Origin of the sequence: Streptomyces sp. 2323.1 (genome assembly GCF_900221035.1) — a bacterium.
Classification (GTDB): Bacteria; Actinomycetota; Actinomycetes; order Streptomycetales; family Streptomycetaceae; genus Streptomyces; species Streptomyces sioyaensis.
Genome location: NZ_LT907981.1, coordinates 6,347,232 through 6,404,362, shown reverse-complemented (window position 1 = coordinate 6,404,362; position 57,131 = coordinate 6,347,232). Strand labels below are relative to the sequence as shown.

The 57,131-nt window shown below is 72.3% G+C and carries 49 protein-coding genes (1 of these 49 only partly in view); 14 read left to right on the top strand and 35 right to left on the bottom strand.

Features of this window, described 5'->3' with window-relative positions; all coding sequences use genetic code 11:
* Window positions 1-171 carry the end of a pyridoxamine 5'-phosphate oxidase family protein gene (locus CPH93_RS27595; RefSeq protein WP_231976975.1) on the top strand. It extends 504 nt beyond the left edge of the window, so only the last 171 of its 675 coding nucleotides appear in the window; its start codon lies beyond the left edge, outside the window; the stop codon is at window positions 169-171.
* Between the two features lie 139 nt (window positions 172-310).
* On the opposite strand, the gene CPH93_RS27590 is transcribed toward CPH93_RS27595, so the two are convergent.
* Window positions 311-1,426: a DNA polymerase Y family protein gene (locus tag CPH93_RS27590; protein WP_093488516.1), complete on the bottom strand. Its 1,116-nt coding sequence runs from the start codon at window positions 1,424-1,426 to the stop codon at window positions 311-313.
* Window positions 1,423-5,046 (bottom strand): DNA polymerase III subunit alpha, encoded by a 3,624-nt coding sequence (locus CPH93_RS27585; protein ID WP_096214370.1) that lies wholly within the window; start codon window positions 5,044-5,046, stop codon window positions 1,423-1,425. Before CPH93_RS27585 ends, CPH93_RS27590 begins: the two co-directional genes overlap by 4 nt.
* 202 nt (window positions 5,047-5,248) lie before the next feature.
* Between CPH93_RS27585 and CPH93_RS27580 the strand changes: the two genes are divergently transcribed.
* Window positions 5,249-5,572, top strand: a complete 324-nt coding sequence (locus CPH93_RS27580) for a hypothetical protein (RefSeq protein WP_096214369.1) — start codon at window positions 5,249-5,251, stop codon at window positions 5,570-5,572.
* 21 nt (window positions 5,573-5,593) lie between these two features.
* Here the strand turns inward: CPH93_RS27580 and CPH93_RS27575 are convergent, their stop codons facing one another.
* A complete protein-coding gene (locus CPH93_RS27575) occupies window positions 5,594-6,364 on the bottom strand; it encodes an SDR family NAD(P)-dependent oxidoreductase (RefSeq protein WP_096214368.1) in 771 nt (256 codons plus the stop codon).
* 657 nt (window positions 6,365-7,021) lie between these two features.
* Here CPH93_RS27575 and CPH93_RS27570 point away from each other — a divergent pair.
* The gene (locus CPH93_RS27570) at window positions 7,022-7,462 is read left to right on the top strand and encodes a subtilase-type protease inhibitor (protein WP_096214367.1); all 441 of its coding nucleotides are present in this window, start codon (window positions 7,022-7,024) and stop codon (window positions 7,460-7,462) included.
* Between the two features lie 89 nt (window positions 7,463-7,551).
* Here the strand turns inward: CPH93_RS27570 and CPH93_RS27565 are convergent, their stop codons facing one another.
* From CPH93_RS27565 to CPH93_RS27535, 7 genes are all read right to left on the bottom strand, one after another.
* Window positions 7,552-8,628, bottom strand: coding sequence for a S1 family peptidase (locus CPH93_RS27565; RefSeq protein WP_096214366.1), 1,077 nt, complete (start codon window positions 8,626-8,628; stop codon window positions 7,552-7,554).
* Between the two features lie 450 nt (window positions 8,629-9,078).
* Complete coding sequence (locus tag CPH93_RS27560; protein ID WP_096214365.1) at window positions 9,079-10,002, bottom strand: slipin family protein; 924 nt, start codon at window positions 10,000-10,002, stop codon at window positions 9,079-9,081.
* Between the two features lie 212 nt (window positions 10,003-10,214).
* Window positions 10,215-11,123: a S1 family peptidase gene (locus tag CPH93_RS27555; protein ID WP_096214364.1), complete on the bottom strand. Its 909-nt coding sequence runs from the start codon at window positions 11,121-11,123 to the stop codon at window positions 10,215-10,217.
* A gap of 328 nt (window positions 11,124-11,451) precedes the next feature.
* Window positions 11,452-12,054: a GTP-binding protein gene (locus CPH93_RS27550; protein WP_093482449.1), complete on the bottom strand. Its 603-nt coding sequence runs from the start codon at window positions 12,052-12,054 to the stop codon at window positions 11,452-11,454.
* Entirely contained in the window at window positions 12,038-12,379 is a 342-nt protein-coding gene (locus CPH93_RS27545; protein ID WP_006607743.1) for a DUF742 domain-containing protein, read from the bottom strand. Before CPH93_RS27545 ends, CPH93_RS27550 begins: the two co-directional genes overlap by 17 nt.
* A complete protein-coding gene (locus tag CPH93_RS27540) occupies window positions 12,376-12,801 on the bottom strand; it encodes a roadblock/LC7 domain-containing protein (protein WP_093482450.1) in 426 nt (141 codons plus the stop codon). The genes CPH93_RS27545 and CPH93_RS27540 overlap by 4 nt, the downstream gene beginning before the upstream one ends.
* The gene (locus tag CPH93_RS27535) at window positions 12,798-15,281 is read right to left on the bottom strand and encodes a sensor histidine kinase (RefSeq protein ID WP_231976973.1); all 2,484 of its coding nucleotides are present in this window, start codon (window positions 15,279-15,281) and stop codon (window positions 12,798-12,800) included. The genes CPH93_RS27540 and CPH93_RS27535 overlap by 4 nt, the downstream gene beginning before the upstream one ends.
* Window positions 15,282-15,678: 397 nt before the next feature.
* On the opposite strand from CPH93_RS27535, the gene CPH93_RS27530 reads away from it, so the two are divergent.
* Entirely contained in the window at window positions 15,679-16,128 is a 450-nt protein-coding gene (locus CPH93_RS27530; protein WP_093482452.1) for a cell division protein SepF, read from the top strand.
* A gap of 107 nt (window positions 16,129-16,235) precedes the next feature.
* On the opposite strand, the gene CPH93_RS27525 is transcribed toward CPH93_RS27530, so the two are convergent.
* The gene (locus tag CPH93_RS27525; protein WP_096214362.1) at window positions 16,236-17,450 is read right to left on the bottom strand and encodes an acyl-CoA dehydrogenase family protein; all 1,215 of its coding nucleotides are present in this window, start codon (window positions 17,448-17,450) and stop codon (window positions 16,236-16,238) included.
* A gap of 122 nt (window positions 17,451-17,572) precedes the next feature.
* Window positions 17,573-19,216: an MFS transporter gene (locus tag CPH93_RS27520; RefSeq protein ID WP_173909895.1), complete on the bottom strand. Its 1,644-nt coding sequence runs from the start codon at window positions 19,214-19,216 to the stop codon at window positions 17,573-17,575.
* A gap of 210 nt (window positions 19,217-19,426) precedes the next feature.
* On the opposite strand from CPH93_RS27520, the gene CPH93_RS27515 reads away from it, so the two are divergent.
* Both CPH93_RS27515 and CPH93_RS27510 read left to right on the top strand, forming a co-directional pair.
* The gene (locus tag CPH93_RS27515; protein WP_096214360.1) at window positions 19,427-20,620 is read left to right on the top strand and encodes a glycosyltransferase family 39 protein; all 1,194 of its coding nucleotides are present in this window, start codon (window positions 19,427-19,429) and stop codon (window positions 20,618-20,620) included.
* Window positions 20,621-20,919: 299 nt separating this feature from the next.
* Window positions 20,920-21,954, top strand: a complete 1,035-nt coding sequence (locus CPH93_RS27510) for a phosphatase PAP2 family protein (protein WP_173909894.1) — start codon at window positions 20,920-20,922, stop codon at window positions 21,952-21,954.
* Window positions 21,955-22,056: 102 nt separating this feature from the next.
* On the opposite strand, the gene CPH93_RS27505 is transcribed toward CPH93_RS27510, so the two are convergent.
* Window positions 22,057-22,272: an I78 family peptidase inhibitor gene (locus tag CPH93_RS27505; protein WP_040901734.1), complete on the bottom strand. Its 216-nt coding sequence runs from the start codon at window positions 22,270-22,272 to the stop codon at window positions 22,057-22,059.
* Between the two features lie 544 nt (window positions 22,273-22,816).
* On the opposite strand from CPH93_RS27505, the gene ctaD reads away from it, so the two are divergent.
* A complete protein-coding gene (ctaD, locus tag CPH93_RS27500; protein ID WP_093482458.1) occupies window positions 22,817-24,496 on the top strand; it encodes an aa3-type cytochrome oxidase subunit I in 1,680 nt (559 codons plus the stop codon).
* On the opposite strand, the gene CPH93_RS27495 is transcribed toward ctaD, so the two are convergent.
* From CPH93_RS27495 to CPH93_RS27480, 4 genes are all read right to left on the bottom strand, one after another.
* A complete protein-coding gene (locus tag CPH93_RS27495) occupies window positions 24,387-25,421 on the bottom strand; it encodes a helix-turn-helix transcriptional regulator (RefSeq protein ID WP_093482459.1) in 1,035 nt (344 codons plus the stop codon). The two genes, ctaD and CPH93_RS27495, sit on opposite strands and share 110 nt — an antisense overlap.
* A gap of 64 nt (window positions 25,422-25,485) precedes the next feature.
* Complete coding sequence (locus CPH93_RS27490) at window positions 25,486-26,463, bottom strand: hypothetical protein (RefSeq protein ID WP_096214359.1); 978 nt, start codon at window positions 26,461-26,463, stop codon at window positions 25,486-25,488.
* Window positions 26,460-27,719: a glycosyltransferase family 4 protein gene (locus CPH93_RS27485; protein ID WP_093482461.1), complete on the bottom strand. Its 1,260-nt coding sequence runs from the start codon at window positions 27,717-27,719 to the stop codon at window positions 26,460-26,462. The genes CPH93_RS27490 and CPH93_RS27485 overlap by 4 nt, the downstream gene beginning before the upstream one ends.
* Window positions 27,720-27,988: 269 nt before the next feature.
* Window positions 27,989-28,576, bottom strand: a complete 588-nt coding sequence (locus CPH93_RS27480; RefSeq protein ID WP_093648847.1) for a LysM peptidoglycan-binding domain-containing protein — start codon at window positions 28,574-28,576, stop codon at window positions 27,989-27,991.
* 284 nt (window positions 28,577-28,860) lie between these two features.
* Between CPH93_RS27480 and CPH93_RS27475 the strand changes: the two genes are divergently transcribed.
* Complete coding sequence (locus CPH93_RS27475; RefSeq protein WP_093482463.1) at window positions 28,861-29,670, top strand: hypothetical protein; 810 nt, start codon at window positions 28,861-28,863, stop codon at window positions 29,668-29,670.
* 118 nt (window positions 29,671-29,788) lie between these two features.
* Window positions 29,789-30,124: a hypothetical protein gene (locus CPH93_RS27470; RefSeq protein ID WP_006607759.1), complete on the top strand. Its 336-nt coding sequence runs from the start codon at window positions 29,789-29,791 to the stop codon at window positions 30,122-30,124.
* A gap of 28 nt (window positions 30,125-30,152) precedes the next feature.
* Here CPH93_RS27470 and der read toward each other — a convergent pair whose 3' ends face one another.
* From der to aroH, 5 genes are all read right to left on the bottom strand, one after another.
* On the bottom strand, window positions 30,153-31,613 hold the full coding sequence (der, locus tag CPH93_RS27465) for a ribosome biogenesis GTPase Der (RefSeq protein WP_093482464.1): 1,461 nt from the start codon (window positions 31,611-31,613) through the stop codon (window positions 30,153-30,155).
* Window positions 31,614-31,679: 66 nt separating this feature from the next.
* Window positions 31,680-32,336 (bottom strand): lysophospholipid acyltransferase family protein, encoded by a 657-nt coding sequence (locus tag CPH93_RS27460; protein ID WP_093482465.1) that lies wholly within the window; start codon window positions 32,334-32,336, stop codon window positions 31,680-31,682.
* Window positions 32,333-33,076, bottom strand: a complete 744-nt coding sequence (gene cmk, locus CPH93_RS27455; RefSeq protein ID WP_093482466.1) for a (d)CMP kinase — start codon at window positions 33,074-33,076, stop codon at window positions 32,333-32,335. Before cmk ends, CPH93_RS27460 begins: the two co-directional genes overlap by 4 nt.
* Window positions 33,077-33,162: 86 nt before the next feature.
* On the bottom strand, window positions 33,163-34,248 hold the full coding sequence (locus CPH93_RS27450; RefSeq protein ID WP_006607763.1) for a prephenate dehydrogenase: 1,086 nt from the start codon (window positions 34,246-34,248) through the stop codon (window positions 33,163-33,165).
* Window positions 34,245-34,607: a chorismate mutase gene (gene aroH, locus CPH93_RS27445; RefSeq protein WP_093482467.1), complete on the bottom strand. Its 363-nt coding sequence runs from the start codon at window positions 34,605-34,607 to the stop codon at window positions 34,245-34,247. The genes CPH93_RS27450 and aroH overlap by 4 nt, the downstream gene beginning before the upstream one ends.
* Before the next feature lie 224 nt (window positions 34,608-34,831).
* Here aroH and CPH93_RS27440 point away from each other — a divergent pair, with 224 nt between their 5' ends.
* Window positions 34,832-35,527 (top strand): nucleotidyltransferase domain-containing protein, encoded by a 696-nt coding sequence (locus tag CPH93_RS27440; protein WP_096214358.1) that lies wholly within the window; start codon window positions 34,832-34,834, stop codon window positions 35,525-35,527.
* Window positions 35,528-35,817: 290 nt separating this feature from the next.
* Here the strand turns inward: CPH93_RS27440 and CPH93_RS36990 are convergent, their stop codons facing one another.
* From CPH93_RS36990 to CPH93_RS27385, 11 genes are all read right to left on the bottom strand, one after another.
* On the bottom strand, window positions 35,818-36,054 hold the full coding sequence (locus tag CPH93_RS36990; protein WP_093482469.1) for a hypothetical protein: 237 nt from the start codon (window positions 36,052-36,054) through the stop codon (window positions 35,818-35,820).
* Window positions 36,047-37,060, bottom strand: a complete 1,014-nt coding sequence (locus tag CPH93_RS27430) for an ADP-ribosylglycohydrolase family protein (RefSeq protein ID WP_093482470.1) — start codon at window positions 37,058-37,060, stop codon at window positions 36,047-36,049. Before CPH93_RS27430 ends, CPH93_RS36990 begins: the two co-directional genes overlap by 8 nt.
* 108 nt (window positions 37,061-37,168) lie before the next feature.
* Window positions 37,169-38,344 carry a pseudouridine synthase gene (locus CPH93_RS27425; RefSeq protein WP_096214357.1) on the bottom strand — a complete coding sequence of 392 codons (1,176 nt, stop codon included), beginning with the start codon at window positions 38,342-38,344 and terminating at the stop codon, window positions 37,169-37,171.
* Window positions 38,344-39,075: an SMC-Scp complex subunit ScpB gene (gene scpB, locus CPH93_RS27420; protein ID WP_093482472.1), complete on the bottom strand. Its 732-nt coding sequence runs from the start codon at window positions 39,073-39,075 to the stop codon at window positions 38,344-38,346. Before scpB ends, CPH93_RS27425 begins: the two co-directional genes overlap by 1 nt.
* On the bottom strand, window positions 39,072-40,310 hold the full coding sequence (locus CPH93_RS27415; protein ID WP_096214356.1) for a segregation/condensation protein A: 1,239 nt from the start codon (window positions 40,308-40,310) through the stop codon (window positions 39,072-39,074). The genes scpB and CPH93_RS27415 overlap by 4 nt, the downstream gene beginning before the upstream one ends.
* 93 nt (window positions 40,311-40,403) lie before the next feature.
* A complete protein-coding gene (locus CPH93_RS27410) occupies window positions 40,404-41,057 on the bottom strand; it encodes a hypothetical protein (RefSeq protein ID WP_093482474.1) in 654 nt (217 codons plus the stop codon).
* A complete protein-coding gene (locus CPH93_RS27405) occupies window positions 41,042-42,058 on the bottom strand; it encodes a ParA family protein (RefSeq protein WP_030078562.1) in 1,017 nt (338 codons plus the stop codon). Before CPH93_RS27405 ends, CPH93_RS27410 begins: the two co-directional genes overlap by 16 nt.
* A 490-nt stretch (window positions 42,059-42,548) precedes the next feature.
* Window positions 42,549-43,664 (bottom strand): alanine dehydrogenase, encoded by a 1,116-nt coding sequence (ald, locus tag CPH93_RS27400; protein ID WP_093488518.1) that lies wholly within the window; start codon window positions 43,662-43,664, stop codon window positions 42,549-42,551.
* A 168-nt stretch (window positions 43,665-43,832) separates the two neighbouring features.
* Window positions 43,833-45,965 (bottom strand): tetratricopeptide repeat protein, encoded by a 2,133-nt coding sequence (locus CPH93_RS27395; protein WP_107470896.1) that lies wholly within the window; start codon window positions 45,963-45,965, stop codon window positions 43,833-43,835.
* Between the two features lie 175 nt (window positions 45,966-46,140).
* The gene (locus CPH93_RS27390; protein ID WP_093482475.1) at window positions 46,141-46,767 is read right to left on the bottom strand and encodes an NUDIX domain-containing protein; all 627 of its coding nucleotides are present in this window, start codon (window positions 46,765-46,767) and stop codon (window positions 46,141-46,143) included.
* Window positions 46,768-46,864: 97 nt separating this feature from the next.
* The gene (locus tag CPH93_RS27385) at window positions 46,865-48,520 is read right to left on the bottom strand and encodes a CTP synthase (RefSeq protein ID WP_093482476.1); all 1,656 of its coding nucleotides are present in this window, start codon (window positions 48,518-48,520) and stop codon (window positions 46,865-46,867) included.
* 405 nt (window positions 48,521-48,925) lie between these two features.
* Between CPH93_RS27385 and CPH93_RS27380 the strand changes: the two genes are divergently transcribed.
* Window positions 48,926-50,767, top strand: a complete 1,842-nt coding sequence (locus tag CPH93_RS27380) for a glycoside hydrolase family 15 protein (protein ID WP_093482477.1) — start codon at window positions 48,926-48,928, stop codon at window positions 50,765-50,767.
* A gap of 56 nt (window positions 50,768-50,823) precedes the next feature.
* Here the strand turns inward: CPH93_RS27380 and CPH93_RS27375 are convergent, their stop codons facing one another.
* Window positions 50,824-51,990 carry a cytochrome P450 gene (locus tag CPH93_RS27375; protein ID WP_096214355.1) on the bottom strand — a complete coding sequence of 389 codons (1,167 nt, stop codon included), beginning with the start codon at window positions 51,988-51,990 and terminating at the stop codon, window positions 50,824-50,826.
* 210 nt (window positions 51,991-52,200) lie between these two features.
* On the opposite strand from CPH93_RS27375, the gene CPH93_RS27370 reads away from it, so the two are divergent.
* Window positions 52,201-52,689: a MarR family winged helix-turn-helix transcriptional regulator gene (locus CPH93_RS27370; protein ID WP_096214354.1), complete on the top strand. Its 489-nt coding sequence runs from the start codon at window positions 52,201-52,203 to the stop codon at window positions 52,687-52,689.
* A 61-nt stretch (window positions 52,690-52,750) separates the two neighbouring features.
* Here CPH93_RS27370 and CPH93_RS27365 read toward each other — a convergent pair whose 3' ends face one another.
* Window positions 52,751-53,929: a beta-1,3-glucanase family protein gene (locus CPH93_RS27365; protein ID WP_096214353.1), complete on the bottom strand. Its 1,179-nt coding sequence runs from the start codon at window positions 53,927-53,929 to the stop codon at window positions 52,751-52,753.
* A 240-nt stretch (window positions 53,930-54,169) separates the two neighbouring features.
* Here CPH93_RS27365 and CPH93_RS27360 point away from each other — a divergent pair, with 240 nt between their 5' ends.
* Window positions 54,170-55,228 carry a LacI family DNA-binding transcriptional regulator gene (locus CPH93_RS27360; RefSeq protein ID WP_096214352.1) on the top strand — a complete coding sequence of 353 codons (1,059 nt, stop codon included), beginning with the start codon at window positions 54,170-54,172 and terminating at the stop codon, window positions 55,226-55,228.
* Window positions 55,229-55,470: 242 nt separating this feature from the next.
* Entirely contained in the window at window positions 55,471-57,099 is a 1,629-nt protein-coding gene (locus CPH93_RS27355; RefSeq protein ID WP_096214351.1) for a PucR family transcriptional regulator, read from the top strand.
* The last annotated feature ends 32 nt before the right edge of the window (window positions 57,100-57,131 follow it).

Here is a 57,131-nt window from a genome sequence, read left to right as displayed (position 1 = left end):
CACTGCTCCAAGGCGTTTTTGCGCTCGGAGCTGTGGAAGCCGGAGACCTGGCAGCCGGACGCGCTGCCCTCGCGGGCCCGGATGGTCAAGGGTATCGAGGCCCAGGACCTGCCCCTGGAGCAGCTGGAGCAGCACTACGGCCCGCAGTATGCGGAGCGGCTGTACGGCTGAGGGGCCGGATCGGCTGTACGGCCGAAGGGCCGGGGCGCCGAGGCTGAGCGCCGGGGCAGTGAGGGGCGCCAGGGCGCCGGAGCAGCGGGGCTGGGCATGAGGGCAGCGGGCTGGGCATCGGGGCGCCGGGGCCGGTACGTTACGGCCGGGCGGCGCCGGGGCCGGGGGGCTTCGTCCCCGGCGGCGGCGGGGGCGGCGGCGTACGGCCGGCTCCGCCGAGGGTCGCCGCGGGCCGTACGCTCCCGGTGCCGAAGCGGGCCCTGGCCCGGTCGACGGCGGCCTCGATACGGTGTGCCCGGTCGTCGGCCGGGTCGAAGGTCAACTGGCGGGCGGCGAGTTCGGCGCGGCACAGGTCCTCCGCGCGCAGCGCCACCGACCGCACCCGCGCCCGCTGCAGCCCGAGCGCGGCGTGCAGGGCGTAGGCCGCCTCGGTCAGGGCGGGCCCGTGCGCGGTCGGCCCGTCCAGCCGCCGGGTGCGGCTGGTGGTGGAGCGGTCGGCGTAACGGACGGTGAGGGTGAGCGCACGGGCCACCTGCCCGCTCGCCCGCATCCGGGCCCCGAGGCCGTCGGCGAGCGAGAGCAGCGCCCGGCGGCGGCGGTCCGGGTCCAGCTCGTCGTGGACGAAGCGGTGTTCCGCCGCCATCGAGCGGGCCGCGGCGTTGGGGGTCACCGGCGTCGGATCGATGCCGTGGGCCCGCTCGTACACCACCCGGCCGGTTTTCGCGCCGAGGATCCGCTGCAGGGTCGCGGGCGGTGCGGCGGCGATCCGGCCGACGCTGTCGAGCCCGTACGCACACAGGGCGCGCGCGGTCGCCGGGCCGACGCCGGACAGCGCCGAGGCCGGCCGGCGTTCGAGGAACGCGGCGACGGCGTCAGGGTCATCGGGGACGACCCTGATCTCTCCCGGGCCCGCCCCTTGGGCCGCCATCCGGGCGAGCAGCGGGTTGGCGCCGATCCCGATCGTGCACTGCACGCCGTGCCAGGCCAGTGCGCGCAGCCGCACCAGTTCGGCGATGCCCGCCGCGTCCCGGTCGAAGTAGCGCAGCGCACCGCGGACGTCCGCCAGCGCGGCGTCCGGCGGCAGCGCCTCGATCACCGGGGTGAACTGGGCGAGCAGCCGCAGCAGTTGCTCGAAGCACCCGGCGCCCGGCGGGGTGCCGTCGGCGGCCCGGAAGCGGATGTGGAGCATGCCCGGCTGCCGCGGGGCGCCGGGGGGCTCCGGTGGCGCGGCGGGCGGCCTCGGGGCAGGGGTCATCCCGCGCTCCCGGGGCTGGAGTGCCACAACTTGCGTCCGGTGGCAGCGCGTTCGCCCGGGGGCTGGAGGTCGGCCCACGGATGCAGTTCGTAGCCGGTCTCCAGGCGGATGGTGCGGTCCGGGGCGCCGGCCGGCTCGGGCTCCTCGCCGGACCCGGGCTCCTCGCCGGACCCCCGGTCCGCCCCGGCCGCCTCGGTGTCCGACGCGGCAGCTCCCCCGTCCGGCCCGGTCGCGAGCCGGGCGGTGACCGCCTCCAGCCCGCCCTCGCGGCGCAGTTCGGCCAGTTCGGCGAGGTTCCAGGCGGCGGCGCCGACCACGCTGAAGCTGCGCGGACCGCGCCGCTGGACCGTACCGCGCACCAGCAGCAGCCAGGAGTGGAAGATCGTGTGCGCACAGGCCTGAACAGGGCTGGGGGTACCTCCCGGGCCGCCAGGGCCCGGGGGAGCGTCGAAGAAGGCGCAGTCGACCAGGCCCGTGCTGTCGTCGAGGGTGGTGAAGATGACCCGCCGGCCGGAACGGATCGGTGGCGTCTGGGTGGCCGCCTTGGCGCCGGCGACCAGTACCGTCTCGCCGTTCCGGGCGTCCCGCAGCAGCCGGGCCGGCAGCGCGCCCAGCTCCGCGAGGAACTCCTGGTGGTCGGCCATCAGATGGCGGGAGGCGTCCATGCCGAGGACGCCCAGCTCGGCGCTGAGCCGTTCGACCTCGCTGAGGTCGGGCAGCCCCGCCGGCTCGACCGCATCGGCCGCCGCCCCCGGCTCCGCGCCGTCGAGGGCCCGGCCCGGCAGCGTCAACTGGCCGCCGGACGCCTGCCGCCCGTGGTGGTGCAGCTCGGCGATGTACAGCAGCAGGTCCCGCCGGTTCGCACCGAAGGCGTCCAACGCGCCCACCCGGGCGAGGCGTTCGGCCACCGGGCGGCCCGGCCTGGCCCGCTGCCACAGGTCCTGGAGCGAGTGGTAGGGCTGCCCCGCTTCGATCCGCCGCGCCTCGGCCTCGCTCATGCCGTGCACATCGCAGAGCGCGAGCCGCAGCCCCCAGACCGCGCCGGGACGGCCCCCGGAGCCGTCGGAACGAGGCCCGTCACCAGACACCAGTTCGATTCGATGAGCGAGGCCCGAACGGTTCACATCCAACGGCAGCACCGGCACCCCGCGCCGCCGGGCGTCCGCGAGCAGCAGCCGCTTCGGGTACATCCCGGGGTCATGGGTGAGCAGCCCGGCGTAGAAGGCCGCGGGGTGGTGCGCCTTGAGCCAGGCCGACTGGTAGGTGGGGACCGCGAAGGCCACCGCATGCGCCTTGCAGAAGCCGTACGAGCCGAAGGCCTCGACGATCTCCCAGGTGCGCGCGATCACGTCGGGTGTGTACCCGCGCCGCTCGGCGCACTGCGCGAACCACGCGCGGACCCGGCCCTGCAGTTCGGGGTGCGACAGGGCTCGCCGCTTCTCGTCCGCCTCGTCCCGGAAGCAGCCCGTCATGATCCGCAGCAGCTCGATGATCTGCTCGTGGAAAACCACCACCCCGTAGGTCTCGCGCAGCGGTTCCTCCAGGTCAGGATGCGGATAGCGGACCGCCTTGCGCCCGTGCCGGGCCTCGATGAAGGGCCGCACCATATCGGCGGCGACCGGCCCCGGCCGGAAGAGGGAGATGTCGACGACCAGATCGTGGAAGGTGGCGGGCTGCAGCCGGCCGACCAGATCACGCTGGCCCGGCGACTCGATCTGGAAGCAGCCGAGCGTCTCGGTCGAACGGATCAGCTCGTAGGTCGCCTCGTCGCCGGGCGGCACCTGTGCGGGGTCGTCGAGGTCGATCCGGCGCCCGGTGGCCCGGCCGATCTCGGTGACCGCATGGGCCATCGCGGACTGCATCCGCACGCCCAGCACATCGAGCTTGAGCAGCCCCATCTCCTCCACGTCGTCCTTGTCGAACTGGGACATCGCGAAGCCCTCGCCGCTGGTGGGCACGACGGGCGTACGGTCCAGCAGCGTGGCGTCGGACAGCAGCACCCCGCACGGATGCATGGCGATCCCGCGCGGCAGCGCGTCCAGCGCCTCGACCAGCTGCCACAGCCGCTCGTCGCCGGCCTCCCGCACCCCGCGCAGCTCCGGCAGCTCGGCCAGCGCCGCCCGCGCGTCCCGGGCCCGGATGTGCGGGAATGCCTTGGCCAGCCGGTCCACCTGCGCCGGGTCCATGCCCAGCGCCGCGCCCACGTCGCGTACGGCGTGCCGCACCCGGTAGGTCTCGGGCATCGAGACCGTGGCGACCCGCTCCGCGCCGAAGCGGTCGAAGATCGCGCGGTAGACCTCCAGCCGGCGGGCGGACTCCACGTCGATGTCGATGTCCGGCAGCGCCGCCCGCCGTTCGGACAGGAAGCGCTCCATCAGCAGCCCGTGGGCGACCGGGTCGGCGTGCGCGATGCCCAGGAGGTGGTTTACCAGGGACCCGGCGCCGGACCCGCGGGCCGCGACCCGGATACCCATCTCCTTTATGTCGTCCACGACTTGAGCGACCGTCAGGAAGTACGAGGGGTAGCCCAGCCGCTCGATCGTGCGCAGCTCGTCCGCCAGCCGCGCCCAGCGCACCCGGTCGCGGTCGTAGCCGCGCAGCACCATCCCGGCGGCGCAGCGGGAGCGCAGCACCCGGGCGGCGGTGCGGTGTTCCGCGCCGACCAGCCGCGGCTCGGGGAAGTGGATACGGCCGAGCCCGATGTCGTCCTGCGGGTCGACCAGGCACTCGCCGGCGGTCTCCTCGGTCATGGCGAGCAGCCGGTGGGCGAGGTCGCGCCGGAAGCCGGCCGCCTCGGCGATCCGTCCGGCGGTGTGCCGCATCGCGGCGGCGTCTTTGAGCCAGCGCTCACCGCCGTCCCAGGTCTCGGGCCGGTGCCGGTCCACCGGCACCAGACGGCGGGCGGAGTCCAGGACATCGGCGACCGGGCCCTGGCCTGGGTCGGCATAGCGCACCGCGTTGGTCAGGACGGCGCGGATGCCCTGGTCGACGGCGAAGCCGAGGGTGCGGGCGGCCAGCCGCGCCGAGCCGGGACCGCTGCCGGACCGCCCGTGGTCGACGACCTCCAGGCGCAGCCCCTCGCCGTACAGCTCCCGCCAGGGGGCGACGAGCCGGGCGGCGCGGTCCGGGCGGCCGGCGGCCAGCGCCCGGCCGACCTCGGAGTCCGGTCCGAGCAGCACGGTCAGCCCGTCCGCGGCGGAGGCCAGGGCGCTCCACGGGAGGACGGGCTGTTCGGCCCCGCCCGCATGGGCGGCCGAGACCAGCCGGCACAGGGCGGCCCAGCCGGCCGCTCCGTCGCGGGCCAGGAAGACGGCGCGGGCGGCGGACTCGTCGAGGAAGGCGCCGCCGCGCACCGGGGTGCGCCGCCGCACGGTGGCGCTGCCGGCCGCGGGTTCCGACGCACACTCCGCCACGGCGAGTTCGCTGCCGAACAGCGGGCGGATGCCGGCCTCGGCGGCGGCCTTGGCGAACCGTACGGCCCCGGAGAGCCCGTCCCGGTCGGTCAGTGCGAGGGCGTCCATCCCGCGTTCGGCGGCGCGCTCGGCGAGACGCTCCGGATGGGAGGCGCCGTAGCGCAGGGAGAACCCCGAAGCGGTGTGCAGATGCGTGAACCCTGGCATCCGCACCTCCTGCACCTCATCCGCCCCGACCGACCCTGTGTCCCCCGTCCCTCTCCTCCACCATACCCGTCCATCGAACATTCGTACGAAGAGAAGCCGAAGATCACCTTCCCGCCTCCGCCGATCGGCCCCACCTGCTCTGCACGGCTCCGCCGCCGACCGGAAGATGGGGGGCAAAAGCGCGCGAAGGACGTGATCCCTCATGACCATCTCCGCCGGCCGGCTGTCCCACCCCGCGGTCCGTGCCCTGGTCACGGCCCTCAACAGCAATGACGAGCAGGCGTTCTACGACGCCCTGACCACCGGCGCCACAATGTCCGACGACGGCCTTGACCGGGACCTGCGGGAGTGGTGCGACCGGGAGATCTTTGCCACCCGAGGGCACCTGGACGTGCAGTCCGAATCGGACCAGGGGCTGTCCCTCGTCGCGAACCACCGCAACGACACCGGGGGCGAGATGCGGACCCGCTGGCGGTTCACGGTCGAGGACGGCAAGGTGAGCCGCTTCGAGACCGCGCAGGCGTGAGGCCGCCGGCCGGGGGCCGGCTCACATATGCGTGCCGCCGTCGATCCGGATCTCCGTGCCGGTGATGAACGCGCCGTCCTGCGAGGCCAGCATCGCGATCACGCCCGCGACCGTTTCCGGGCCCGCGAAGCCCTCGCCGAGCGCCGGGGTGAGCTTGGCGAACAAGGACATATCGGCGTCCTCGGGCAGTCCCGGTCCGCGTCCGTGGGTCATCCCGCTGGCGATGGACCCCGGCGCCACGCACACCGCGCGCAGCCCCTGCTTGCTGTACTCGCTCGCGATGGCGTGCGTCATGGCCTGGACGCCGCCCTTGCTCGCCGCGTAGGCCGCCATGTACGGGTGCGCGAACGCGGCGGACGTGGAGCTGAAGTTGACCACGACCGGCGAGCTGCCCTCCAGGAGAGCGGGCAGCGCCTCACGGGTCACCAGGAACGTACCGGTCAGATTGATCGAGATGATCTTGTTGAAGAGATCCAGGCCGGTCTCGTGGGTGTGCGCGGAGCGCAGGATGCCGGCCGCGTTGACCAGGACGTCCAGACCACCGAGGCCGGCCACCGCGGCGGCGACGCCGGAGCGGACCGCCGCCTCGTCGGCGATGTCCAGCTCCCTCGTCTCCAGCCGCCCGGCCGTCCCGTCCTCGGCGGCGCGGCCGGCGGTGCTCCGCAGCCCCTCCGCGTCGATGTCCGCCGCGACCACCCGGGCCCCCTCGGCGAGGAGCCGGTGGACGGTGGCCTGTCCGATGCCCGAGCCGGCTCCGGTGATCAGGGCGCGGCGGCCGTCAAAGCGGTTCATGTTCCAACTCCGTTCTCAAGGCGTCCGCGCACGCTAACTCCGAAGCGCCCATGCCGTCCGAGCCCGCTGCCGGAACTGACCGGGGAGCCCGGGCGGACGGGGGCGCGGAAACCTGCCGCGAAGGCACGGAAGCCGGGCCGCACGGCGGAAGAGCGGCGCGGTGACGGGCCGGCGGGCACGGAACGGGCGGGCCGGCAGTCCCCCGGGGAGACGGTACGGCGACGGGCCGCTGGCAGGCCGGTAGGACCCCCGCGAAGGCGCGCCGACGGGCCGCCCGCAGCCCGGTAAGGCGACCGGCGCCAGGCCGCTTCTTACCTCGGCGGACGCCCGGCGCCGCACGGAGGGACCCTCCGGCCCCCCTCTTCGGCCAATCGCCGGAGATCGAAACCTTCCCGAACGGCCGGTCGGTGGCCGGATCGCGGCATTCCGGAGGCGGACACCCTTTGCCAGGAGCATGGCGAACGGGGCAACTCCACTGGCCGCGCGGCACTTTCACCCGGCCGCCCCGCACCCCCTCCGGCTCGTTCGCGCCATTACCCTGAGCTTTCAGGTAACGACTCAAAGTGAACGCTTCATGCCCACTCAAGATGCTTTCGGGATGCGGTTGGGCCAGACTCCCGTCCGGTATCTGCACCTTCGAGCAAGGGAGTGTTCGTCATGCGGTACATCACTGGGGCGGTCGCGCTCGGCGCGGCGCTGGTTCTCGGCGGCCTGGCCACCAGCGCACAGGCCGTCGCCGCCCCGGCGCAGTCCGGGCGGTCCGGCGGCCTGTACGCCCCGTCGGAACTGGTACTGACGGTGGGCCAGGGCGCAAGCCGTGCGACCGCCACCGTCCAACGTGCGGTCACGCTCACCTGCATGCCGAAAGCCGGCGGCAGCCACCCCAACTCGATAGCCGCCTGTGACCAACTGCGCACGGTGGCCGGCGACTTCAATGCGGTGACCGCCGCACCGTCACAGCGCCTGTGTACCAAGGAGTGGGCTCCCATCGTGGTCACCGCGGACGGCGTGTGGCAGGGCAAGCGGGTCTCGTACAGCCACACCTTCGCCAACCCCTGCGCGATGACCGACGGCCGCGGCTCGGTCTTCGACTTCTGACCGGACCGTTCGCGATCCCCGGGCACCGGACGGCGGTGCCCGGGGATCGTCACGTCCGGCAGCTCAGGGCCTGCCGGGTGCGGACCGGGTCAGCCGATCTCCGCGCCGTAGGCCTTCAGCGCCTCCGGGACCGGCTGGAAGAAGGTCTCGCCACCCTTGGTGCAGTCGCCGCTGCCGCCGGAGGTGAGGCCGATCGCCGCGTCACCGTCGAAGAGCGCGCCGCCGCTGTCGCCGGGCTCGGCACAGACATCGGTCTGGATCAGGCCGTCGACCGTGCCCTCCTGGTAGTTGACGCTGGCGTTCAGCGCCTTGACGGTGCCGTCGTGCACCTGGGTGGTGCTGCCGCTGCGCTGCACCTTCTCTCCGACGGTGGCCTCCGCGGCCTTGGTGATCTTCTGCGTGCTGCCGTTGTAGAGGTCGACCTCGCTCGGGTGCGCGGTGTCGCCGGTGTACTTGGCGAGGGAGAAGTCGTCACCCGGGAACTTGGAGTCCTCGGTCGTGGCGATCGCCGAGCCGCCCTGCTGGTCCGACCAGCTCTTGATCTCGTTGCCGCAGTGGCCGGCCGTCAGGAAGTACGGCTGGCCGTCCTTGACCACGTTGAAGCCGAGCGAGCAGCGGGCACCGCTCCCCCAGATCGCGTCGCCGCCGCCGATGAACGGGGTGAACTTGCCCTTGCTGTGCCGGAGCTCGACCTTGTCACCGAGGCTCTGCGCGACCTTGGTCAGCCGGTCCAGCTTGGCGCCCTTGACCGTACGGTCGGCGGTCACCACGACCTTGTTGCTCTGCGGGTCGATTCCCCAGGACGTCCCGGGGATGGTCGCCTTCGACTTCAGCGTCTGCCGGGCCGAGTCGAGCTGGGCGAAGGTGTGCTGGACGAATCTGGCTTCCGCTCCCTTCGCCCGCGCGGCCCTGGCCTGTGCCTGGTTCACGACATTGACCACCAGCTTCTTGGCCTTGGCGTCGTAGAACGCACCCGCGGTGTCCGTCTTGAGGTGGGATGCGAGGGTGGTCGCCGCGGCGGAGGTCAGCTTGGCGAGGGCGGGGGTGGCAGCCGGCGCCGGGGACGCATTGGCGTTGGCGAGGACCACCGTGGCGGAGGCGGCGAGCGCGAGCGCTCCCGCACCTGCGATCACGGCGCGTCGGTTGGGTATGCGTCGGTGCTTCAACTCAGAGCCTTCCGTGGGGGGAAGAGCCCGGAAAACCGTGGGGAGTTGCCCGAGCCCGGAGAGTGGGGAATCGGAACACGGACGGTCCCCGGGAAGCCGCACCCCTGGGAAGTCGCGTCCATGCCAACGTGTGCGCGGCCGAGTATCCCCATCCGCCTCACTCGTGCACAAGACCGAGTACCGGTCTCACATACGGGAGTTCACCATTTCGCCACACGGTGGTCACACCTGTGTCCGTGCCCCTCGGCATCGAGTGCGGACATCAGCGGGCATCCGGAAGCGCGGCGGCCTCGCCACGTGTGAGGACTATAGCTGGCCGGAAAACGGCGGCCGGGAGCCGCCCCTTGGGCAGCAGAAAGCGCCGTACATACCAGCCTCAATGGGTATATACGGCGCTCAACGGGACATCAGGCAGGCGGAGACGCTCCGCCCCACGGCAGGTCCTCCGCCCTACGGCAGATCCTCCGCCTCCGGGAGGTCCTCCAGCTCCGGCGGCAGCTCGCCCTCCGTGTCGCGCTCCACGGCCGCGGGCGAGGCGTCGGACACCTCGGGAGCGGCAGGCTGCCGTGCGCGCCCCCGCTCGGCCTCGGCCGCCGCGGTCTCCGCCTGGGCCTGCAGCCCGGAGCGCTCCAGGAACCGCAGCAGTTCGACCGGGAAAGGCAGGACAAGGGTGGAATTCTTCTCGGCAGCGACCGCCACCACGGTCTGCAGCAGCCGCAGTTGCAGGGCCGCGGGCTGGCCGGACATCGCCGCGGCCGCCTCGGCCAGCTTCTTCGAGGCCTGCAGCTCGGCATCGGCGTTGATCACCCGGGCGCGCCGGTCCCGGGTCGCCTCCGCCTGGCGGGCCATCGAGCGCTTCATCGTCTCCGGCAGGGAGACGTCCTTGATCTCCACCCGGTCGACGGTCACCCCCCAGCCGATGGCCGGGCTGTCCATCATCAGCTCCAGGCCCTGGTTGAGCTTCTCCCGGTTCGACAGCAGATCGTCCAGCTCGCTCTTGCCGATGATCGACCGCAGCGAGGTCTGCGCCATCTGGGAGACCGCGAAACGGTAGTCCTCGACCCGGATGACCGCGTCGGCGGCGTCCACGACCTTGAAATAGACGACCGCGTCGACCCGCACGGTGACGTTGTCCCGGGTGATGCCCTCCTGGGCGGGCACCGGCATCGTGACGATCTGCATGTTGACCTTGCGCATCCGGTCGATGAACGGAACGATCATGGTGAATCCCGGCTCGCGCACCTCGGAGGCCAGCCGCCCCAGCCGGAGCACCACACCGCGCTCGTACTGCTTGACCACCCGCGCCGCCGCGACGAGATACACCGCGCCCACCGAGGCCAGCGCCACCGCGCTCGTCACCAGTTCTTCGACCATCACGGCTCCCTGAACGTGTGCCGTACGCCATCCGAATCGCGTTGTTTACCATGGTATGCCCGGCTCGGAGGGCGGTCGAGGCTAGCGTGGCGCGGCCGGGCTCCCGTCCGCCGGCGGACGGGAGCCCTCGGACCGCCGGAGCCGGCTCCGGCGGTCCGCCGTGCCGTCGGTCCCTGCGGACCGCGGCCCGCAGGGACGTCAGCCGGCCGGCGTCAGTAGACGCTCACGCCGTAGGCGCTGAGCGCTTCGGTGACGGGCTGGAAGAACGTGGTGCCGCCGGACGTGCAGTCGCCGCTGCCGCCGGATGTCAGGCCGAGGGCCTTGGTCCCGGAGTAGAGGGGTCCGCCGCTGTCACCGGGCTCGGCGCAGACGGTGGTCTGGATGAGTCCGGAGACGATGTCGCCGCTGCCGTAGTTGACGGTGGCGTTGAGCGCGGTGACCTTGCCGCTGTGGATGCCGGTGGTCGAGCCGCGGCGGGTGACCGACTGGCCGACGCTCGGCGTGCCGGCGCTGGTGATGTCCTGGCTGCCCACCATCCCGGGGTGCGACAGGGAGGTGTTGGTGTACTTCACGATGCCGTAGTCGTTGCCCGGGAAGCTGGAGCCGGTGGTCGGGCCGATGCTCGTGGCGTGCGAGGAGCTGGTGTACCAGGGCGGATTGCCCTCGGTGCAGTGACCGGCCGTCAGGAAGTAATAGGTGCTGCCGCTACGGACGTTGAAGCCCAGCGAGCAGCGCCAGCTGGGGGCGTAGATCGCGTCGCCGCCGGAGATGAACTTGCGGAAGGTGCCCGGGATGCGGTCGATACGGACCGCGTCGGCGTTGCTGCCGGCGGCCCGCTCGATCCGGGCGATCCCGGCCGGCGAGACCGTGCGGTCGGCGGTGACGACCAGGGTGTGGGTGGCACTGTCGACCCGCCAGGCGGTGCCGGCGACATCCGCGGCACGGACCGCGTTGCCGGCGGCGCTGAGCTGGGCGGCGCTGAACGTCCTTGCGGGTGCGGGGTTCTGGGCGCTGGCGGTCGGGATGGCGATGGCTCCGATGGCCACCAGTCCGGACGCCACGGCGATCAGCCGGGTACGTCTCGCCACGCCGCTGTGGGGGTTGGTGCGCGCGTTCCTCACTGATTCCTCCGAGGGGGATCGGGGGGCCGCCGGTGGGCAGCCCGTGAGGCGCAGCCGAGGGGCAGACCGGAATCCGCACGTTCCTTTTTCGGCGTGCCCCTGACAAGCGCTGAGCGGAGTGTCGGGCGCACCGCCCCCACTGCGCAAGAGGCGTTCACCAACGTCTTGTGTCCGGCACCCGGCCGTCCCCTCCCCCGCGGGTCCCGTAACACCGCGCCCCGACAGCCTCGTTGGTGGCTGCCGGGGCGGTGCTCGGGGGGCATGGGGCGGGCGGTCCGGCCCCTAGGACGTGGGGCGAGCGATCCGGCCGGTCCGCCCGCCCCCGCCGTCAGCGGGCGAGCGCCCCCGCCCGCGCCGGGCCGCCGGCCGTGTGCCGTCGTACGACCTCGTCCATCAGCGCGGCCAGCACTTCACGTACGGACGGGCGCCCGCGCGCATCACAGGCCAGCACCGGAACCCCGCCGTCGATACCCAGCGCCTCCCGGACCTCCTCCAGCGCGAAGTGCCGGGCGCCGTCGAAGCGGTTGACCGCCAGCACGAACGGCGTGCCGCGCTCCTCGAAGTAGTCCAGCGCCGGGAACGAGTCCTCGATCCGCCGGGTGTCGACCAGCACGATCGAGCCCAGGGCGCCCTCGACCAGGTCGTCCCAGAGGAAGGAGAAGCGGTCCTGGCCCGGGGTGCCGAAGAGGTACAGCACGATCGTGGGGTCGAGGGTGATCCGGCCGAAGTCCAGCGCGACCGTCGTGGTGGTCTTGTTCTCCACGCCGGCCAGCGAGTCCACGCCGACCGAGACCTGGGTGATGGCGGCCTCGGTGTCCAGCGGCTCGATCTCGGAGATCGCGCCGATGAACGTCGTCTTGCCGACGCCGAGACCGCCGCTGATCACGATCTTCACGGCGAGCGGTGCGGCTTTGTCAGAGCGCCCTGACATGGTCCCTGATCCTCTCCAGGACATGGAGCGGCAGCTCCTTGGGTTGTTGACAGACCAGCAGCCCGGCGACGACCAGATCGGCGATCAGCACCTTGGCCACGCCCAGCGGCACCCCGGTCTTCTGCGCCACCTCGGCCACCATCGTCGGCCGGGCGCACAGCGCCACGATCCGGCGGCGCTCGAACTCCAGGCCCGCGAGCGACGCCTCGGGCCCGGCGACCACCAGCGTCTCCAGGCGCAGCCCGTCGTGCATCGGCTCGGCCCGGCCGCCGGTCATGATGAACGGCCGGACGAACAGCTCCGCCGCATCGGCTTCCTCGCTCATCGCGGCAGGACCTGCCGCAGATCCGCGATCAGCCCCGGGGTGAGCAGATCCCCGGCCCGCTCGGCCAGCACCGCCATCTCGTAGCCGACCAGGCCGAGTTCGCCGGTGCTGTCGGCGAGCACGCCCAGGCAGCTGCCGTCCCGGACCGCCGAGACCAGCAGGTAGCCGCGGCCCATCTCGATCATGATGAGCTTGACGCCGTCGAACTCATAGCGGCGCGAGGCGCTGCGCGCCAGGCTCGACAGGCCCGAGACCACCGCCGCCAGATGATCGGCGTCGGTCCGGCCGAGGCCCTCGGAGACCGCGATCAGCAGGCCGTCCGAGGAGACCGCGACCGCGTCACGCACCCCGTCCGTCTTGCGGACGAAGCTGGCCAGCAGCCAGTTGAAGGTCTGGGAATCGCTGTGGAGATCGACGCTCACTTCTCGTCACCCTTCTTCGCCGTCCGGGCCGTCTCCGGCCGGGTGTCCTGCCCGCTGCCCTTCCCGGACTCCGCCGCTCCCGCCGCCTGTTCCTTCTCCCGCTCCTTCTCCACGCTGATCCCGCCGCGCATATGGGCGCTGCGGAGCGTGGCGAGCATGCCGGACACCTCGTCGGGGGTGCGGTCCGGCGTCGGGGCGGCCTGCTGCTGCCAGCGCGGCGCGGCCGCCTCGTTCACCGCCGACTGGATGGCGCTCCGCCGGGCGCGCTTGACCAGCCCGTTACGGGTGCGGGACGCGGCCGAACCGCGGGCCTGTGCCGGCGTCTTCGCCTCGGATTCCCGTGCGGCGCGGGGGTGCGGCAGCGCCTCACCGGCCCGGTCGTCCGCGGCGGGCCCGGCCGCGGTCCGCGGCTCGGCGGGTGGGCCGGCCGCGTCGTGCCGCTCGGCTCCGTCGTCCGCACGGGGCCCGGCCGCCGGCCGCTTCCGCTCCGGCTCCGCGGCCTGCTGCTCCCCGCGTGTGCCGGGGACGTCCACGTCGGCCGCCACTGCGGACGGCTCCGTGAGGAGGCTGCCAGGGATGAGCACCCGGGCGACGGTGCCGGCGGCCGGCGCCTCGCCGAGCCGGACCTCGATACCGCACCTGCGGGCCAGCGCGCCGACCACGAAGTGCCCCAGGAAGCGGGTCGGTTCGGCCATGAAGCCGGCCATGCCGGAGAGCCGGACATTGGCCTCGGCCATCGCCGGGGCGGTCATGCCGGTGCCGTGGTCGACGATCGCGATGAGATAGCCGGCGCTGGTGCGGCGGCCCTCGACCTCCACCTCGGTCTCCGGGGGCGAGAAGCTCAGCGCGTTCTCGACCAGTTCGGCCAGCAGATGGGCGATCTCGGAGACGACCGCACCGCTGAGGAATCCGGGATCGACCCGGCGCAGCGTGACCCGGCGGTACTCCTCCACCTCGGAGAGCGCCGCCCGGATGACATCGGTGACGGACAGCGGGGTGGCCGAGGTCCGCGGGCTGGCCTCACCGGCGAGCACCAGCAGGCTCTCGGCGTTACGGCGCATCCGGGTGGCGAGGTGGTCCAGCTCGAAGAGGTCGGCCAGCGTCTCCGGGTCGGCGTCCTCGTGCTCCAGCCGGTTGATGAAGCTGATCTGACGCCGCACCAGGTTCTGGTTCCGGCGGCCGAGGCTGACCAGCGACTCGGTGGCGTTGCGGCGCAGTACGGCCTGCTCGGTGGCCAGGTCGTAGGCCACCTTCTGCATCTGGTCGAAGGCGTCGGCCAGCTGCTGGACCTCGGTGCCCGCGCCCCGTGGGACGGTCAGCGGGCCGAGGGGCGCGGGAGTGCCGGCCCCGGACTGCACCTGTGCGACGGCGTCGGGCAGCCGGCCGCCGGCGACCTCACGGGCCTGGCGGGTCAGGGAGCCGAGCGGCCCGGAGACCGACCGGGCGGCACCGACGGCCAGTGCGCCGAGGGCCAGCACCGAGCCGAGGGCCAGCAGGCCGAAGAGCACCAGCGTCCGGGTGGCCTCCCCCTGCAGGGCCGAGGCACGGTCCTTGATGTCCTCGCCCAGGGCGATCTGGACGGTGCGCAGCCCGTTGATGGTGCCGGTCGCCGCGTCGTACCAGGCGGTCGGCGGCACCGCCGCGGGGGCCGGCATCGCGCCGCGTCCGTCGACGATCTCCTTCTCGTACCCGAAGAGCCGCCGGGCGACCGGAGTCGCCAGCGCGTCCGTGACCTCCCGCCGCTGCTTCGCGGAGGCCCACGCGGGATAGGAGTCCAAGGCCGCCAGCCGCCCGGAGCGGGCGGTCATGAAGCGGGTGTAGTCCTCGCCGTGGAACCGCCGGGCGTGCAGCGAGCCGAGCACGACGGCCCGCTCCTGACCGGTGAACTCCTTTGCGGAGCCCAGGACTTGCAGCGCCTGGTAGTCGGAGCGCAGCTCGCCGTCGCGGACCTCGACGAGACCGGTACCGAGCCCGTTCAGGGCGACATCGGTGTCGGTGAAGTAGGAGTAGGTGCGCTCGACCCGGCCGGAGCCGCGGTCGGCGGCGGCCCGGATGCCCCGCAGGGCGTTGACCCGGACCAGGGCGGTGCGTACGGCGCCGGCGGCGCTGTCGTGACGGCCCGCCAGCTCGCGGTCCACCGCGCCGCGCGCGGCGTCGGTGAGCTTGCGCTGGGCGAGCATCCGGTCGCGGAACTCCCGGACGCCACCGACATAGCCGGTGGTCAGACCGCGTTCCTTCTGGTGCTCGTGGATGAAGCCCTGGAGGGCGTCGAAGAGCCGGGCGTCGGCCGCGGTGGTACCGGCGTTCTCGTAGTCGCCCACCTGCCGCGTCGCGGATAAGCCCAGCAGGGCGAGGAGTATCGCAAGGGAGACGGCCAGGATGCGGATGAGCTTGGCACGGATGGTGCGTGGCGCCACGACCGTGGCCGTCATCAATTGCCGGAGGCGCCGGTACCCGGCGTGTGGGGTCTGAGTTTCCACGTACAGAACTTTCGAGGGAAGTTGATGCGGTGGGCAGATCGCGATCTGCTGCCGTGTCAACGACCCTCGGATGGGCCAGTCACCCGATCATCGTCCTATTTCCCGGTGGTGCGCCGGCGCCTTTGGCATTTGCCCTGGTCCCGTGCACGAACCTACCCGGGGGTTCGCTCCGCCTTTCACCGGCCACTTTTCGGTATCGGCCCGGTAAAATACCGACCGTCACGTTCTTCGTACTGTCAGTTTGCTTATGGGGCGCGTTCCCTGATGGCGCGCCACCCTCTTTGCACCAGATGTGTCACGAACCCCCCGTGCGGCGGCTATCCACTTGGCACACCCTCCGCCTCATGGACGACGATAGGGGCGGACACGCAGAGACCGCGGGTGAGAGGAGGCGTCAATGGGATCGGTGCGCAAGGCGAGTGCCTGGCTTGGCCTCGTCGACGACAGTGATGACGAGCGCTACTACGACGACGACTACGCCGAGGGACCCGATGCCGGTGACTCGGGTGACAGCCCGTGGGTCACCGACCCCCGGGTCCGGGTGGCCGATGAGGCCGCCCAGGACCAGGGCACCCGCATCGCCACGGTCTCCCCGGAGAGCTTCCGGGACGCCCGCGGTATCGGCGAGCTGTTCCGCGACGGCGTCCCGGTGATCGTCAATCTGACGTCCATGGAGTCCGCCGACGCCAAGCGGGTGGTGGACTTCGCGGCCGGGCTGACCTTCGGTCTGCGCGGTTCGATCGAGCGGGTCGCGACCCGGGTGTTCCTGCTGACCCCCGCCGACTACAAGGTGGTCAGCGGCGAGGCCCGCGCGCACCGCAACGGCGGTTTCTTCAACCAGAGTTGAGCGGCTCCGGGCCTGCAGTGCGGGCCCGGGGACCGCGGCGGCCGCCGCCGGCGTGTCCCGGCCCGCAGGGCCGGGCGGCGGCCGCCCGCATCACCGCACGGGGCCGGTCACCGGAAGGCGTCCAGGCCGGTGAGTGCCTTGCCCAGCACCAGCTGGTGCATCTCGACGGTGCCCTCGTAGGTGAGCACCGATTCGAGGTTCGTGGCGTGGCGCATGACGGGGTACTCCAGCGAGATCCCGTTGGCGCCGAGGATCGTCCGGGCCGTACGGCAGATCTCGATCGCCTCCCGTACGTTGTTCAGCTTGCCGAAGCTGACCTGCTCGGGGCGCAGCCGCCCGGCGTCCATCCGCAGCCCCAGGTGATGGGCGAGCAGGATCCCCTTGTGCAGTTCGACGGCCATGTCGGCGAGCTTGGCCTGGGTGAGCTGGAAGCCGCCGATGGGCTTGCCGAACTGCTCGCGCGTCTTCGCGTAGTCCAGCGCCGCCTCGAAGCTGGCGCGCGCGGCGCCCATCGAGCCCCAGACGATGCCGTAACGGGCATGGCTGAGACAGCCGAGCGGGCCGCGCAGTCCGGTGGCCCCGGGGAGCACGGCATCGCCCGGCAGCCGCACCTCGTCCAGGACGAGTTCGCTGGTCACCGAGGCCCGCAGGGACCACTTGTGCTTGATCTCGGGGGCCGAGAACCCCGGGGTGCCGGTGGGGACGACGAAGCCCCGGATGCCGTCGTCGGTACGGGCCCAGACCACCGCGACATCGGCCACCGAGCCATTGGTGATCCACATCTTGCGCCCGTTGAGCACCCAGTCCGTCCCGTCGCGCTTGGCGTGGGTGCGCATCGCGGCGGGGTCGGAGCCGATGTCGGGTTCGGTCAGGCCGAAGCAGCCGATGAGCTCGCCGGCCGCCATCCGCGGCAGCCACTCCTGCTTCTGCTCCTCGGAGCCGAAGCGCCAGATCGCGTACATGGCCAGCGAGCCCTGGACGGAGACCAGCGAGCGGATGCCGGAGTCGGCGGCCTCCAGCTCCAGACAGGCCAGGCCGTACTGGACCGCGGAGGCGCCGGCGCAGCCGTAGCCGGTCAGGGACATCCCGAGCGCGCCGATCGACCCCAGCTCACGGGCGAGTTCGCGGAGGTCGGGGAGTTCGCCGCGCTCGTACCAGTCGGCGATCGAGGGCAGGATCCGCTCGGCGGTCCACCGGCGGACGGTGTCACGGACGGCACGGTCCTCGTCGGTCAGCAGGTCGTCGATGCCCAGCGGGTCGCTGGGGTCGAACGGCGAACCCGTCAAGGACGCTGAGGACTCTGCGGGCGGCGTTGCGGACATGGCGGGGCCTCCGGCGGATGCGCGAAAAACTAGCAGTGGTAGTTATTTCGCCTCCGACGGTACGGCCCGCCGTGCCGCCCGGCAAGGGGCACCGCCGTGTGCCAGCAGCGGAGATCCGCGGTTCAGCGACCGGAGCGCGCCGTGGCGGGCTCGCCGCGGCCGGCACCGGCCGGCCCGCCCGGGGCCGCCTCGCGCTCGGCCTCCGCCCGCTCCGTGGACTCCGCCGCCCGGCGCGGCAGCCGCAGCGCGATCCCCGCGCCGATCAGCAGCAGCACGGCACTGGCGACGAGGGTGATGTGCAGCCCGCGGACGAAGGAGTCCCGGGCGGCCTCGCGCAGCGCGGCCCGGGCCGGGCCGCCCAGACCCGCGGCGACCTTGTAGGCCTCGCCGAGGGAGTGCGCGGCCGAGGCGGAGGCGCGCTCGGGGACGCCGTCGACCCGGTCCAGACCGGGGGCGTACGCGGCGTTCATGACGCTGCCGAGCAGGGCGACACCGATGCCGGCACCGAGCTGGTAGGAGGTCTCGCCGAGCGCGGCGGCACCGCCCGACTGCTCGGCGGGCGCCTCGTTGAGCATCGACTCGTACGCCCCGAACAGCGTGGACTGGAAGCCGAAGCCGAGCAGCACGAAGCCCAGGGACAGCAGCCAGGGGCGGTCCTGGCTGCTCATCGCCGTCAGACAGAGCACCGCGACGGCGGTCAGCACGAAGCCGAGGGACACCATGGCGCGCGGGCCGAGGAGTTGCAGCATCTTCGAGCCGGTCAGGCCGGCCGCCATCGCGGCGAAGACCAGCGGCAGCATCCGCAACCCGGTCTCCAGCGGGCTCAGTCCGAGCACGAGCTGGAGGTACTGCACGGCGATGAGTTGCAGGCCCACCAGCGCGAGCATGGCCAGCACGATGCAGCCGACGGAGGTGCCGAACGCGGGCCGGGCGAACAGCCGCATGTCGATCAGCGGGTGGGTGCGCCGGTGCTGCCGGCGGACGAAGAGGATCAGCAGCGCCACGCCCAGGACGATGGGCAGCAGGGTGGTCCAGCCCAGCACCGCGGCGCCGCTGCCGATCCGCTTCACGCCGAGGACCACGCCCAGCACACCGAGCGCCGCGACGATCGCGCCGATCACGTCCCAGGGGCCGTTGCGCTCACCGCGCGACTCCGGGAGCAGCCATCGGCCGATCAGCAGCATCGCCGCCATCATCGGGATGTTGATGAGGAAGACCGAGCCCCACCAGAAGTTCTCGACGAGGAAGCCGCCGAGGACCGGACCGACCGCGGCGCCGACCGCGGCCACCGCGCTCCACACCCCGATGGCGACCGCGCGTTCGCGACGGTCGGGGAAGACCTGCCGCAGGATCGACAGCGTGGCCGGCATGATCATGGCGCCGCCGATGCCGAGCAGCGCGCGGGCCACCATCAGGATCTGCGGGTTGGGCGCGAGCGCGGCGGCGGCCGAGGCCAGCCCGAACAGGCCGTAGCCGAGCAGGAGGACGCGCCGGCGTCCGATGCGGTCGCCGAGGGTGCCGAAGAGGATCAGCAGCGAGGCCGCGATCAGCGGATAGACGTCCACGATCCACAGCAGTTCCACGGGTCCCGGCCGCAGGTCCTCGGTGACCGAGGGCACGGCGACGTACAGGATCGTGGTGTCCAGCGCGACGAAGAGCAGGCTGACGCAGAGCACGATCAGCACGGTCCAGCGGTTCACACCGCCAGCTGAAAGCCGGGGAACACCAGCCGTCCGTCCACTGCCGGACGCGGTCGACCCGGACATGCAGTACCTCCAGTCATGCTCTCGCGGCCACGGATCAGGGCGCGAAAGCGCCCCGGGGGAACCGGTGGCACGGGCGAGTAGAGACGTCAGACTACGCGAGTCCGCAGGTACCCTGCGTGGCTCACCTCACGATGAGACGCGCATCGCAGTGCCCTGCGTTCCCCCACCCACCGTCGACCGGCGTTCTTCGGCCACGGGATAATCGACGGGATGAACGATCTTGCGCCCGCCGGCGTTCCCGGCCCGACCACGTGCGCCGGCCCCGCCGCGGGGACCGCGCTGCGCCGGGCCGCGCCCGCGCTGGCGGCGTACGCGGCGATCCGGCTGCTGGGCCTGCTCGTGCTCGCGGTCTGGTCGGCGGCCGCCGGCAAGGACTGGCACACCCTGCTGACCGCCCGCTGGGACTCGCTCTGGTACACCCGGGTCGCCGGGCAGGGCTACGGCTACACGGTGCCGATGCCCAACGGCGACCTCCACTCCAGCCTGGCGTTCTTCCCGCTGCTGCCGGGGCTGGAGCGCGGCCTGTCGGCGCTGTTGCCGCTGTCGCCCGCCGACGCCGGGATGGCGGTGGCCTGGGTCGCGTCGGCGGTCGCTGCCTGGGCGCTGTACGCGACCGGTGAGCGGCTGTACGGGCCGCGGGCCGGGATCGCGCTGGCCGCGCTGTGGGCCGCGCTGCCGGTCGGGATCGTGCAGTCGATGGCGTACTCGGAGTCGCTGTTCACCGCGCTCGCGGCCTGGGGCATGTACGCCGTGCTGACCGAACGCTGGGTGGCGGCAGGGGTCTTGGCGTCGCTGGCCGGGCTGACCCGCCCGGTGGGTGCGGCGGTGGTCGCGGCGGTATGGCTCACCGCGGTGGTGACGCTGTGGCAGGAGCGGAGCGGCGGCGTCCGGCTGCGCGCGGCGCTCCGAGCGCACCCGGGGATGCTGCCCGGTGTGCTGCTGGCACCGCTCGGCTGGTGCGGCTTCTTCCTGTGGGTGGGCGCGCGGCAGGGCTCGTTCACCGGATATCTGGACGTCCAGGGCGGCTGGGGCAACGGCTTCGACGGGGGCCTCGCGTTCGGCGCGTTCGTCTGGCAGCAGCTGTCGGGGCCCACTGTCGCGGCCGGTCTCGGGCTGCTCCTCGGGGTCGGGCTGGTGATCTGGCTGTATCTGCACGGCGTACGGCAGGGCCAGCCACTGCCGCTGGCGGTCTACGGCGGGACGGTGCTGCTGCTCGCGCTGACCGCCAAGGGCTACTTCGGGTCCAAGCCGCGGCTGATGATGCCCGCCTATCCGCTGCTGCTGCCGCCGGCCGCGGCGCTCGCCCGGCGGCGGCCGGTGTGGTCGTGGCTGGCCGTCGGTGTGCTGGCGGCGGGCTCCGCGGTCTACGGGGCGTTCTGGCTGAACGGGTCGGGCCCGCCGTGACCGACTGGCCTGAACGGTTCGGCCCGCCGTGACCGGCCGGTTCCGCTCCGTGAGGACCGCCGCGGGGAAACGTTACGGGGCCTGGCGGCAAAGGCCGGATAAACTCCGTCCAGAGAAAAGCAGATAAGGCGCTCGGGGTGCCGACACGCGGACGGTCGGGAAGCGACGGAAAACCGCCAGGAATTCTCTTGCAAATCCCTTCGGCGAAGCCTGGTTTGAGACTCATTCCACATCACATCGTCATTACAAAGCGCACAGTTTGACCAAGCACCTACATCACACGCGGTAACGTCGATTGAGTGCGTACCGATGACAAGCTCGACCAGATGGAGGAGCGCCCGACCGATCGCGCCCGACCACCCCGCATGACCCGGACCCGGATGTGGCTGTTCTGGGGCACGCTGGCGGTGTACCTCGCGATCGTGGTCGGAGTGCTGGCGACTTCATGGCTGGTCACGTTCGACTGGCAAGTCATGTTCTTCAGGCCGTACAAGCAGTGGCCTGAGATCCATGCCTTCCTCGACTACTTCGTTGTACTGGGGCAGCGCGGCCCGACCGCGCTGGCGGTGGCGGCCTGGCTGGGCTGGCGCTGCTGGCACCAGCGCAACCTCCACCCGCTGCTGGTGCTCGGCGCCTCCCTGCTGCTGCTGAACATCACCGTGGGCGCCGCCAAGCTCGGCATGGGCCGGCTCGGCCCGCACTACGCGACCGTGGTCGGCGCCAACGAGATGAACCTGGGCGGCGACATATTCCCCTCGGGTCACACCGCGAACGCCGTGGTCACCTGGGGCGTGCTGGCCTACCTCGCCACCACCTCGCTGCGCCGCCGCACGCTCTCGGTGATCGCCGCGCTCGGTGCGCTGGGCGTCGGGATGACCACCGTCTACCTCGGCACGCACTGGGTCAGCGATGTCCTGCTCGGCTGGGCCGCGGGGCTGCTGGTGCTGCTGGCGATGCCCTGGCTGGAGCCCGGCGTCACCTGGTTCGAGGACCGGCTCATGGGCATCCTGCTGCGGCTGTGGCTGCGGCTGCGCCCCGATTCGCTGCGCGGCCCGCTGCCGGTCGGCTCGCTGGCTCCCGGGGTGTCCCGGCAGCGCATCGCGCCCGACGGCGAGGTGCTCGTACGCGAGACGGTCCCCGCCGGCACGGGCGGCCATTCCGCCGGCCACACCCCGGACGGCTGGCCGCACCACCCGGCGCGGCCGTACACCATCCGCTCGGAGCGCTCCCCGGTCACCCCGGCGGGCAGCCGGCGCCCGCCGCACGCGGACCGGATGCCCCGCACCACGCCGCTGAGCCCGACCTCCGGGCGCGGCCGCAACGGGAGCGGCTGACCGCCCACGGACCGCGGGGCCGGTACGCACACCCCCACCCCGCAACGAAGGCCCCGGCCGCTCCCGAGGAAGCGGCCGGGGCCTTCGTCGTCCGTGCGGCGCTCAGCCCTGCCAGCAGCGGTGCACCGTGCCGTCCTTGACCTCGAAGTTGAGCCGGCCGGACAGGAACTCCATGGTGATGATCGCGCCCGGCGGCAGGGAGCGGACGGTGGTCCAGCCACGCGCTCTGGCCTGCTCCTCGGCGCTCTCCTGCGCGAGGCCGACGTAGGCCTCGATGTCGTCCTGAGGGTTGTCCGGCAGGTTCGGTAGATCAGCCATGACGCCACCGTATGCGCCGGCGGCGACCCGTGGAAGTCCGGCCTGCGCACACGCCGATGACCGTGCGGTCCGTCCTTCGTCACACTTGTGTCACAGCGTGCGTTGCTGCGTTCGCCGGACTCCGTCACCCGTACGCGCCGCGTGACCGCGCAACCGGGTGGAATTTTTTGGCAGCCGAAATTCCACCTTGATCGAATACAAAACGGGCACAACCGCTCGGGGCCGCGCGGCGCACTGCCCGAAAACAATCCCCCGGGCAGCATCGGATTTCCGTTACTCGACGCCGTTTATCGGCCGTCCGGAAATTGACCAACGAGACACACTCCACACACATTTCCCGCACATCGCCCCGATTGCCGGGCCCGCGTACTTCCCGGCCCGCCCCGTCCGCCCGGCCGGCGGGCCGCCCGGGAGCGCCGGCTCCCGCCGGACCGGGTCCGCCGGATCCCACCGGAACGGCCCGGAGCGCCCTCTCGCACTGCGCCGCGGCCGCGGGGATCATGTCCCGGGCCCCAGTCCACCGTCGACGAACGAGGTGCAGCGGATGGTTACGGACACCGGCCGGGCGGACCTCCGGCCTCCCGGGGCGCGGAGTCTCGGGGCGGTGCTGGTCGACTGGCTGACGACCACCGACCACAAGAAGATCGGGCACCTCTACCTGATCACGTCGTTCGGGTTCTTCCTGGTGGGCGGGGTGCTGGCGCTGGTGATGCGGGCCGAGCTGGCGCGGCCCGGACTGCAGATCATCGGCCCCGAGCAGTTCAACCAGGCGGTGACCATGCACGGCACGATCATGCTGCTGCTGTTCGCCACCCCCGCCTTCGCCGGCTTCGCCAACGAGATCATGCCGCTGCAGATCGGCTCCCCGGATGTGGCCTTCCCCCGGCTGAACATGCTCTCGTACTGGTTCTTCCTCTTCGGCGGCCTGATCGTGCTGGGCAGCTTCCTCACACCGGACGGCGGCCCGAGCTTCGGCTGGACGGCCTACGCGCCGCTGAACTCGCTGACCCGCTCCCCCGGCGCCGGCCCCGACATGTGGATCATGGGGCTGGCGCTGGCCGGTTTCGGCACCATCCTCGGTGCGGTCAACTTCATCACCACGGTGATCACGCTGCGGGCGCCCGGCATGACGATGTTCCGGATGCCGGTGTTCACCTGGAACATCCTCTTCACCTCGATCCTGGTGCTGATGGCGTTCCCGGTGCTGGCGGCCGCGCTGCTGGTGCTGGAGGCGGACCGGCAGTTCGGGTCGGTGGTGTTCGAGGCGCAGTGGGGCGGCGCGCTGCTGTGGCAGCACCTGTTCTGGTTCTTCGGCCATCCCGAGGTCTACATCATCGCGCTGCCGTTCTTCGGCATCATCACGGAGATCATCCCGGTCTTCTCCCGCAAGCCGATCTTCGGGTACGTCATGCTGATCGGCGCGACGATGGCCATCACGGCCCTGTCGGTGATGGTCTGGGCGCACCACATGTTCGTGACCGGGGCGGTGCTGCTGCCGTTCTTCTCCCTGATGTCGTTCCTGATCGCGGCGCCGACCGGGGTGAAGTTCTTCAACTGGATCGGCACCATGTGGCACGGCTCGGTGTCCTTCGAGACGCCGATGCTGTGGTCGATCGGGTTCCTGGTGAGCTTTCTGTTCGGCGGGCTGACCGGCGTCATCCTCGCCGCGCCACCGCTGGACTTCCACGTCACCGACTCGTACTTCGTCGTCGGCCACTTCCACTACGTCGTCTTCGGGACGGTGGTCTTCGCGACGTACGCGGGCTTCTACTTCTGGTGGCCGAAATTCACCGGCAAGATGCTGGACGAGCGCCTCGGGAAGATCCACTTCTGGACGCTGTTCGTCGGCTTCCACACCACCTTCCTCGTCCAGCACTGGCTGGGGGTGGAGGGCATGCCGCGGCGCTACGCCGACTATCTGGCCGCCGACGGCTTCACGGCCCTGAACACCCTCTCCACCATCGGCTCCTTCCTGCTCGGGCTGTCCACCCTGCCCTTCCTCTACAACGTCTGGAAGACCACGCGCTACGGCACCAAGGTCACGGTGGACGACCCCTGGGGCTACGGCCGCTCGCTGGAGTGGGCGACCTCCTCGCCGCCGCCGCGGCACAACTTCACGACGCTCCCGAGGATCCGCTCCGAGTCCCCCGCGTTCGATCTGCACCATCCGGAGGTGGGCCAGCAGCCGGTGGCGCTGCCAGTGCCCGGGACAGCCGGTCCCTGATCTCCCGTACGCGGTCGAGCAGTTCCGGCGGCTCCCGGACCTCGAAGTCGAAGCCCGTCATCACGAGGTGCACCACCATCACGTCGAGGCTGTGCGCCCCGGTGTGCAGCAGACAGCGCTCTGCGTCGACGGCTTCGAGCGTCCCGGCGGCCGGACCGATGCGTTCCGCGGCCTGCTCCCGCGAGGCATGCACCAGCACGGTGGCCTGCTGCGCATAGGCGCGGGTGGAGATGCCGTGGGAGACGTACGCGGCGAGGTCCTCGGCCGGCGGAGTACGGGGCGTGAAGCGCGGCCCGTGCGGCGGGGTGGGGGTGATCCGGTCGGCGCGGTAGGTGCGCCAGTCCGCGCGGTCCACGTCCCAGGCGACGAGGTACCAGTGGCGCCGGGCGCAGACCAGCCGGTGCGGCTCCACGGTGCGCCGGGAGAGCGTGCCGTCATGGGTGGTGTAGTCGAAGCGCAGCCGGTGGCAGTCGCGGCAGGCGTGCGCGAGCTCGGTGAGGGTGTTCGGGTCCACCCGGGGGCCGCCCGCGCCGAGCATCGGCACGGTGAAGGCGTTCAGCGCACCGACCCGGCGCTGCAGCCGGTGCGGCAGCACCTGCTCCAGCTTCGCCAGCGCCCGTACGGAGGTCTCCTCGATGCCCTCGACCCCGCCGGCCGCGGCGGTGCGCAGCCCGACCGCGACGGCCACCGCCTCGTCGTCGTCGAGCAGCAGCGGCGGGAGTTCGGCGCCGGCGCCGAGGCGGTAGCCGCCGGCCGTCCCAGGGGCGGAGTGGACCGGGTAGCCGAGCTCGCGCAGCCGGTCGATGTCCCGGCGCACCGTGCGCGCGGTGACATCGAGCCGGCCGGCGAGCTCCGCGCCGGTCCACTCCCGGTGGGACTGCAGCAGGGAGAGCAGGCGGAGCAGACGGGCCGAGGTCTCCAACATGGCCCGAGTCTCCCAGCCTTTGCGGACAACCACAGTCCGCGGTGCGCCCCCGGCCCGCTCGCCGTCAGCTTCCGGCCGGTCCCGCGACCCGGAGGGCCAGGTCGTTGTCGAGCGTGTAATACGGGCCGACCCTGAGGTGCCCCGCAGCCGTCCGCACCGGCATCACGGGGTAGCTGAAGACCTGCTTCTTGTCGGCGACATCGTCCAGGAGGCGGGCGATCCGCACCGGCCGGGCGCCCTCCGTCAGGCGCAGCCACAGGTCCCACGGCTCGCTGCCGTCCTCCCAGTGACCGGCCGGCTCCGCGTAGGGCAGCGTGAAGGTGAACTCCGCCCCCTCGACGGTCAGCGGGACGGTGACCGTGACCGCAGGAGCCTCCGCGGACGCGGCGGTGCGGCGCAGCCAGGCCTCCGCCCGGGCGCCGGCCGTCGGCGCGGCGCCGTAGAGCCGGCCGGAGACCGTCATGCCGTCGGGCGTGACGAGGATGTCGCCGGCCTCGGCGTGCGGGCCGCGCAGCCAGCTGCGCAGCGCGAGATTGCCGAACTTGGTCGCGTACGGGATGCGCACGCCGAGCCGGCCGATGCCCGCCAGCGGCCGGCGGTCCACCAGTGACCGCAGATCGTTGATGCCCGGCAGCAGGCGCCGGGGGTCCGCGCCGTCGCCGAGGTCGGCGTAGGCGTTCCAACGGCCCTCGGCGAGCGCGACGGTGCTGGGCAGCACGGCGCGCAGCCGGCCGGCGCCGTTCGGCCCGAGCGGCAGCCGTACCTCGTCGTCGGCGCCGTCGCCGCCGCGCAGCCGCAGCACCAGCGCCGCGCTCCAGGTGGTGTGGGTGTCCTGAGGAACGTTCAGATCGAAGGTGAGACCGCCTGCGGAGTCCGCGATGCAGTCGGCCCGCAGCTCCGCCGGCGCCGTGGTGACGCCCCGCTCCCGCGGCGGTTCGGTGCCGTCGGGCCCCGGTCTGGCCGGCACCTCAGGTTCCTGATCGATGGCGGAGGACTCCTTCGTGTTCTGTCCGGTCTCGGTCAGCTGGCTCGACGCCGTCATACCGTCCGCACCCCTCTCAGCGCGGCGCGGGCCGCATCCTTGGTGGCGTATGCGCCGCCGAGCAGGGCTCCCCGGGCGCGATGCAGGCTGCAGTGCAGCCGGCTTCCCCGGCGGCGGGCGAGCAGCTCCCCGAAAAGGGCCTCGTAGCGCCCGGCGACCATGGCGGGGTCGTAGCGGGCGGACGAGGCCAGCGCGGCGCCGCCCATCCGGATGCGGGCGTCGTCGTCGTTGATCAGCGTGAGCAGTGAGCCGGCCAGCGCCTGCGGATTGCCGACCGGCACCAGCTTGCCGTCCACCCCGTCGGCGATGATCTCGCCGGGGCCGTGCGGGCAGTTCGTGGCGACGACCGGGAGCCCGCAGCGCATGGCCTCGACGATCGTCATCCCGAAGGACTCCAGGCTGGAGGACACGGCCGCGATCGAGCCCTTGGCCCACTCGGGCTCCAGGGGGTTGGCCGGGCCCATCAGGAAGACGTGGTTGTACAGGCCGAGTTCGTCGATCAGCGCACGCAGCGCGGCCTTCTCCGTGCCGCCGCCGTATATCCGCAGCCGCCAGTCCGGACGCGCGGCGACGACCTGGGCGAAGGCGCGGATGAGGACGTCATAGCGCTTGACGCGGGTGAGCCGGCCGGCCGCGACGACCCACTTGCCGCTGCCGTCGGCGGCCGCAACGGCGGGCGCCGGCACGCTGTTGGGCACCGCCTCGATGCGCACACCGGGCAGCCGCAGCGTCCGGCGGTAGGAACGGGCGTCGGCCTCGGTGACGGTGGTGACCGCGTCGAGGCGCGGATAGGCGCTGCGCAGCGCCAGCTTGAGCGCCGGGTGGTGGGTGTCCAGGGTGAGGTGCTCCTGGCCCATGCGGACCGGGCCGCGGCGCGCCTGCTTGGCGATGTGCACATTGAGTCCGGGCCGGGTGCCGACCAGCACATCGGCCTCGGTACGGCGCAGATGCTGGGCGATCCGGCGGTCGGTGAGCTCGCTGTACTGGCGGTAGCGGACCTCTGCGGCGGGGAAGACCTTGGCGGGGCGGGCGTGCGCGGGATCCGCGCCCTCGTAGCCGGGGTCGCTCTCCCTGAGGTCCACGAGATGCCGCAGCGCGACCCGGGGGCCGAGGTCGAAGACCGGCGCGTCGCGGTGGCGCAGGACGGACACGATCTCGACGTCGTGCTGCTCGGCGAGCGTACGGGCCAAGTTGAACGTCGTGCGGATCGTCCCCCCTATCCCGTACGCATTGTGAATCAGGAATGAGATGTGCATCCGTCCCCGTGTCCCCTGGTCTTCCGGTCCTTGCTGGTCTCCCCGTGGGCACGTCGCGCTCCCCTCCTGATGGCGCGACGTATCCCCCTGCTGAACGGAAGGACGACGAGAGGAGGTTCCGGGTTGGGCGGGCACGCCAAGTTGTTCCGAAAGAGTTAGGACATCGGTAACGGCTTCGTGGAACCCCGGAGCCCTGAATACCCTCCAGGCCCGTGAGGGGCGACACCGCCCGCTGCCCGGCGGATCCCTGACGGATCCTTGACGGGTCCCTAGGGAAGCCGCAGCCTGGTGCCGACGATCAGCCGGTGCGGGTTGTCCCCCAGGACCGTCCGGTTGGCCTCGTGGAGCGCCTGCCAGCCGCCCTTCACCCGGTACTTGCGGGCGATCTTGCGGAGCGTCTCCCCGGGACGTACGACATGGGTCCGGCCGCCCTCCTCGATCAGCCCGTAGCGTCTGGCGCACTCGGGCCAGGCACCCCAGCCCTGCGCGGCCTGCACCCTCTTGGCGACCTCGATCTGCTCGTCACGGGTGGCGAGGTCCGCCCGCGGGGCGAACTCCAGGCCCCCGAACTCCTCCCAGGTGGGCTGCCAGAACTGCAGTCCGCCGTAGAAGGTGTTGCCGGTGTTGATGTGCCAGTCACCGCTGCTCTCGCACTCCGCGAGACAGCCCCACGGCCACTGGTCCTCGGCGCAGGCGTACGCGCCCTTGCCGCCGGGGCCGTTGCCGCCCGTGCCGTTGCCGCCCGGCCCGTCGGCGGCGGCGCCACCGGGCAGACACAGGACCAGGGCGGCGGCCGCCGAGGTGAGCAGTCCGACGGATCCCGCGAAGCGCCGTGGCGACGAAGAGTTCTCCGACATAGCCGGTGACGGTAGGCAGCCGTCCGCCGTTGACCAGCGCGGCACGCCCCCACCGGCCCGTTCCCACCCGGACCGGGGTACGGAACACCGCCGACTGCGCCAAGTTCTGCGCAAGAGCTGGCGCTATGTGACCGCTTGCGGGGCGGCTTTCCGTTGATTTCCCCTGTGCGGCGATTGGTTCGATTCCGTTCCCGCCCTCGCGTGACTCCTGCCGCAGGTCACCCGTTGTCCTTGTACGAGCCGGGAGACCACCCGGCAGACGCACAGAGATCGAGGAGCCACCCGTGCCGCGCATGCTCGACGTCAGTGACGACGTTCGCGCCGAGATCGGCGACGAAGAAGCCGACCGCCTGCTGGCCGGTGGCGACGCCCCCGGCAGCTATGACTGCACCTCCTGCCGGACCCCCGGAGACAGCGACCAGGAGCGCACCAGCACCGTCCTGTTCGTGGGCGAGGAGACCGCGGTGCTCGCGTTCGCCCATGCCACGTGCATCCCGTCGCAGGTCGTCCCGGTGTCGGAGGAGCAGCTCCAGGGAGCCGTGCGCTCCATCACCGGAGAGGACGCCGCCGCCCGTACGCCCGGACCGGGGCCCGCCCCGGCCGCCCCGGTCCCCACCACCCCGCGCCAGGCCACCCTCGGGATCACCTGCGGCCTGGTGCTGATCGAGGGCGATCTGCGCCCGGCCCTGGTGGTCGAGCCGGACGGCCCGATCGCCCGTCCCGGCGCGACCGGCCCGGACGACGACTTCCTCCCGCTGCTCCTGGAGCAGGGCTTCCACCCGGTGACGGACGTGAACCAGCTCCCCGGCCCGAACCCGGGCTGGTCCGCGCTGCTGGCCATGGGCAAGCTGCACGCCGTCCTGCAGCCGGGCAGCGCCGGAAACCAGGCCGCCTGGTGGCAGGCCCACCAGCCGCTGGCCGTCTCCGACGGCTGGCGCGCCGCGGCCAACAAGGCACAGTCCGTGGTGATGTACGCCGCGCCGGCCGGCACCATCGGCCACCAGCCGCGCGAGGACCTGATGCGGCAGGCACTGGAGAACGCCGCGGCGAAGGGCGCCCTGGTCGCCGCGGAGATGCCGCTGGCCGGCACCTGACCGTCCTCGGCACCCGATCGCGGGGGCAGGACCGCCATTCCGGACGGTCATGCCCTCGCGATCAGCCATTTCCGTGCGAAAGCCGCATCCCGGGGCCTTCGGGGTCGTTGGCACATACGTGCACGCATACGACCCCTCCCGCGCCCCGTACACCCACCCGATCCCCGGCATGCGCCCGTCGTACGAACACGGGACGACGCACACCGCGGAGCACGGCTCGGCCACCCCGATCTATGACGCGCTGTACGCCGAGTACCGCCGCTCCTTCCGGGCGCTGCCCGGGGACCGTACGGACGAGCCGGAGGTCCCGGAGGTGCTGCGCGGCGCCGGGGACTGGAGCCATACGGCGCCCACGGGCCACTGGGAGGTCGTGAGCCGGCCGCCGTACCACCCGCGGGGCCACGCCCCGGCGCTGCCGCCGGCGCAGCGGGACAACCGGCCGCACGGACGCTGATCGCCCGCGCGGCCCAGCGGGACCGCCGCTACTTCTTCTTGCTGCGCTTCTCGCGGACCCGCACGGAGATGTGGACCGGCGTCCCGTCGAAGCCGAACTCCTCGCGCAGCCGGCGCTCGATGAAGCGGCGGTAGCCGGCCTCCAGGAAGCCGGAGGCGAAGAGGACGAAGCGCGGCGGCTTGGTGCCGGCCTGGGTGCCGAAGAGGATGCGGGGCTGCTTGCCGCCGCGGATCGGGTGCGGGTGCGAGGCGACGATCTCACCGAGGAAGGCGTTCAGCCGCCCGGTGGGGATCCGGGTCTCCCAGCCCGCCAGCGCGGTCTCGATCGCCGGGACCAGCTTCTCCATGTGGCGGCCGGTGCGCGCGGAGACGTTCACCCGCATCGCCCAGGGAATCTGCACGAGGTCCCGCTCGATCTCCCGCTCCAGGTAGAAGCGGCGCTCCTCGTCGAGGGTGTCCCACTTGTTGTAGGCGATGACCAGGGCGCGGCCGGCCTCGACGGCCATCGTGATGATGCGCTGGTCCTGGACGCTGATGGACTCGGACGCGTCGATCAGGACGACGGCGACCTCGGCCTTCTCGACGGCCGCCGCGGTGCGCAGCGAGGCGTAGTAGTCGGCGCCTTCCTGGAGGTGCACCCGGCGGCGGATACCGGCGGTGTCCACGAACTTCCAGGTCTTGCCGCCGAGTTCGATCATCTCGTCGACCGGGTCACGGGTGGTGCCGGCCTGCTCGTTGACGACCACCCGCTCCTCGCCGGCGACCTTGTTCAGCAGCGAGGACTTGCCGACGTTCGGCCGGCCGATCAGCGCGATCCGGCGGGGGCCGCCGAGGGCGGCGCCGAAGGTCTGCGCGGGCGCCTCGGGCAGGGCGTCCAGTGCGGCGTCGAGCATGTCGCCGGTCCCCCGGCCGTGGAGGGCGGAGATCGGGTGCGGCTCGCCGAGGCCGAGCGACCACAGCATGGCGGCGTCGGCCTCGCCTGACGGGCCGTCAACCTTGTTGGCGACCAGGACCACGGGCTTGCCGGCACGGCGCAGCAGCTTGACGACGGCCTCGTCGGTGTCGGTCGCGCCGACCTTGGCGTCGACGACGAAGACCACCGCGTCCGCGGCCTCGATGGCGAACTCGGCCTGCATCGCCACGGAGGCGTCGATGCCGAGGACGTCCTGCTCCCAGCCGCCGGTGTCGACGACCTTGAACCGGCGGCCGTTCCAGTCGGCCTCGTAGGTGACGCGGTCGCGGGTGACGCCCGGCTTGTCCTCGACGACCGCCTCACGGCGGCCGATGATGCGGTTCACCAGCGTCGACTTGCCGACGTTGGGGCGGCCGATGACGGCGAGGACGGGCAGCGGACCGTGGCCGGCCGCGGCGATGTCACCCTCGACCTCCTCCAGGTCGAAGCCCTCCTCCGCGGCGAGCTCCATGAACTCCGCGTACTCGGCGTCGCCAAGCGCACCGTGCTCGTCGCCGGTAGGGATCTGGTCGTTCATGAAGTCCGTTCCTCGTTCATCGTGGTCGGTGGGCCGCTCGTCCGCGGCCCACTACTCAAGTGTGGGTCAGCGCCCGGTCAGGCGCCGGGCCCGGTCCAGGTGGGCGGTCAGCCGCTCCTGGATCCGTACGGTCGCCTCGTCGAGCGCCTTACGGGTGCGCCGGCCGCTCTCGTCGCCCGCCTGGAAGGCGTCGCCGAAGACGACGTCGACGCGGGCGCGCAGCGGCGGGACGGCGGAGGTCAGCCGGCTGTGCCGGTCCGTGCTGCCGAGCACCGCCACCGGCACGACCGGGGCGCCGGAGCGCACCGCGAAGTACGCCAGGCCGGCCCGCAGGGAGGCGAAGTCGCCCTCGCCGCGGGTGCCTTCCGGGAAGATCCCCAGCACCCCGCCGTCCTCCAGCACCCCGAGCGCGTCGGTGATCGCCTTGCGGTCGGCGGTGCTGCGGTCCACCTTCACCTGCCCGATGCCCCGCAGGAACGGGTCCAGCGGGCCGACGAAGGCTTCCTTCTTGATCAGGAAGTGCACCGGCCGCGGCGCGGTGCCCATCAGCATCGGGCCGTCGATGCCGTGCGAGTGGTTGACGGCGAGGATCGCCGGTCCGGTGGACGGCACCCGCCAGGCGCCCAGCACCCGCGGCCGCCACAGCCCGTACATCAGGCCGATGCCGATCCGCCGGCCGACCGCGGCGCCTGCCGCGCTCGGCGCCCTGCCGCTGTCGGTCACCGGGCGACCCGCCCCGCCTTCTCGGCGCCGGCGCCCTCGATGAGGGTGACCACGCACTCGATGACCTGCTCCAGGGTCAGCTCGGTGGTGTCCACCTCGACCGCGTCGTCCGCCTTGGCCAGCGGGGAGGTCTTGCGGCCGGAGTCGGCGGCGTCCCGCTTGATCAGCGCCTCGCGGGTGGCGGCCAGGTCGGTGGCCTGCTGGGGGTCCTTGCCCTTGAGCTCGCCGCTGCGGCGGGCCGCCCGCGCCTCGGGGGAGGCGGTCAGGAAGACCTTGAGGTCGGCGTCGGGCAGGACCGTGATGCCGATGTCCCGGCCCTCGACGACGATGCCGTTCGGCGCCTCGGCGGCGATGGAGCGCTGCAGGTCGGTGATCAGGGCCCGCACCTCGGGGACCGCGCTGACGGCGCTGACCGCGGCGGTGACCTCCTGGGTGCGGATCGGGCCCGCGGCGTCCAGACCGTCGACCGTGATGGTCGGGGCGGCCGGGTCGGTGCCGGAGACGATCACGGGCTTGGCGGCGGCGTCGGCCACCGCGGTCGCGTCATTGACGTCGATGCCGTTGTTCAGCATCCACCAGGTGATCGCGCGGTACTGGGCTCCGGTGTCGAGGTAGCCGAGGCCGAGCTTGGCGGCGACGGCCTTGGACGTGCTGGACTTGCCCGTGCCTGCGGGGCCGTCGATGGCGACAATCACTGCTGCCGGGGCGGTCCGAGCGGCGGTTTCCACGGTGACGAACACCTTTCTTGTACACGGGGCGGGGGTCCAAGGGCCATAAGGGCCTCGCACAAGGTTACTGGCTCACCCGCACCGCCCCGTCCACGGTGTCACTGCCGGATGGACCAGCCCCGCTCCCGCAGCTCCGCGGTCAGCCCCGGCACGGCCTGCGGCTCGACCATGAGCTGGATGAAGCCCGCCTGCTGGCCGGTGGCGTGCTCGATGCGGACGTCCTCGATGTTGACTCCGGCCCGGCCGGCGTCGGCGAAGATCCGGGCCAGCTCACCGGGCTGGTCGCCGATGTAGACGGCGACGATCTCGTAGGTGGCCGGGGCGGCGCCGTGCTTGCCGGGCACCCGGTCCCGGCCGGCGTTGCCACGGCGGAGCACGTCCTCGATGCCGAGGGCGCCGCCGCCGCGCTTCTCCTCGTCGGCGGACTCCAGGGCGCGCAGCGACCGCACGGTCTCGTCGAGGTCGGCGGCGATCTCGGACAGCACGTCGGCGACCGGGCCCGGGTTGGCGGACAGGATGTCGATCCACATCCCCGGGTCGGAGGCCGCGATCCGGGTCACATCCCGGATGCCCTGGCCGCAGAGGCGCACGGCGGTCTCGTCGGCGCTCTTGAGGCGGGCGGCGACGAGGCTGGAGAGCAGCTGCGGGGTGTGCGAGACCAGGGCGACGGCGCGGTCGTGCGCGTCCGCCTCCATCACGACCGGGACGGCCCGGCACAGCGCGACCAGCTCCAGGGCGAGGTTGAGCACCTCGGTGTTGCCGTCGCGGGTCGGGGTGAGCACCCAGGGGCGGCCCTCGAAGAGGTCGGCGGTGGCGGCCAGCGGGCCGGAGCGCTCCTTGCCGGCCATCGGATGGGTGCCGAGGTAGCCGGAGAGATCGCAGCCCATCGCCTCCAGCTCACGGCGCGGGCCGCCCTTGACGCTGGCGACGTCGAGGTACGCGCGGGCCACCCCGCGGCGCATCGCGTCCGCCAGGGCCGTGGCGACATGGGCCGGCGGGACGGCCACGATGGCCAGATCGACCGGCTCCGCGGGCGCCTCGGCGGTGCCGGCGCCGAGTGCGGCGGCGGTGAGGGCCTGGGCCTGGTCGTGGTCCTCCAGGAACACCTGCACGCCCCGTGCGTGCAGCGCGAGCGCGGCCGAGGTGCCGATCAGGCCCGTTCCGATGACGAGTGCGGTCCTCACTGCGCGATGTCCTTCCGCAACGCCCCGGCCGCGCCGAGGTAGACATGGGCGATCCCGGCCTTGGACAGGTCGGTCTCGACATGGGCGAGCACCCGCACCACGCGCTCCATGGCGCCGGCGATGTTCAGCTCCTGGGCGCAGATCAGCGGGACGTCCGTGATGCCCAGGGCGCGGGCGGCGGCGGCCGGGAAGTCGCTGTGCAGATCGGGGGTGGCGGTGAACCACACGCTGATCAGGTCGTCCGCGAGCAGGCCGTTGCGCTCCAGGATGGCGGTGAGCAGCTCGCCGACCTGCTCCTGCATGTGCTCCGCGTCGTCCCGCTCCAGCTGGACGGCCCCGCGGACCGCTCGTACCGCCACGTCACTGCTCCCCTGCGTCCGGCCGCACGCACCTGCGCGCGTCCAGATCAGCGTAACCAGCCGCACCGACATTCCGTGTCCGGCGGCCGGGCAGGGGTACGGGCCGGCCCGCGCCCGTGCAGGCGGCGATCTTCCGCGCACCGACCGTGAGCACGCCGTCCCCCGTTCCCGATCGCCCGGCAAAACGGGTGACATTCGCCCTCCCACCAGCGACAATCTCCGCCATGTCGGAAGCCGCCGCAGGTCACTCGCTGGTCGCCGAGCACACCGTGTACGCATGCGTCATGGGCTCGCGCGCCTTCGGACTGGCCACGGAGACCAGTGACACCGACCGCCGCGGGGTCTATCTCGCCCCCACCCCGCTCTTCTGGGGCTTCGAGAAGCCGCCCACCCATGTGGAGGGGCCGCGCGAGGAGGAGTTCTCCTGGGAGCTGGAACGGTTCTGCCAGCTGGGGCTGCGCGCGAACCCCACCGTCCTGGAGTGTCTGCACTCCCCCTTGGTCGAGCGCATCGACCCCATCGGGCGGGAGCTGCTCACCCTGCGGCAGGCGTTCCTGTCCCGGCAGGCCCACCGCACCTTCGCGGGCTACGCCACCGGCCAGCTCAAGCAGCTGCGGGCCGAGGTCCGACAGTACGGCGCACCCCGCTGGAAGCAGGCCATGCATCTGCTGCGGCTGCTGGCCAGCTCGCGTGATCTGCTCCGTACGGGCGTGCTGACCCTGGATGTCGGCCCGGAACGGGAGGCGCTGCTGGCGGTCCGGCGCGGGGAGGTGGCCTGGGCCACGGTGGAGCGGCGGATGGCGCGGCTGTCCGAGGAGGCCGAGGCGGCGGTGTCCGGGTCGCCGTTGCCGGCGGAGCCGGATGGGGGGCGGGTGGCGGAGTTCTTGTTCCGGGCGCGGCGCGCCTCTGCGCTTGGCTGACTTCCCACGTTTTTGGCTTTCCCGCCGTGGTGGTGTCTCGCCGTTGCGCCTGCGGCGCGCCGTACGTTGTCGGCTTTCCCGCCGTGGGTGTTGGTCGCCGTTGCGCTTTGCGGCGCACCGTACGTTGTCGGCTTTCCCGCCGTGGGGCTCAGTCGCCGTTGCGCCTGCGGCGGGCTGGGTGGATTTCGGGTGCGGTGACGGGCCTCCGGACTTCGTCCTGCGGCCCGTCCCCTCCCGTTGTGGAGTACGTGGCGGTGAGTGGGGGCGGGCCCGTTCGGGGCGTTCCGGGCTCAGTCCAGTCGGGCCCGCACGAGCAGGGTGTGCAGCGGCTCATGGCCGTGGGGAGTGTCCGGGAGGGTCGTTGCGGCCTGGGCCGCGTCCAGTCGGTCGTGCAGTGCCTCGATGGCCAGGTCCATCTCGACCAGCGGATCGTCCTGTTCCGCCACCACGGTGCCCAGGTCGACGGCGGGCAGCCCGGCCGTACGGAGGACGGCGTCCCGTGCGGTGACCACCGGGTTCTCACGCATCCCAGGCCTCCCCCAGGGCCAGCAGTTCCTTGCGGTACTCGATACGGTCGGCCCACTCCTGTGGCCAGGCGCCGGGCCCCAGGCGGGCGCCCGCGAAGGCGCCCGTGAGGCAGGCGATCGAGTCGGAGTCGCCGGAGGTGCAGGCGGCCCGGCGCAGTGCGGTGAGCGGTTCGTCGGGGAAGAGCAGGAAGCACAGCAGGCCGGTGGCCAGCGCTTCTTCCGCGATCCAGCCGGCGCCGGTGGCCAGGCAGGGGTCGGCCTCGCGGTCGGGTGCGCCGAGCGCGGCGTCCAGCCGGTCCAGGGCGCCGAGGCACTCGTCCCAGCCGCGCGCGATGAAGGCCGCCGGGGAGGGGTCATGAGCCCGCTGCCACAGGTCGCCGAGCCAGTCGTCCCGGTAGACGGTGCGCTGGTCGTGGGCGTAGGTGCGCAGCAGGCCGGGCAGTTCGGCGGGCGAGGTGCCGTCGGCGAGGAGCCGCACGGCGCAGGCGGTCAGATCGGCGGCGGCGAGCGCCGTGGGGTGGCCGTGGGTCAGCGCGGACTGCAGCTGTGCGGCGCCGGCGCGCTGCTGCCGGCTCAGCCCCGGCGCGAGGCCGATGGGCGCGACCCGCATATTGGCGCCGCAGCCCTTGGAATCCATCTGGGCGGCCGCGGCCCAGGGCCGGCCGGGGTCGCTGAGCAGCTCGCAGGCCCGCAGGCAGGTGCCGCCCGGCGCCCGGTTGTTGTCGGGCGAGCGCCACCAGTCGACGTACTCGGCGCGCACCGGCCCCACGAGTTCCGCCGGCGTCAGGGGGCCGCGCTCCATGGCCGTACGCAGGCCGCGCCCCAGCGCCAGCGTCATCTGGGTGTCGTCGGTGACGACGGCGGGACGGGGCAGCGCCATCTGCCGCCACGGCCCGCACCTCGCCAGGATCGCCGGCACCTGGTTGAACTCCGTGGGAAAGCCGAGCGCATCGCCGAGCGCCAGGCCGATCAGCGAGCCGGTAGCGGAAGCCCCCGTGGTCAGCATGAAAAGAACCACCCCTTAATGTCATGATGACATTAAGGGGTGGTTGAGCCCTGTCGCAAGGGAGTTGTCGGTGCGCGCGGCTGTCGGCGCGACGCCCCGGGCCAGGTCCTAGAGCTCGACCTCGCGCATCAGCATGCCGACCTCGGTGTTGGTCATCCGGCGCAGCCAGCCCGACTTCTGGTCGCCCAGCGCGATCGGGCCGAAGGCCGTCCGCACCAGCTTGTCGACCGGGAAGCCGGCCTCGGCCAGCATCCGGCGCACGATGTGCTTGCGGCCCTCGTGGAGGCTCACCTCGACGAGGTAGTTCTTGCCGGTGTTCTCCACGACCCGGAAGTGGTCGGCGCGGGCGTAGCCGTCCTCCAGCTGGATGCCGTCCTTGAGCTGCTTGCCCAGGTCGCGCGGGAGCGGGCCCTGGATCGCGGCCAGGTAGGTCTTCTTGACGCCGTAGCGCGGGTGCGTCAGACGGTGGGCCAGCTCGCCGTGGTTGGTGAGCAGGATGATGCCCTCGGTCTCGGTGTCCAGCCGGCCGACGTGGAACAGCCGCGTCTCGCGGTTGGTGACGTAGTCGCCCAGGCACTGGCGGCCGTCCGGGTCCTCCATCGTGGAGACGACACCGGCCGGCTTGTTCAGCGCGAAGAAGAGGTACGACTGGGTGGCGACCGTCAGGCCGTCCACCTTGATCTCGTCCTTCTCCGGGTCGACCCGGACGCCCTGCTCCATGACGATCTGGCCGTTGACCTCGACCCGCGCCTGGTCGATCAGCTCCTCGCACGCCCGGCGCGAGCCCATACCGGCCCTGGCCAGCACCTTCTGCAGGCGCTCGCCCTCCTGGTCACCGAAGGTCTTGGGGGTCTTGACCTGCGGCTTGTTGTGGCGGGCGCGGTTGCGCTCCTCTACCTGGGCGTCGTACTCACGGGGCCGCGCGGGCGCCTGGCCCCGGCCGCGCTGGGGACCACCCTTGGCGCCCGGGCGGGCACCCTTGGACGCAGCTCCGGTACGGGGGCCGCCCTTGGCGCCGCCGCGGGCCGCCGCGCCCCGGCTGCCGCCGCTCTTGGCACCGCCGCTCTTGGCACCGCCGCCCGCGCGCTCGTCCTTGCGGCCCGAGGAGCCGCCGGGACCACCGGATCCGCCCACGTCGTAGCGGCGCTCCTCGGGACGGGGGCGGCCCGCGCGCTGCTGCTTGTCGTCCCTCTTTCCCCCAGCCTTCGGCTGGGAGGTGCCCCCACCCGCGCCGCGGTAGTTGCCGCGCCCGGTGTCCCTGTCGTTCCTGCCGCTGCTTCGCATCAATGATCCGTCTGAGAGTCGCCGCTGTCGTCTACGTCGAACGACGGGATACCTTCCGGGGAGTCGCCCTCGACCGCGTCCGCCTCCGGGAGGAACGGTGCGAGCTCAGGGAGCTCGTCCAGGCCGCGCAGGCCCATCCGCTCCAGAAAGTAATTCGTCGTCCTGTACAGGATCGCACCTGTTTCAGGTTCCGTCCCCGCCTCCTCCACCAGGCCGCGCTGGAGGAGCGTGCGCATCACACCGTCACAGTTCACGCCGCGTACGGCCGAGACACGGGAACGGCTGACCGGCTGACGGTACGCGACCACGGCCAGAGTCTCCAATGCGGCCTGCGTGAGCCGGGCCTGCTGGCCGTCCAGGACGAAGCTCTCCACGGCGTCCGCGTACTCGGCGCGGGAGTAGAACCGCCAGCCCCCGGCCACCAGCCGCAGATCGAATCCGCGGCCCTGGCGGGTGTAGTCGTCGGCCAGCTCGCGCAGCGCCAGCGCGACCGCGCGGCGGGGCCGCTGAAGCACTCTGGCCAGGTGTTCCTCGGTCGCGGGCTCGTCGACGACCATGAGGACGGCCTCCAGCGCGGGCTTCAGCGCCAGCTCGTCGACGCCCAGCGCACCGGCCGGCGTCCCGGTCCGCTCCTCAGGGCCACCGCCGGCCCCGGGCCGCGTGCCCGCCCCGGGCTGCGTGGCTCCGGCCTCCGTGACGTCGTACGCCTCACCACCGGCCACACCGCTCATGCCTGCTCCTCCTCCTCCGCCTGCTCCGCGGGCTCCTCCCCGGCGGCGGGCTGCCCCGGCTCCCGGTCGAACTCGTCCGTAACCTGGGGTGCGGCCCCCTCGGCGCCCGTCCAGCGGACCATCAGCTCGCCCAGGGCCTCCTCCTGCTCCAGGGCCACCACCCGCTCCCGGTAGAGCTCCAGGAGGGCCAGGAAGCGCGCCACGACGGTGAGGGTGTCCGGGGCGTCGGCGACCAGCTTCGCGAAGCTGGCCTCACCCGCCTCGCGCAGCCGCACCATCACCACCTCGGCCTGCTCGCGCACGCTCGCCAGCGGCGCGTGGATGTGGTCGACGTAGACCTGCGGCTTGGCCTTGGGCTGCATCGCCTTCACCGCGAGCCTGGCGAAGCCCTCTGCGCCGATGCTGATGACGACCTCGGGCAGCAGCTCGGCGAGGTGCGGCTCCAGCCCGACCGTACGGGGATACCGCCGGCTCTCGTCCGCCAGCCGGCCACTGAAGATGTCCGCGATCCGCTTGTAGGCGCGGTACTGCAGAAGCCGGGCGAAGAGCAGGTCGCGGGCCTCCAGGAGGGCGAGGTCCGCCTCGTCCTCCACTTCGGCCGCGGGCAGCAGCCGGGCCGCCTTCAGGTCCAGCAGGGTCGCCGCGACGACCAGGAACTCGGTGGTCTGGTCCAGGTCCCAGTCCGGTCCCATGGCGCGGATGTGCGCCATGAAGTCGTCGGTGACCTTCGACAGGGCGACCTCGGTGACGTCCAGTTTGTGCTTGGAGATCAGCTGGAGGAGGAGGTCGAAGGGGCCCTCGAAGTTGTCCAGGCGGAGGGTGAAGGTGCCCTCGCCGCCGCTGTCGACGTCGCCCGCCGCGGGCGCGGCTGCGGTGGCATCGGTCTCCGGGGACTCCTCGCCCGCAACGGCCGCCGGCTGCGGTACGTCAACGGCCTCGGGGCCGTTCGCCGCGTCGAGTGCCTGAGGCTCGCTCGCCGCGTCGTGTGGCTCGGGCCCGTCCGCCGCGTCAGCGGCCTCGGGCTGTTCCGGTACGACCGCGGCCCCGGTCCCGGGCCCTGCCGCCAAGCCCACTGCCGGGGGCTGCACCGGCACCTCGACGGCCCCGGACTCCTCAGGCGCCTCGGGCATCTCAGGTGTCTCAGACGCCACCGACGCCGTAGCTGCCTCGCCCGCCCCGCGCCCGAGTGGTCTGCGGGCGCGGGGCCGGGGGGCATCGTCGTGGGTCGTCGGCATCGCGGTCCATGCTGCTGTGGTCCCGTGCCGGGGGCGACGGGCTGGTCAGGGGCGGGACACCCCGCCGAGGAGGCAGGCTATCCCGTCTCCGCCCTAACGCCCGCGCAGCCGCCGCACCAGGATGCTGGCGTCGCCGCGCGACTCCAGGTCGGCGAGGACGACGGCGACCGCCTCGCGGACGATCCGGCCGCGGTCGACGGCGAGGCCGTGCTCACCGCGCAGCACCAGCCGGGCATGTTCGAGGTCCATGAGCTCCTCGGCGGAGACATAGACGGTGATCTTCTCGTCGTGCCGTTCCCGGCCGCTGGGGCGCCGGTTGGCACCGCGGCCGCCGCGCCGCCGGCCCTGGCCGCCGGCCTGCTGCGCGGCCGCGGCCGCCGCGTCGGAACCGGCCTGGCCCGCCTGGCTCCGGTGGGACTTGGCCGCCTCGCCGTCCGTCTCACGGCCGCTGTGCTCGGCCGGGGAGCCGACGGCGGGCACCCGCGGCGGGGTGGCCGGTCCGCCGTCACCGGCCGTGGCTGCCGGGGTGTCCGCCCCGGTCCCCGGCCGGCGGGTGCGGACCGCGGTGGCCGCCTCCGGCCCGTCCGCCGCCGGATCGGGTTCGCCGGCCGGTGCGGGCACCCGGGGCGCCTCGCCGGGCGCCGCCGAGCCGTTCGCCTGCCGACGGGGGCTGGAAGGCTGCAGCCCCCCTCCCCCGGTGGTACGGAACAGTTCGTCGGCTCCCGGCAGACTCACTCGGCGTGACACCGGGCGAGCACCTCCCTGGCGAGCTGGCGATAGGCGGCGGCGCCGACGGAGTTGGAGGCGTAGGTAGTGATCGGCTCGCCCGCGACGGTGGTCTCGGGGAAGCGGACCGTACGGCCGATGACGGTGTGGTAGACGTGATCGTCGAAGGCCTCGACGACGCGGGCCAGGACCTCACGGCTGTGCACGGTGCGCGAGTCGTACATCGTCGCCAGGATGCCGTCCAGCTCCAGCTCGGGGTTGAGCCGCTCCTGGACCTTCTCGATCGTCTCGGTCAGCAGCGCGACACCACGCAGCGCGAAGAACTCGCACTCCAGCGGCACGATGACCTTGTGAGCCGCCGTCAGCGCGTTGACGGTGAGCAGGCCGAGGGAGGGCTGGCAGTCGATGACGATGTAGTCGTAGTCGGCCAGCAGCGGCTTCAGCGCACGCTGCAGGGTCGACTCACGCGCGACCTCGCTGACCAACTGCACCTCTGCCGCTGACAAATCGATATTGCTGGGCAGCAGGTCCATGTTGGGGACCGCGGTCTTCAGGAGCACCTCGTCTGCCGACATCCCCCGCTCCATGAGCAGGTTGTAGACCGTCAGGTCGAGCTCCATCGGGTTGACGCCGAGTCCGACCGACAGGGCACCCTGCGGGTCGAAGTCGACGAGCAGCACCCGTCGTCCGTATTCGGCGAGTGCGGCACCCAGGTTGATGGTCGAGGTCGTCTTGCCGACCCCGCCCTTCTGGTTGCACATCGCGATGATTTTGGCCGGGCCGTGGTCCGACAGCGGTCCGGGGATGGGGAAATAAGGGAGCGGGCGTCCGGTCGGGCCGACGCGTTCGCGGCGCTGTCGCGCGGCGTCCGGCGCGAGCGTCGCGGCGTATTCGGGGTCCGGCTCGTACTCCGCGTCCGGATCGTAGAAGTGCCCCTGGGGCAGGTCGTCGTAGTCGGCGAGACGGGCGGGTTCTCCACTGCCCCGGTCGCCGGCCATGGCGTTCACGTGATGGCCGTCCATGCTCTGGTGGGCTGTCGTGGAAATGCTCTGGTGGGCTGCGTAGGTGTGGCCCGCAACGGAGCCGACAGCCTCGCGCCCCGAGGGACCCTGGGCCCGTGCAACCACTCCTGGTTGACCACCTCCGGGAGAAAATGTCGACTCATTCACAAGTCGTCTTACCTCCTTGGATGTGACCAGGAAACTTTATCGATAGGTCAGCGTGGCACCATGCCGACGGTTGGCGACTCTATGGCGTGTCGGGCGTCCGCAGCAACACAATCCACCGGACCCGGCACGATGTGTCGGTAACCGGACCCCCCGATGTCAAGGGCGCAGGCGGTATCGCACCGATGTTTTGGGGGTGCGCGAATCGGTTAAAGGGTTACGTTCGCGGCGAGTTGAGAGCGGGCGTTCCGGAACACATGATTCCGCTGGTCGGACATGCGACCGGCCGGGCCCTGTGGACAGGACCCGGCCGGATGTGCCGCGTTGACGCGTGTCGTTGACGCTCTTAGCCGAGGAGCGTGCGCAGCTCGATGTGCTCCAGGCCGTGGGCCTCGGCGACGGGCTGGTAAACCACCTTGCCGTCGTGCGCGTTCAGGCCCTTGGCCAGCGCCGGGTCACGGCGCAGCGCCTCGACCCAGCCGCGGTTCGCCAGCTCCACGATGTAGGGCAGCGTGGCGTTGGTGAGCGCGTGGGTGGAGGTGTTCGGCACCGCGCCAGGCATGTTGGCGACGCAGTAGAAGACCGAGTTGTGGACCGGGAAGGTCGGCTCGGCGTGCGTGGTGGGACGGGAGTCCTCGAAGCAGCCGCCCTGGTCGATCGCGATGTCGACAAGAACACTTCCGGGCTTCATCTTCGCGACGAGCTCGTTGGTGACCAGCTTGGGGGCCTTGGCGCCGGGGATCAGGACGGCACCGACGACGAGGTCGGCGTCGACGACGGCCTTCTCCAGCTCGTAGGCGTTGGAGACGATCGTCTGCACCTTGGTGCCGAAGATCTTGTCGGCCTCGCGGAGCTTGTTGATGTCCTTGTCGAGCAGGGTGACGTGGAAGCCGAGGCCCACGGCGATCTGCAGCGCGTTCCAGCCGGAGACGCCACCGCCGATGATGACGGCCTTGCCCGCGTGGACGCCGGGGACGCCACCGGGCAGCACACCGCGGCCGCCGGCCTGGCGCATCAGGTGGTAGGCGCCGACCTGCGGGGCGATACGGCCCGCGACCTCGGACATCGGGGCCAGCAGCGGCAGCTGGCGGCCGGCCGTCTCGACGGTCTCGTAGGCGATGGCGGTGGTGCCGGACTCCAGCAGCGCGTCCGTGCACTCCTTGGACGCGGCCAGGTGCAGGTAGGTGAAGAGCGTCTGGTCCTTACGGAGCCGGTGGTACTCCTCCGCAATCGGCTCCTTGACCTTCAGCAGCAGGTCAGCGGCGCCCCAGACCTCATCGGCGGTGTCGAGGATGCTGGCGCCGGCGGCGACGTACTCCTCGTTCGTGATGGACGAACCGAGACCGGCGTCCTTCTCGATGACGACCTGGTGGCCGTGGCGGACGAGTTCGTTGACTCCGGCGGGCGTGATGGCCACGCGGAACTCGTTGTTCTTGACCTCGCGGGGGATGCCGACCTTCACGTCGATCACGGTCCTTGAAAGAGAGGGTGCAGGAGGAATTATCCCCTCATGCGCTGCATGACGGAACTGACCGCGCCGAACGCGGCCCCGCCAGTCTATTGAAGGAGCTCTTCTTGTCTAGCCTTGCAAAGCAATAATCTTTCGGAGTAGCACTACCGATTTCGTAGGTCACTCGGGGTAATCGTCGAGGAGTCGCTCTCCCACGGAGCGATGGAGCCGTGCCGCCGCGGGATCGCCGAGCCGATCGAGGGTGTCCGCAATCCGTAGTTGCAGGGCCGCCTCCAGCCGTCCGTCGCCCGCCTTCCGGGCGATGTCGAGGGCTTCGAGGCAGGTCCGCAGCGCCTCCTCGGGCCGTCCCGCGTACTCCTGCACCCGGGCCATCTCACCCGTCGCCCGCGCCTGCCCGGACACCTCACCGAGCCGGCGGTACGTCCTGGCGGCCGCCCGCCACGAGGTGAGCGCCTCGCCCCACCGGCCCGCGCAGGTGTGTGCGCTGCCGATCCGGCCGTACAGCCGCGCCGCGTCGGCGCCCTCGCCGCGGGTCAGCCGCAGCTCCAGCGCCCGCCCGTACCAGTCGGCGGCCCGCTGCCAGTCGCCCAGCTCGGTGTACGTACCGCCCAGGGACTCCAGCGCCCGGCCGGTGGCCACCGGGTCCGGCACCGAGCGGGCCGCCTCCAGCGCGCTCCGGTAACGGGTGAGCGCCTGTGCGGTACGTCCGGCCCGGCCGTCCAGGTCGGCGAGGTTGAGCAGCGCGGCGGCGCGCTCGCGGGCCAGCCCGCGCCGTTCGGCGACCTGGAGGACGAGCCCGTGCAGCGCATAGAGGTCCGGCGCGGCGGCCTCGGGGCCCTGGTGCACGAGCAGCGTGCGGGTCAGCGCGGCCATCAACCGCCGGTCCAGGGTGTCGAGTTCGCCGTCCGCGACCGCGATCGCGGCGGCGTCGAGCAGCGCCACCCGACGGCTGCGCAGCCAGTGCGCGGCCGTGCTCTTCGAGGCGAAACGCAGGGAGCGTGGCAGCCCGGCGACCTTGTGCCGGGCGGGCGAGTCGGCCGGCTCGCCCATCGCACGGCAGGACTGCAGCAGCCGTACGGTCCGCTCCAGCATCCGGGCGCGGGCCAGTTCGAGCTCCGCCGGGCGCTCGTGTTCCCGGAGCAGTGCGCGCACCAGCGGAGCGAGGCAGCCGGGCAGGCGGTACCGGGCGTGCATGGCGGCATCGGGCGTACCGGCGCCCGCCACCCCGTCCTCCGGTGCGGCGAGCGGCCGCAGCAGGCCGAGCGCGGCGAAGTCGTCCAGTGTCGTGGCGGCCGCGGCCACCGAGCAGCCGGCCAGCGCGGAGGCGAGGTGGGCGTCCACGAGGCCGGCCGGCGCCAGCGTGAGCAGCCGCAGTATCCGGGCGGCGGGCGCCGGCAGCGCGTCATGGGCGAGCCGGAAGGCGCGGAACAGCGGGCGGGCGCCGGTGGGCAGGTCCTCGGGCAGCGGGACGGCGTGCAGCGCCTGGCGCAGATCGGCGACCGATGACATCGGGCGGGCGGCGAGCCAGGCACCGGCCAGCACCAGCGCGGCGGGCTGGCCGCCGCAGTCCTCCGCGACGCTGTCGGCGGTCCGGGGGTCGACGGTGATCCGGGTCGGTCCGGCGTAGCGGGTGAGGATCTCGACGCCTGCCGCGCTGTCCAGCCCGCCCAGGGTGCACGGCCGGACGTCCGGGATGCCGGTCAGCGGCCCCTGGGAGACCACCACGACCAGGCAGTCCGGGGCGTCCGGGAGCAGCGGTTCGACCTGTTCCGCGCCGGGGGCGTCGTCCAGGAAGAGCAGGGCCCGGCGCCCGGCGAGCGCCCCGCGCAGCTGCTCGGTCAGCTCGTCCTCGGCGGCGCCCGGCGGGGCACCGGCACCCAGGGCGGCCAGCAGCTCACGGGCGGTACGGCCGGTGTCGGCAGGCTCGCCGTCCGGTCCGGTCAGGGTGGCCCGCAGCACCCCGTCGGGGTGGTCGTCGGCCAGCTCGCGCAGCAGCTCCTCGGCCAGGGCCGTACGGCCGGAGCCGGGGCGGCCGGCGATCAGCAGCACCCGGCTGCGGGCGCCCTTGCGGCCGGAGAGGGTGTCCAGGCCGGCGCGGGCGATATCGGCGTGCAGCTCCTTGAGCTCACGGCGGCGCCCGGCGAAGTGCGCAGGGGTGGGCGCGGGGACGGCCGGGCGGTGGGCGGCACCGTCCGGGCGGGACCGCGGGGCCCGCGTGCCGGATGCCGTCGCGGCGGGCGCCTCCCCCGTCTCCGGCAGGAGGGGTCCCCCGCCCACCGCCTGGTCCGTCACCGGTCACGCTCCCGTCCACCTGCGCGTACGAGTCCGCCGCTGGGGCGCGGACGGCACGCCGTCGAGCGTAGTTCACAGCCCGTCACGTCCGGTGCGGAGCAGGGCGGTTGAGTCACCCGATCGGATCGGCGGATCATCCGACAGACCTGTGGTGCGGCGCCGGCGGCCCGGCGGCTCAGGCCTCGAAGGGGCGGGCCGGCCACGGCGCGTCGGCCGGCCGGAGCGCGTCCAGGCCGGGGCCGCCCTGGGCCGCGGTGAGCGCGAGCACGCCGACGACGAGGCAGTTGTTGTGCAGCTCACCGGCGAGCGCGCCGCGCACCAGCTCCTCCTGCGGCACTCGCGCCAGCTCCATGTCGGCCTCCTCCTCGGAGACCTCGAACCGCTCCCCCTCCGCCTCGGACAGCTCGCGGGCGAGGAAGATCCGCACCGCCTCGTCACAGCCGCCGGGCGTGGTGTAGACGTCGGTCAGCACCCGCCAGTCCCCGGCCTTGACGTGCGCCTCCTCGTACAGCTCGCGCTGCGCCGCGTGCAGCGGGTTCTCGCCGGGGACGTCGAGCAGCCCGGCGGGGATCTCCCACAGCTTCTGGCGTACGGGGTGGCGGTACTGGCGCAGCACCAGCACCCGGCCCGCGTCGTCGAGCGCGAGGACGGCCACGGAACCGGGGTGGACCTGGTAGTCGCGGGAGACGGTGGACCCGTCCGGCATGACGACCTGGTCGGTGCGCACGCTGGTCTTGTTTCCGGTGAACGGCGTCGTGGTCGCGGTGACCGTCCACTCCTCGGGGGTGTCCTTGATCGCCATGGCGCGTCCTCCTGTATGTGCCTCTATCACGCAGAAACCGGGGTACGGCCTCGAAGAACGAGGCCGTACCCCGGCAACCGTATCCGTCGCGGTGCGACTACTTCACGGCACCCGTCTTGCGCGCGACCGCGGCCTTCACCAGCCCGGCGAAGAGCGGGTGCGGGCGGGTCGGGCGGGAGCGCAGCTCGGGGTGCGCCTGGGTGGCGACGAGGTAGGGGTGCACCTCGCGCGGGTACTCGACGTACTCGACGAGCTTGTTGTCCGGAGAGGTGCCGGAGAACTGCAGCCCGGCCTTCTTCTCCAGCTCACCGCGGTAGGCGTTGTTGACCTCGTAGCGATGGCGGTGCCGCTCCTCGACGTAGGGCTGGTCGTCGTAGACCTCGCGGACGATCGAGCCCTCGGCGAGCTTGGCCGGGTACATGCCCAGTCGCATCGTGCCGCCCATATCGCCCTCACCTGCGACGATGTCCATCTGCTCGGCCATCGTGGAGATGACCGGGTCGGCCGCGGCCGGGTCGAACTCGGTGGAGTTCGCGCCCTCGATGCCGGCGAGGTTCCGGGCCGCCTCGATGACCACGCACTGCAGGCCCAGGCACAGGCCGAGCAGCGGGAGCTTGTTCTCCCGGGCGTAGGTGATCGCGCCGACCTTGCCGTCCACACCGCGGTCGCCGAAGCCGCCGGGGATGCAGACCGCGTCGCAGTCCGCGAGCTGCTCGGCGGCGCCGGCCGGGGTCTTGCAGTCGTCGGAGGTGACCCACTTCAGCTTCACGCGGGTCTTGTTCGCGAAGCCGCCGGCCCGCAGCGCCTCGGTGACGGAGAGATAGGCGTCGGGCAGGTCGATGTACTTGCCGACCAGCGCGACCTTGACCTCGTGGTCGGGGTTGTGGACGCGGTCGAGCAGGTCCTCCCACTGGGTCCAGTTCACATCGCGGAACGGGAGGTCCAGCTTCCGTACGACGTAGGCGTCCAGGCCCTCGGTGTGCAGGACCTTGGGGATGTCGTAGATCGACGGGGCGTCGATCGCGGCCACGACCGCGGCCTCGTCGACGTCGCACATCAGCGAGATCTTGCGCTTGATCGCGGTGGGGACCTCGCGGTCGGCGCGCAGCACGATCGCGTCGGGCTGGATACCGATGTTGCGCAGCGCCGCGACCGAGTGCTGGGTCGGCTTGGTCTTCAGCTCACCGGACGGGCCGATGTAGGGGAGCAGCGAGATGTGCACGACGAAGACGTTGTCCCGGCCGACCTCGTGGCGGACCTGGCGGACGGTCTCCAGGAACGGCAGCGACTCGATGTCGCCGACGGTGCCGCCGACCTCGGTGATGACGACGTCGACGTCCTCGGTCGCCATCCGCCGGATGCGGTGCTTGATCTCGTTGGTGATGTGCGGGATGACCTGCACGGTGTCACCGAGGTACTCGCCGCGCCGCTCCTTGGCGATCACGGTGTTGTAGACCTGGCCGGTGGTGACGTTCGCGGAGCCGTCGAGGTCGACGTCGAGGAACCGCTCGTAGTGGCCGATGTCCAGGTCGGTCTCGGCGCCGTCATTGGTGACGAAGACCTCACCGTGCTGGAACGGGTTCATCGTTCCCGGGTCGACGTTCAGATACGGGTCGAGCTTCTGCATCGTGACCCGCAGGCCGCGCGCCTTGAGGAGAGCACCCAGGCTGGAGGCGGTGAGCCCCTTGCCCAGCGAGGAGGCGACGCCCCCGGTGACGAAGAGGTGCTTGGTCGTCGTGGATTTGGGCGGCATGGCCAAGAGGGAGCTCCCGTGGTCGCGAGGTGGAGAGGTGCGAAGCGGCGCCGGCCTGGGGTTTCAGGGGTGCCCTCGCTGCGGTTCGGGGGTGCCTTCACCACTACCGTGACGTCCTGGGCGTCCCACCGGTCCACGGGGTACCAGGCTATCAGCGACCGGGCATGGTCGCGCCCGGCCGGAGGCGGAAACCCTGTGAGGGCGGCCGTGCTGCCTCCGGCACGTGACGGAGGCCACCCGTTCGGACCACTTCTCTGCTCGCGAGGGTCGCGCGGAGCCCCCGGGTGCGTCGTATCCTGCTCGGACACTCGCTACGAGCCGTCCGGGAAGGCACCACCCCCGCCCGATTTCCGGTCCCGCTGCTCGGCGACGTTTCATGGGCAGGACGGACAATCACAACGTCCCATGGGGGGCGTGACTCCAGTTCGACGGGAGACGCACGTGGCCGGGCGCATCGAGGACTACGCACTTATCGGCGATATGCAAACCGCCGCTCTAGTGTGCCGGGACGGCACGGTGGACTGGCTGTGCCTGCCCCGCTTCGACTCGCCGGCGGTCTTTGCCGGGCTGCTGGGTACGGAAGAGCACGGTTTCTGGCGGATGGGCCCGGTCAACGGGCCCGGCGGCCGGCCGGCGCCCGCCGACCGCCGGCGCTACCGGGGCGATTCGCTGGTGCTGGAATCGGAGTGGGACACCCCGCGCGGCACGGTCCGGGTGATCGACTTCATGCCGCCGCGCGATGGCGCCCCGCAGCTGATCCGGATCGTGGAGGGGGTCAGCGGCCGCGTCCCGATGCGCTCCGAGCTGCGGATGCGCTTCTCCTACGGCTGGGTCGTGCCCTGGGTGCACAAGGTGGACAGCCGTACCGTCGCGGTCGCGGGCCCCGATTCGGTGTGGCTGGACACCGCGGCGGAGACCTACGGCAAGGACCTGACCACGTTCTCCGACTTCACCGTCTCGCCGGGTGAGCGGATCGCGTTCACGATCAGCTGGGAGCCGTCGCACAAGCAGCCGCCGGCCGTGGCGGACCCGGAGGGGTCGCTGGAGGCCACCGAGGAGTTCTGGCGCGAGTGGGTCGAGCACTGCACGTACCACGGGCCCTACCGCGATGCGGTAGTGCGTTCGCTGATCACGCTCAAGGCGCTGACGTACGCGCCGACCGGCGGGATCGTGGCGGCGCCGACGACCTCGCTGCCGGAGTGCCTGGGCGGCGTCCGCAACTGGGACTACCGCTTCACCTGGCTGCGGGACGCGGCGATCACCCTGTCCTCCCTGCTGCGCACCGGCTACCGCGAAGAGGCGCGGGCCTGGCGGGAGTGGCTGCTGCGGGCGGTGGCCGGCGACCCGGAGAACCTGCAGATCATGTACGGCATCGCCGGTGAGCGGGAGTTGGGCGAGAACGAGCTCCACTGGCTTCCGGGATACGAGAATTCCCGTCCGGTGCGGGTCGGCAACGGCGCCGCCGGACAGCTCCAGCTCGATGTCTACGGCGAGGTCACCGAGGCGCTGCACCTGGCGCACATGACGGGCCTGGCCCGCAACGACTACGCCTCGCTGCTCCAGCTCAAGCTGATCCAGTGGGTGGAGAAGCACTGGGACGAGCCGGACGAGGGCATCTGGGAGGTCCGCGGGCCGCGCCGGCACTTCGTGCACTCCAAGGTCATGACCTGGGTCGCGGTCGACCGTACGGTCAAGCTGATCGAGTCCGGGGACGTCGACGGACCGCTGGAGCGCTGGAAGGACCTGCGCGAGACCATCCACCGGGACGTCTGCGAGAAGGGTTACGACAAGGAACGCAACACCTTCACCCAGTCCTACGGCTCGCAGGAGCTGGACGCCTCGCTGCTGCTGATCCCGCAGATGGGTTTCCTGCCGCCGGACGACAAGCGCGTCATCGGCACCATCGAGGCGATCCAGCGGGAGCTGTCCACCGAGGACGGCTTCGTGCTGCGCTACCCGACGTCCGGTGCGGACGATCTCGGCGTGGACGGCCTGGAGGGTGAGGAGGGCGCCTTCCTGGCGTGCTCGTTCTGGCTCGCCGACGACCTCGCGATGATCGGCCGGGTGGACGAGGCCCGCAAGCTCTTCGAGAAGCTGCTCTCGCTCCGCAACGACCTCGGTCTGCTCGCGGAGGAGTGGGACCCCAAGGCCCAGCGGCAGGTGGGCAACTTCCCGCAGGCGTTCAGCCACGTTCCGCTGATCGACACGGCGCTGCGGCTGACGGCCAGTGGGGCTTACGGGGGCTAGCGCCCTGGGAGGTCCCGGATCCCGTTGGTGGCGGTGAGGTCTTGCCGCTCTGTTGCTCAGCCGTGCAGCGTGACGGGGAGTGCAGTCAGCCGGCTTCCTTGTAGCCCGCCGGTGGTGGCCTGCTGGAGCTCGGTGAAGGGGATGGCGAGGCAGGCTCTGGGAAAGTCGGTTCGCAGCACCGTGGTCACCGCGCGCAGTTCGAGTTGTGCGAGTTGGGCGCCGATGCAGAAGTGCGGGCCGGCGCCGAAGGCCAGGTCCGGTCCGGGTGAGCGGGCGGGGTCGGTGTTGATTCCCTGGATGTCGACGAGCACGGGTGCTCGGGAGGGAAGTCGTGTCCCGGCGAGTTCGATCTCGGTGGTGGTGAACCGCCAGAGGGTGAACGGGGCGGGCGGGTGCTGCCTGAGCGTCTCACGGACCAGTTCGTCGATGCTCACTTCGTCGGCCGGGGGCTGGTGCGGGCGGTCCGCGAGGGCGTGCGCTATCAGGGTGCCGAGGGCGGCGTCGGTGGTGAGCTGTCCGGCGAAGATCAGCGCGAACAAGTGGTACCGCAGTTGCTCTTGGGTGGTGTGTGCGGGGACTCGGTCACGCAGTTCGGCGGCGAGTCCCTGGCGGTTGTCGCCGAGCCCGGAAGCGGCGAGTTCGGCGAGTGCGGCGATCGCGCTGCCCTGGGCGCCGGGTTGGTTGCTGAGCATCTGCCTGCAGGCGTCGGCGGCTTGGTCGACGTGGTCGAGGGGGATGTCCAGCAGGTCGAGCAGCACGGTGAGCGGATAGCGGGTGGTGAAGCCGGCCATGAGGTCGGTCTCCGTGCGGTCGGCGGCCAGCTCGGTGAGTAACTTCCGGGCGATCGCGTGGATCCGATCGGACTGCTCGTGGATCCGTTGGGCGTTGAGGAGCGGAGCGTGGGCGCGTCGCAGTTCGGCGTGTTCGGGGCCGTCGAGGGTGGTGAGGGATGGCTGCTCAGCGGCGGTCTGCTCAAGTCCGGCGGTGTAGCGGTCCCAGCCGGGAGGCGCGCACGCGGGGTCCTTGGAGATCCGGGGGTCGAGGAGCACCTCGCGGGCCAGGGCGTTGTCGGTCACGATCCAGGCCCGCCCGCCGGCCGGAGCGTCCACTTGGACGAGGGGGCCGGCGGCGCGCAGGGCGGCGTGGACCGGGTCGGGTTCGGTGATGCTGCGGACGGCTGCGGCGAACGGGTCGATGCCCTTGAGGTAGGGAGCGTTCAGCATCTGGGCTCCATGAGTAGGGGGAGGGACGGGGCGATCGATGGCGCTCTGGTGCGTGCCGCGACCTTTTACGCCTCCACGCCAAAGTCACTTCATGGGCAAAATACTTCACCATGAAGTGACTTCGCGAGGAAGCTATGCTGCTCGGCGACAGGTTGTCAACGCGTGCCGGCGAAATGAGCCGTCGGCGGCAAAGGAAGAGGGAGGGGCCCGGTGGACGAATCGGTGCCCGGTGGCATCGCGGCGCAGCGCGAGCAACTGGCGGAAGATCTCAGGGCCTACGGTGCGAGCTTCACCGAACTGGGCCGACGTTTCGCCGCAGAGATCGGCGTGCACTCCACCGATGCTTTCGCTCTGCTGGAGATCGCCTCCGCCGAAGCCAGGGGCGTCCCGCTGTCCCCAGCTCTGCTCGGCAACCGCATCCCCCTGTCCTCGGGGGCCATGACCGCACTGCTCAACCGCCTAGAACGGGCCGGATACGTCGTCCGCACCCGCGAACACACCGACCGGCGGATCGTCACCCTGCGCAGCACCCCCCAGGCCAAGGAACGCGCGGATGCGTTCTTCGGCCCCGTCAACGCACGCCAGGACGCCGTCTTGTCCCGGTACCCGTCCGAGCTGCTTCAGCAACTCGAGGCCGTCCTGACCCAACTGCGCTCCACCATGGACACTCAGCTCACACGGCAAGACGGGGACGCGTGACGGGCGATCGACCGCCGGGCGTTCTTCGGTGCCGTCCGGTTTCCGGGCGGCACCGTTGTTGTCAGAAGGGGGTCAGGGTGAGGGTGATCTCCGTCGGGGCGGGGTCCTCGATGTACGAGGCGAAGCCGCCGACGTCGTCGAAGGCGAAGCCGTAGGCCTTGCCGTCGCGGGTCGCGGCGTGCATGGCCTTGGCGTAGTGGTTGGTCAGCCGCTGCTGGTAGAAGGCGGCCGGGTCGGTGGTGGGCTGGCGCGCGTGGCCGGCGAGGGTGGAGCGGTTGAGGGCGGCGCCCAGGACGGCGGCGACCGGGCCGAGGACTCCGTCGTTGGGGGCGGCCAGGGTGCCGTCGCAGAAGAGGACGTCGCGGGTGGACGGCTTGCTGAAGGAGACCGTGCGGGGGCCGGTGAAGGTGAGGGTGTCGCCGCGGGTCCGGCCGGTGAAGGTGCCGGCGTCGGTGGTGACGGTCAGGTCCTTGTGCTCGTAGGCGGCCCAGGCCTCGTCGATGGCCGGGGCGAGGTGGTCGGCGGCGAACAGGCCGCTGTCCAGGCCGTGTCCGGGGGCGATCACCCGCTTGTCGTCGATCACCAGCCGGTCGAAGCCCTCGGCCTGTCGGACCGCGGAGAAGACCGCGGCGCGGGCGCCGTCCTTGAGCGTGCCGGTGGTCTGCTGCCGCGCTCCGGTGAGCGTGATCGCGAGCGGAACGCTGAACATGTCGACCATGGTGGTGTTGCAGTACATCCCGCCGGCGTGGAAGGTGAACTCGGCGCAGTCGTGCACGACGCCGTAGTTGGGGTCGCCGGAGACCCAGCCCGCCGGGTAGGCGAGCGCGGCCTTGCCGTTGCCGTCCCGGACCGCCTTGAACTTCAGCTTGCCGCCGAGCGCGGTGTAGATCCGGCCGGACATCGGCGGGAGCCGGAGGGTCGTGGTGCCGCTCGCGGCGAGCGGGATGGCGTAGTCGGTGAAGCCGTCCGGCCCGTTGTCGGCCAGGGCGACCGGCCGGAGTTCGCCGTCCGGGGTCACATGCACCTGCCGGGTGCCGTCGTTGCCGACGAGGTAGACCCACACCGAGGAGTTGGCGTAGGCGCCGGAGCGGTTGACGAGGTGCAGGGGGATGCCGGCGGCGGACGGGGCGGAGGCGCCGGTCCGGGCGGGGGCGCCGAGGGCGCGGCCGGCCCGGGCGAGGTCGAGGGTGGTGGCGGCGCCGGCGGTGAGCCCGCCGAGCAGACGGCGACGGGTGATCATGAGACCACTCCTGGGCGGATCGGCATGCTCATGACATTCTCTCCTCGATGCAGTGGGGGTGGTGAGGAGTTCCGTGGGGCGGGAGTGCGGTGGGGAGTTCCGTGGCCGGTGGTCTCCACCCGGCGGCCGGGGCGTGGTGCAGCGTGAGCGCCCCGCGTGAGAGCGCTCTCACCTCCCGCGCAGTGAACCCTGCCGACCCGACGGCCACTCGTCAAGTCACCGCGTGATAAAAGGAGTTGGATGAGGTCTCAGCCGAACGGCCCCCGACCGACGCTGGAGGCGGTCGCGGCGCTCGCCGGGGTCTCCCGCGCCACGGCGTCCCGCGTGATCAACGGCGGCGCCGGCGTACGGCCCGCGGTCCAGGAGCGGGTGCACCGCGCGGTGGCCGAGCTGGGCTACGTACCGAACAGCGCGGCCCGTTCCCTGGTCACCCGCCGCACCGGAGCGGTCGCCGTGATCATCGCCGAGCCGGAGAGCCGGGTCTTCAGCGATCCGTTCTTCGGGCGCCAACTCCGCGGCATCAGCCGGGCGCTGGCCCGTGCCGACACCCAGCTGCTGCTGATGTTCGTCGAGGGCCGCGCCGACTACGACCGCATCGGCCGCTGGCTGTCGGCCGGGCACGTGGACGGGGCGCTGATGTTCTCCCTGCACCGCGACGACCCGCTGCCCGCCCTCGCCGAGCGCGCCGGGCTGCCCACCGTCTACGGCGGCCGGCCCGACTGGGCGGGCGCGGACCGCACACCGCCGCCGCTGTACGTCGACACCGACAACCGCGGCGGCGCCCGCCAGGCCGTACGCCATCTCCTCGGCCGTGGCCGGCGCCGGATCGCCGTGATCACCGGACCGCTCGACCAGGCCTCGGCGGTGGACCGTCTCGACGGCTACCGCGACGCGCTGGGCCCGGCGGAGCCGGATCCGCGGCTGATCGCGGACGGGGGGTTCACCGCGCAGGGCGGCGAGCGGGCGATGGCCGAGCTCCTTCGGGCCGCACCGGATCTGGACGCCGTCTTCGCCTGCTCCGATCTGATGGCGAGCGGGGCGCTGCGCATGCTGCGGGCGCACGGGCGGCGGGTGCCGGACGAGGTGGCGGTGGTGGGCTTCGACGATCTGGAGCCGGCGGCCTGGGCGGATCCGCCGCTGACGACGGTGCGGCAGGACGTGGAGGAGATGGGGCGGCTGATGGCCCAGTTGCTGCTGCGGCTGCTGGATCGGGAGAAGGCGGGGGCGGAGGGGCCGGGCCCGGTGGAGCCGGCGCCGATCATCACCGAGGCGCGGCTGGTGGTGCGGGAGTCGACGTGACGGGCGGGGGCGGGACAGGCGCGGCCGCGGCGGTCTCAAGGCGGCGGGACGGCCTCGGCCGCGACGGCCGGGCCCGGCAGGGCGGACGGACTCGGCGGAGCGGACGGGCTCGGCGGAGCGGGCGCCGCGGCAGAACAGGCCCGGCGGCGGCCGGGCCGGGACACCACGACCCGCCACCACACACCCACACAGATCCGGACCGACCCCCTCCGGATAGCGGACTGCAGGTACCGTTCCTGGCCATGGGCCCGGAAGCAAAGATGGAGACCGAGATCACGGTGCGCAGGGCGCTCGAGCTGCCCGCGCTGCGCCGCGGCCTGCCGGAGGTGCTGGCCGGCGGGGACCGGCTGGACCGTGCTGTGCGCTGGGTGCATGCGGGCGAGGTCCCGCACATCGCCTCGCTGCTCAAGGGCGGCGAGCTGCTGCTGACCACCGGCCTGGGGCTGGGTGCCCGCCCCTCCGAGCAGCGGGCGTTCATCCGCAAGCTCGCGGACCGCGAGATCGCCGCACTCGTCGTGGAACTCGGTTCCCGCTTCGCCTCGCTGCCCGCAGCACTGGTCGACGCCGCACGGGACTGCGGACTGCCGCTGATCCAGCTGCACCGTGAGGTCCCGTACGTCACGGTCACCGAGGCGATCCACACCGAGATCATCAACAGCCACTATGCGATGCTGCGGCGCGCCGACGAGGTCCTGCGGCGCTGCACCGACGTGCTGCTGCGCGGCGGCGGCGCCCCTGAGGTGCTGCGGCTGCTGGCCGGCTTCACCGGCAACCCGCTCTGTCTGGAAGCCCCCGACGGCAGCCCGCTGTACGCGGCGGGGCCGGAGGGCGACGACGGCCCCGCGGACGCCGACCCGCTGCTGGCCTGGGAGGGGCTGCGCGACACCGGCGTACGCATCGACGTCCCCGGCGGCGGCCACGGCCCCGACGCGGTCCGGGCCCGTCTCGTCCTGCTGCCCGTCAACACCCCGCTGGCTCCGGTGCACCGCATCGCCGCCGAGCGGGCCGCCGATCTCCTCGCCGTCGTCATGCTCCAGTCCCGTCAGGAGGAGGTGCTCGCCGCCCGGGGCCGCGGCGACTTCCTCGCCGATCTGGCGGAGGGCCGGATCACCGCGGCCGAGGCGCCCGTCCAGGCCCGCCTGCTGGGCTTCCGCCCCGGTACGGAACCCGTCCTCCCGGTGGTGATGCGGCTGCCGGCCGGTCTCCCCTCCCCCGGCAGCTGGGCGCTGCTCGCCCAGGCCCTGCGCGAGGAACTCGCCGCTCCCGGCGTGCCGGTGCTCCTCGGCGTACGCCCCGTGGAGGGCCGGGTCCCGGTGCTCGTCGCGCTGCGCGCGGGCCAGGACCGTGCGGCGCTCGCCGACCGGATCGCCGAGGCCCTGCACGCCGGAGTCGTCCGCGCCGGCCTGGACCGGCCGGCCGCGCACCGCCCGGTGATCGTCGTCGGCACACCGGGCGGCTGGGCGGCCGCGGGCCCCGGGCTGCGGCACGCGGCGCAGGCGGCGGCCGCGGCCCAGGGCCTGCCGGCAGCACCCTGGTACGACGCGCGCCGGCTGGACATCGAGCTGCTGCTGTGGCGGATGCGCGAACACGGCGAGCAGGGCGTCCTCACCGACTTCGTGGAGCGCGCCATCGGGCCGCTGCTCGCGCACGACCGGGGCGCGCGCCAGCCGCTGCTGCCGACGCTGGAGGCCTATCTGGCCAGCGCGGGCCGCAAGGCCGAGACCGCCCGCGATCTGAATGTGAACCGGCAGACGCTGTACGACCGACTGGCCCGCATCGCCCAGCTGCTGGGCACGGACCTGGACGATCCGCAGACGGTGCTGGGCCTGCGGCTGGCCCTGCGCGCCAGACGCCATACGGACAAGGGGTGACGGGCAGCGGTCGCCGGGGCCCAAGGGCAGTG

Coding starts and splice junctions, on each gene's coding strand:
- CPH93_RS27590 (WP_093488516.1), bottom strand. CDS start 1,426: ATGACCCCTGCCCCGAGGCCGCCCGCCGCGCCACCGGAGCCCCCCGGC.
- CPH93_RS27585 (WP_096214370.1), bottom strand. CDS start 5,046: ATGCCAGGGTTCACGCATCTGCACACCGCTTCGGGGTTCTCCCTGCGC.
- CPH93_RS27580 (WP_096214369.1), top strand. CDS start 5,249: ATGACCATCTCCGCCGGCCGGCTGTCCCACCCCGCGGTCCGTGCCCTG.
- CPH93_RS27575 (WP_096214368.1), bottom strand. CDS start 6,364: ATGAACCGCTTTGACGGCCGCCGCGCCCTGATCACCGGAGCCGGCTCG.
- CPH93_RS27570 (WP_096214367.1), top strand. CDS start 7,022: ATGCGGTACATCACTGGGGCGGTCGCGCTCGGCGCGGCGCTGGTTCTC.
- CPH93_RS27560 (WP_096214365.1), bottom strand. CDS start 10,002: ATGGTCGAAGAACTGGTGACGAGCGCGGTGGCGCTGGCCTCGGTGGGC.
- CPH93_RS27550 (WP_093482449.1), bottom strand. CDS start 12,054: ATGTCAGGGCGCTCTGACAAAGCCGCACCGCTCGCCGTGAAGATCGTG.
- CPH93_RS27545 (WP_006607743.1), bottom strand. CDS start 12,379: ATGAGCGAGGAAGCCGATGCGGCGGAGCTGTTCGTCCGGCCGTTCATC.
- CPH93_RS27530 (WP_093482452.1), top strand. CDS start 15,679: ATGGGATCGGTGCGCAAGGCGAGTGCCTGGCTTGGCCTCGTCGACGAC.
- CPH93_RS27525 (WP_096214362.1), bottom strand. CDS start 17,450: ATGTCCGCAACGCCGCCCGCAGAGTCCTCAGCGTCCTTGACGGGTTCG.
- CPH93_RS27520 (WP_173909895.1), bottom strand. CDS start 19,216: ATGTCCGGGTCGACCGCGTCCGGCAGTGGACGGACGGCTGGTGTTCCC.
- CPH93_RS27515 (WP_096214360.1), top strand. CDS start 19,427: ATGAACGATCTTGCGCCCGCCGGCGTTCCCGGCCCGACCACGTGCGCC.
- CPH93_RS27505 (WP_040901734.1), bottom strand. CDS start 22,272: ATGGCTGATCTACCGAACCTGCCGGACAACCCTCAGGACGACATCGAG.
- ctaD (WP_093482458.1), top strand. CDS start 22,817: ATGGTTACGGACACCGGCCGGGCGGACCTCCGGCCTCCCGGGGCGCGG.
- CPH93_RS27495 (WP_093482459.1), bottom strand. CDS start 25,421: ATGTTGGAGACCTCGGCCCGTCTGCTCCGCCTGCTCTCCCTGCTGCAG.
- CPH93_RS27490 (WP_096214359.1), bottom strand. CDS start 26,463: ATGACGGCGTCGAGCCAGCTGACCGAGACCGGACAGAACACGAAGGAG.
- CPH93_RS27485 (WP_093482461.1), bottom strand. CDS start 27,719: ATGCACATCTCATTCCTGATTCACAATGCGTACGGGATAGGGGGGACG.
- CPH93_RS27480 (WP_093648847.1), bottom strand. CDS start 28,576: ATGTCGGAGAACTCTTCGTCGCCACGGCGCTTCGCGGGATCCGTCGGA.
- der (WP_093482464.1), bottom strand. CDS start 31,613: ATGAACGACCAGATCCCTACCGGCGACGAGCACGGTGCGCTTGGCGAC.
- CPH93_RS27440 (WP_096214358.1), top strand. CDS start 34,832: ATGTCGGAAGCCGCCGCAGGTCACTCGCTGGTCGCCGAGCACACCGTG.
- CPH93_RS36990 (WP_093482469.1), bottom strand. CDS start 36,054: ATGCGTGAGAACCCGGTGGTCACCGCACGGGACGCCGTCCTCCGTACG.
- CPH93_RS27430 (WP_093482470.1), bottom strand. CDS start 37,060: ATGCTGACCACGGGGGCTTCCGCTACCGGCTCGCTGATCGGCCTGGCG.
- CPH93_RS27425 (WP_096214357.1), bottom strand. CDS start 38,344: ATGCGAAGCAGCGGCAGGAACGACAGGGACACCGGGCGCGGCAACTAC.
- scpB (WP_093482472.1), bottom strand. CDS start 39,075: ATGAGCGGTGTGGCCGGTGGTGAGGCGTACGACGTCACGGAGGCCGGA.
- CPH93_RS27415 (WP_096214356.1), bottom strand. CDS start 40,310: ATGCCGACGACCCACGACGATGCCCCCCGGCCCCGCGCCCGCAGACCA.
- CPH93_RS27405 (WP_030078562.1), bottom strand. CDS start 42,058: ATGGACGGCCATCACGTGAACGCCATGGCCGGCGACCGGGGCAGTGGA.
- CPH93_RS27390 (WP_093482475.1), bottom strand. CDS start 46,767: ATGGCGATCAAGGACACCCCCGAGGAGTGGACGGTCACCGCGACCACG.
- CPH93_RS27385 (WP_093482476.1), bottom strand. CDS start 48,520: ATGCCGCCCAAATCCACGACGACCAAGCACCTCTTCGTCACCGGGGGC.
- CPH93_RS27380 (WP_093482477.1), top strand. CDS start 48,926: ATGGGGGGCGTGACTCCAGTTCGACGGGAGACGCACGTGGCCGGGCGC.
- CPH93_RS27375 (WP_096214355.1), bottom strand. CDS start 51,990: ATGCTGAACGCTCCCTACCTCAAGGGCATCGACCCGTTCGCCGCAGCC.
- CPH93_RS27365 (WP_096214353.1), bottom strand. CDS start 53,929: ATGATCACCCGTCGCCGTCTGCTCGGCGGGCTCACCGCCGGCGCCGCC.
- CPH93_RS27360 (WP_096214352.1), top strand. CDS start 54,170: ATGAGGTCTCAGCCGAACGGCCCCCGACCGACGCTGGAGGCGGTCGCG.
- CPH93_RS27355 (WP_096214351.1), top strand. CDS start 55,471: ATGGGCCCGGAAGCAAAGATGGAGACCGAGATCACGGTGCGCAGGGCG.